This is a genomic window from Pirellulales bacterium (assembly GCA_019694435.1).
Taxonomy (GTDB): Bacteria; Planctomycetota; Planctomycetia; order Pirellulales; family JAEUIK01; genus JAIBBZ01.
The window spans coordinates 57,672-115,342 of sequence record JAIBBZ010000007.1 but is presented as its reverse complement, the minus strand read 5'-3'; the positions used below and the strand labels follow the sequence as shown (position 1 = coordinate 115,342).

Here is a 57,671-nt window from a genome sequence, read left to right as displayed (position 1 = left end):
GTCTTGATGTAGCGACAAGTTTCGCCAGTGAGGAAATAGCCGCACTGGACATATGCGCCGGGGAAATGCAGCGTCGGCCCGCCGCGTTGGTTCAGGTCGGTGAAATAGGCTTCGGTCTGAAAGTGGGCCGCGCCGAAGTTGCCGGCCAACTCGCCGTGATAGAAGCTGAAGCTGTCGGACAAGATCCGGCCCGTGTCGAGTACGCCCGGCACGCCGGAGCGCGTCGTAAAGGCGCCCGCCAGGTCGCCGACGAAGAACTCGGGAATGGGCCGCGCCTCGTACGTCGAGGCGGTCGTTCCGGAGTTTCCGTTACCGCCGATTTGGCTGTAGTTGTAGCCGCCGCCGACGTGCAACAAGTACCGGCCGTCCGAAGGCTCGTCGTAGTACAGCAGATGAGTCACACGCGTAACGAATGACACGCCGCTGCGGTCGCCGATCTGTGCGCCAAAACGGTTGTCGCCGAGCGTGCTATAAGCCGAGCCGACGCCGTCGAAGAACGTGAAACCCGTGCCGTAGACGCTATAGGCCCACTGAGTCATTTCGCTTTCGCTCAGGTTGTAGGCCATGATGCCGACGCGGCGGAACGGATCGAACGCCTGGAACGGCGCCGAACGTTCGAGGAACTCGAGGTGCCGAATGCTCGTCAAGCAGTCCATCGTGGTCGGCTGACGGAACTGGCCGATGCGCAAGGTTCCAAAGAACGGCAGGTTGGTCTGCTCACCCCAGACGTCCTGAAAGCTTGGCCGTCCGACGGTGCCGAAGTCCATCTCGAGCGAGAAATTGGTGAAATCCGTCAGCTTCCCCAACGCCTGGAGGCGAGCCCGGCGGAAGCTGAAGCCGTCTTCGATGTCGCCCAATCGCATTCGGCTCGTTTCATCTTGCGCAAAGGAGCCGTGGTCCAGTTGAAAGAAGCCGCTGAGCTTGATGTTCGGCAGCGCGGACTTGGCTTTCTCCTTTTCCAGCGTCGCGATTTCCTTTTCCGCCGCCTCGAGGCGCTTCTCGAGATTGCCCGGTTGGTTGGGATCGAGCGGCGGCGCGACGCGTGCGACACGGATGTCTTCGGCGGGCTGGGGGCTCGCCAACGTCGTGACGGGAGCCTGGACCGGCGCCACCACGGGTGCCGCAACCGCTGGAGGCGCGGTAGGTGCGTACACTGGCGCCTGCGGCGGCGCAGGGGCCGTCGCGACATACATCGGCGGCCGCTGCATCGGCGGCACCGGGGCGACGACTCGGGCATGCGGCATCAGCGGTGCGCCGGGGTACGGCGCAACCGGCGCAGCCATTGGTGCGATCGACCCCGGCGGCAGGGAATACGCCTGCGAAGGTACAGCCGGCGCAATCGCTTGAGCGGGCGCATGCGTCGCACCAAGTGCTATCAGCAACCACGCGGCAATTGCGCCCCTGCGCGAGGCACGCGGATCATGAACCATCATCCTTGTCTCCCAGGGCAAGTGAGCCCCCCGGGGTCACGCCGAGCGGGCTGCTCGCGCTTCGTGCACTGCGCGGGCGACCGCTACTCTGCGACGCTTCCTTGCGTATGCATGAGTTCATCGGCTGCGGACAGGCACGGAGCCAAATTGGCGCGCACGGCCCTGTTACCGACGCTGCAAGATGTGCAAATTGACGCGCGAAGCACTCGACGAGCCGTCGCCGCGATGGTCTCCGCGCTGGATTCGTCGCTGGACTACCACGTACAGCTCTGGCACCCGAAGCTAGCGCCAGCAGAGTGGCATCACGCGGGGCGCAAATGCACGCCGCAGCCCGGGCAGAACTGGTCGCCGGGAATCACCTCGGCCGCGCAACTCGGACAAGACATGCGCACTTTCTTGTTGATCGACGAGCTGCTCGAGTCGGAGAAATAGGTCCAGCAGTGCGGGCAGATACGATAGGTCGCCGCGACGTGTTTGCGACACTTGGGACATTCGCGCGATGGCCCGCCGGCGTGGACCGAGGAGCCACCCATCAGCGAATCGCCCGAATCGCTCAGGTGCCGGGACTCTTGATGCACGGGCATCGCATCCAGATCGACGCGCGACGGGGGTCCCAGCAGATCGACGATCGCGTCTTCAGAAAGCGGAGCCGCGGCAGGTTCAGGCACGTAGATTCGCGCCTGGCAACGAGGACATAGACCGGTTTGACCGGCGTACTTGTCTTTGACCTTGAGAACGTGCCCATTGGGACACGTAACCTGGATCGACATGGGGCTTGGCTCACCCGGGTGGCCTCTCCTCCGTCCGGGATCGAGCCGAATCAGGTGCCTCCTGCTGCCGATACAGTCAATCGTACCACCGCGGTAGAAACCGGGCAAAGCGCGGCAACCTAAGACAACTCGACGGCGGCCCCACATGGCGCCGGCCGAGTCAGGCGTAGCTGCACGGGAGCAGGCAGGGCCTCGCGCAATGCGCGTTCGGCCGACGCATCCGGAAGCCAGACAAAGACACCTGGTCCCCAACTGCTTTGGCCGACGCCGGTGAAGCCTGCGGCGCGGATCCGCTCGATCAGCCCGGCGACGACCGGCCCTGCGTAGGGCCCGCCTTGTGCCTTCGCGAAACATTCACCTGCGAGGTACCCGAAACGGTAAACGCTCGTGGCGAAGCATGCAAAATCGCCGGTGTGAACCGCCGGCAACAGTTCCTCGTTCGCGATGTGCCAGAGCTCAGCGGTGGTTGCCGCCGGTACGGGCGGCAGGTCGGCAAAGGCGGCCCGTTCAGGTTCCCCCGACAAACCGGGGGACGTGTGCGGCAGAATCAGGGCGATGCGCCAGTCGGCCGGCAATGTGGCATGTTCAACCAACGGAGCGATCGTTTCGCCAGGGGCTTTGCCCGCCTCGACGATGAGCCCTCCCAGGTCGAAACCATGAACTCCCACGGCGCTGCGGCGGCCGCGCTCGACGATTCGCGCCAACTCGATGGCCGGGCGCCGGCTGCGGCCCTCGAAGGCGTCGAGTGCCGCGGCCACGGCCAGGGCCAATTGCGTACCGCTGCCAAGCCCTTGATGCGCGGGCAGCGCCTCGATCACCTCGACGCGGCAGCGCGGTTCCTCGCCGGCAGCGGTGGACCAGCGCCGCGCCGCTTCAGCGGCGCGCTGGGCGTCTTCTCCGACGACTTCCAACCGTGCTGCAGGCTGCGCTCGCAGCCGAACGTGCGGTCCGTCGAGCATCACGCCAATGCCGCCAAATTGGCGATGCATGCCGGCACCGAAGCCGAACATGCCGAAGTGCAGGCGAGCCGGGGCACGAACTTCGACCTGGCGGTTTGCCATGGCGCGGCTCCCTAGCCCAATTTCGCCGCGAAGAAATCGTGGAGCAGTGCCCAGGCCCGCAGTTCTTGCCGGCCGGCCGTCTTTTCGACCGGCAGCGTCAGCCGGGCCAACTCGTCGCGAATCTGCCCGGCAGGCAAGATCTCGATCCGCGTCGCAAGGATACACGCCTCGACGATGGCATGCTTGGCCCGATTGAAGCCGGCGAATTCATGTAGTGTGCCCTGCGCCGTGACCTCGGCTTCCATGTCGGCCCGGGGCGGTCGATCGTCAATCTTGGTGACGGTAAACGCGTACCACCGGCAGGCGTCCGTCAACACGGCGCCGGCGGCCACCGGCGTGGCTTGAAACGCAGGGGGATGTTCCCAGAGACCGAGCGCCGCCCGGACCAGCAATTCGACGTCGTCGACCACGTGAAACACTCCGGCTCGCGTCCGCAACAAATTGGCGTAGCTCGTCGAAGTCTGAAAGGGGCGCAAGCGCAACCGCGCGAACGGAAACGATTCGACGAACGGTCCCATCGGCGCGACATTGATCGAGCCGTCGGTGTTGGTCGTCGTGACAATTCCCTCGAGGATCAAGCGGGCGACTCCTCAAAAGGTAACCGGACGAGTCGGCAAGGCTCGATCGCTCGGACGCGGCGCGCTGATTTCGTCTTGCAAAGACGGTAACGGCAGGCGTACGGCCAGCCCTGCGCTGCGCAGAAAATTGGCCAGCAGCTCGTAGCCATGTTCGGTCAGGATCGATTCGGGATGAAACTGGACGCCGAAGATCGGTGCTTGGGAATGCTCCAACGCCATCGGCAAGCCCGTGGCAGTCCGGGCCGTGACGCGCAGCACAGCCGGCAGGGTCGCCTCGTCGACCAGCAAGGAATGGTAACGCCCGGCCGAGAAAGGGCTCGGCAAGCCGGCGAAAAGTCCGGTACCGTCATGAACGATCGGCGAGGGCCTGCCATGGCGCGGCTCGGGCGACCGCACGACGTGCCCACCGAGCGCCTCGGCGATCACCTGGTGGCCCAGGCAGACGCCCAAGATCGGTACTTCGGCGGCCAGCGCACGAACCAGGTCGAGGCACGCGCCGGCCTGCGCCGGGGCGCACGGACCAGGCGAAAGCACCAGCGCGCCGGGTCGCAGCTCGCGCACCGCCGCGACGTCGACGGCATCGTTGCGCACGACCTGCACCACCTGGCCTAGGCGTCGCAGGTAGCGCGCCAGGTTGTGCACGAAGCTGTCGAAGTTGTCGACCAGGAGGATCATGCTGGGAAAGCGTCGAGCGGGTGCAATTCGTTCAATTCAGTGCGCGCAACAGACCTTCGGCCTTGTGCCAGGTCTCCTCGTATTCGTTGCTCGGCTCGCTGCCTACGACGATGCCGCCGCCGACGGGCAACTGCCACCAGCCACGGCTGGAGGTGATCGTGCGGATCAGGATGTTGGTGTCCATCGTGCCGTCGAAACCCAAATAGCCCAGGCAGCCACAATAGGGCCCGCGCGCGACGCGCTCCAGTTCGGAAATGATCTCCATGGCGCGAATTTTCGGTGCGCCGGTCACCGACCCGCCCGGAAATGCTGCCCGCAGCAGATCGAGCGGCGCGACGTCGTCGTCGAGCGTACCCTGCACGGCCGAGACCAGGTGCTGGACGAACTCGTACGTCTCCAGCCCGCACAATTGAGTGACCGTCACGCTCTCGGGCCGACACACCCGCGACAAGTCGTTGCGCAGCAGGTCGACGATCATCACGTTTTCGGCGCGGTCCTTGGCGCTTTCCTGCAAGTCATCCCCGGCGAACAAGTCGGCCTCGGGCTGACGCGTCCGGCGGCGTGTGCCCTTGATGGGCCGGGCCTCGACGCGACGGTCGGCGACCTTCAGAAAACGCTCCGGCGTGGCGCTGGCGAGCTGAAAATCGCCGCCGTCGAAATAGGCCGCAAACGTGGCGGGATTGCGTTCGCGCAGCCTGGCATACAGCTCCAGCGAACTGCCGTGCGCCGGGAACAGCAGCCGCTGCGCCAGGTTCACCTGAAACACGTCCCCAGCCAGGATGTACTCGATGGCCCGCTCGACCGCACCGAGATACGCCGACCGGTCGAAGTTGCTGACCAGCCCCGCTGGGCCGGGCACGGCGAAACTCGGCGCAAGCTGAGCAGCCGCCAGCACGGCGGGGCCCTGCGGTGCAGGGTGTTCACGCGGCGGCTCGAGATGCCGTCGTGGACGAGCAAGGAGCTGGCCGACGGTTTGTGCGCGCAATTGCGCACGTGCGGCGCGCCGGGACTTGTCGCGTTCAGGGAATCCATGCGAGATGATCCAAGCGCGCCCCTGCAGGTGATCCCAGGCCACGACCGTGTCGTACCAGCCGATTGCCACCGCGGGCAGCGAAAACTCGTCCCAGGTCGGACTCGGCAGGCGTTCCAATTGCCGGCCCAATTCGTAACTGAACAAGCCGGCCAGACCACCCTGAAAGGGCGGCAGTTCCGCGACGCGCTCGGCCGTCCACTGTGCCGCGCGGCTCGCCAGTTCGCCGATCGAGTCGACTGCCGCCGCCGGCGCGGAATAAAAGGCAAAGGGATCAGCCGCCAAGAACGAGTAGCGTCCCAGCCGGCTGTCGCGCCGCGCGCTGTCGAAGAAAACCACGTGCGGCAGGTGGGCCAGTCGGGCCAAGGCCTCTTGCGGTTCGGGCGGCGAGGCGAGTTCCACGACCACGGGCGGGGGTATGACCGTCGTCACGGCGGCGTCTCCTCGCCACCGGCGTCCTCGCGCGCGCCCTGTCCATCGTGCGGGCGTTGGCGATGCGGCTTCTCGGGTCGCGTCAGCAGCCCCCAATCGAGCGCCTGGTCCTGCCGGTAGTCCTTACCGAGCGTCAAAGCGGTGACAGCCTTGGACAGCTCGTAGCCCAAGTAAAAGGCGTGATCGGCCGTCAGCGGCTTGGGAGAAGCGGCCACCATTCGCGCGAACAAGGCGAAAGGGTCGTCGTCGCTGAACAATTGGCCCCCGGCCAACGCGTGCAACTGGCCGTCTTCGGCAAACAAGCGAAAGTTGTAGTCCTTGATCTGTTCGGCCATGGCCTCCAGCGCGGCCGTGCCATAGCGCAACACCCGAGGATCGCGCAGCATGACCAACCGCGGCTCGACGTGCTTGGGCAGGGCCCGCTCTTCGACGGCATAGTGCACCAGCCGCCGCGCCAGGTCGCATTCGCGCACCGAGCCGCGAGCCCAGTTGATCACCTGCGTCGTCAACACGCTACGAATGCCCAGCTCCTGGCAAATGGCCAACAGCAATACGTTGACACCCGCCGAATCGACGTCGGTCAGCTCGGTGAGGTTGCCGATGCCCATCAGCATCTCGACGTGGGGCCAGCGGCGACGCACCTCGAAATAGCGCTGCAAGCTCGCGGCAAAGCCAAAGCCAATCGGCTCCAAGATCGGATCGACACGGTAGGGCACACGCTGCGCGTCGAGCAACTGAACGGTCGCGTCGAGCCCCGCAAGATCGGCCGGCACGTCCGGCACCGCCACGACCTCGACGCCCCAGTCGGCGGCAGCCTGCCGATTCGTCGCATTGACGGACAACACCAGCTCCGCGCCAGATCGCACGGCCGCGGCGACTTCCTGCGGATCGAAGCTGTCGATCGCGATGCGATGGCCGGCATCGCGCAAGGCCCGAATGGCATCGCCCACAGCCGACCAGGGCTCGCCCGGCGTGCATCCGACGTCGATCACGTCGGCGCCCGACTCGCGCAGGTCGGCCGCCTGGCTGAGGAGCGTTTCACGATCCAACCGGTTGGCGTGATTAATTTCGGCCAGGATCTCGATGTCATACTCGCCGTAGGCGCTCGGCGCGGCTGTCTCACCACCGCCAAACCATTCCGGCAGCCGGCGCAGGTCCTTGGGTCCGCGCACCACGTCGACGCCCGCCGCGGCGCGTACCAACACCAGATCGCCACTACAGTAGCCCGGCAGAACGACCCGCGCCGCGCCCGGGGGCACGCTGACCCGGGGAGCGACCCATTCGGTCGACAGCAAAGCCGCCACCGAAATCTTGAGTACGTCGATCGTGTATTCGAAACCGGCGCGCGGCGCAAGCTCTTCAAGCACGCGCCGCAGCAAGGGCTCGGCCAGACGCCCGGTGACAAAGTGGATGTGCTCGCGTGGCATCGCTGGCCGCTCAAATCGCTTTCGGCCCGCCGTTGATCGCGACGACCTGGCCATGCACGTAGGCCGCACCGGGCGAGACCAGCCAGCGGGCCACCCGGGCCACGTCTTCCGGCGTACCCCAGCGGGCCAACTGGCTTTCTTTGATGGCCCGCTGCTGCCAATAGTCCGAGGCCTGCTCTCCCCAGGCCGTCTTGATCCAGCCCGGGGCCAGGCAATTGACTCGCACCTTGGGCGACAGTGAGAGCGCCGCGCTGCGCGTGAAGGCGATCACGGCTCCCTTCGAGGCGGCAAACAATTCGCCGCTGTCGCCACCCATTCCGTGCTCGGCCTGGTCCCAACCCATGTTCAGGATCACGCCGCCGGCGGCCGCGGCGAGGCGTTGGCCCACGGCGCGCGTCAGGCGGATCGTGGCGGCAACGTCGACGCGCCACAACGCCGCCAGCTTCTGCTCGTAGGGCAATTCCCGATTGGCCCCCGTCAGCACGTCGACCCCGGCGTTGTTGATCCAGATGGACAAGTCGGGTCGCCAGGCAAAGGCCCCTTGGACGAGCGTGTCCTGCCCCCGTTCGTCGGCCAGGTCCGCCAAGAGCCCCTCGACTCGCGCACCTAAGGCTTCGACCGCGGCGCGCAAACTGGCCAGCCGCTCGGGCGAGGAGCGCCCGTGAACGAAGATATCCGCACCTGCTCGGGCGAGTTCGAGGGCGATGGCGCGGCCAATTCCCGAGGTGGCCCCGGTGATGACCGCTGCTTGCCCCCGCAGCTCAGGTTGGGGTTGGGCCGATTGCAAGGCGATGACGGGCTCCGCGCAACGAGTTTGGGGATGCAAGGGGGGGCAAAAGACGAGGATTTCACTAGCTTCTGTCGTTTGTAGTCGTGCGCCCTCGGCCGAACAAGCTGGTAGAAAAAACGTCCCGAACGCCGCCGACTGCGCGCGGTCCTTGCGAGAAGCCGATTACGTAGTTAGCGTCGAAAGAGATATTTCTGCCCGGGCGATCGCTCGCCGGGCCTGTCGACTCCCTTTCACCGGCGAGTTCGTGCTCGACCCGCGCCTTACCGAGCCGGGCTGAGCCGGATGGCTGGCCTAATTCCCTCTCCCGGGGGCACGAAGCTCATGGCAACCGATCTGCGCGAACGACTGTCGAACACGGCCTTCGCGTTCCGCGGCTACAACGTCGAAAACCTTGGCCGCACCAAGGAACTGCTCGAACACCGGGTCTTTGGTTCGGTCATGGCCGAGCAGTTGAGCGAGGCCTCGAGGATTTGTTCCGATTGCCTGCATGAAGAAGTCAACCTGATCGACCACGTGCGTTCGGGCCGGCCTTCGACGCCCGAGGTGTTTCCGATCGACATGGCCCTGATCGCGGCCGTCGAGTTGGCTCACGTGCGGTTGTTGGAGCAGTTCTTCGACATTTCTTACTTCAAAGCCAAATTCGCCTTGGGCTACAGCCTGGGCGAAGTCGTGGCCTTGATCGCCTCGGGCGTCTACCGGCTCGAAGACATCCTGCCGGCCCCGCTGAGCCTGGCCCGGGAATGTGCCGAGCTGGCCCAGGACACGACGATGGGGGTGTTGTTTTCGCGCGGCCCGGCGTTGAGCTTTCACGAAGTCGAACGCTTGTGTCTGCTGATCAACAGCGAAGGGCAGGGGGTGATCTCGATCAGTTCCTACCTGTCACCCAATACGGTGCTGTTGCTGGGCCAGGGTAAGACGCTCGAAATGTTTTCCGAGCGCATGCACGACACGCTGCCGGAAAAGGTGCACCTGCGCAAGAATTCACACACCTGGCCGCCGCTGCACACGCCGATTCTGTGGCAGCGCGGAGTGCCCAACCGTGCGGCCGTGATGCAGCACACCATGGGCGGCGGCTTCACCACGCCCAAGCCGCCGATCATCTCCTGCGTCACCGGCAAGATGAGCTACAACGACTTCAACAGCCGCGAAATCCTCAACCGCTGGATCGACCATCCCCAGAAGCTGTGGGACGTCCTCTACGAAACGCTCGCTTCGGGCGTGGACCTGATCATCCACGTCGGGCCGACTCCCAACCTGATCCCGGCCACGTTCAAGCGACTCTCGGATAACGTCACCGGCCAGCTCAAGCGCCGCTCGCTCAACAGCTTTGGTCTGCGGGCAATGTCCGGCATCGCCCGCAAACGCCCCTGGCTCACGAACCTGATCTCGTCCAAATCCGCCATTCTGCGGGCGCCATTCATCGAACACATCGTGCTCGAGGATTGGCTGCTGGCTCAAGAGTTGCCGTGACCCTCGGCCCGCCCCGCGACCACATCGCCGCGGGCAACCTGCTCCGAGCACTTGGCCGCTACTTTTTTCTCTTTGTGGCGGCAAGCTCCGGCCCATCGCTAGAATCCTAACGGGCAAGACGGTACGTCGATCTTCGTTCTGGCAATTTGCTGGAGTGATACAACATGTTGCGCGCCCACAAAAACCTGACTGTTCCGCTGGTTCTGTGCTTGGCCCTGGCCGGCGGCTGGCTATTCGGATCGCTGCCGCAAGGCATCCTGGCCGGGGCGGAAGAAGCATCGACGGCGGTCGATCTGCCGCAGCCCGACCCTCCATTCACGGGCAAGATTGAAGAGAGCTACCTCGACTCGAAGCCCAGCTACCCCTTGCCGCTCAAGGCTCCCAAGGGCAGCCCGAATGTATTGATCATCTTGTTGGACGACGTGGGCTTTGGCATGTGCTCGACGTTCGGCGGGCCGGTGCCGACGCCACATCTGGACAAGCTGGCCAGCAACGGCCTGAAGTACACCCGGTTCCACACCACCGCGTTGTGCAGCCCGACGCGCGCCGCGCTGTTGGCCGGCCGCAATCACCACTCCTGCGGCACCGGCGTGATCATCGAAATGGGCACCGGCTACCCGGGCTACACGGGCATCATTCCGAAAAGCACCGCGCTCGTTTCCCGGATCTTGTGTGACAACGGCTATGCCACGGCGATGTTCGGCAAATGGCACAACACGCCCGAACGCGACATCAGCCCGGCAGGTCCGTTCGACCGCTGGCCGACGGGCCTGGGGTTCGAGTATTTCTACGGCTTCAACCAGGGCGAGGCGCACCAGTACTACCCCACGCTGTATCGCAACACCTCGTCCGTCCTGGCGCCCAAGACGCCTGAGCAGGGGTATCATTTCACCGAGGACATGACCGACGAGGCGATTGCCTGGACCAACAATGTGCGGGCCGCCGATCGCGACAAGCCGTGGTTCTGCTACTTCAGCACCGGTGCCGTGCATGCGCCGCACCATGTGCCCAAGTCCTGGCGCGACAAGTACCGCGGCAAGTTCGATTACGGCTGGGACAAGCAGCGCGAGCTGACCCACGCGCGGCAACTGGAACTGGGCATCATCCCGCCTGGCACCCGGCTGACGCCGCGACCCAAGGAAATCCCGGCTTGGGATAGCCTGCCGGCCGACAACCGGCGCGTGTACCTGCGGCTCATGGAGAACTATGCCGCATATATGGCCCACACCGACCACCACGTGGGCCGGCTGCTCGACAGCCTCGAAGCGTCCGGCGAGCTCGAAAACACGCTCGTCTTCTACATCGTCGGCGACAACGGCGCCAGTCCCGAGGGTGGTCTCGAGGGCACCTTCAGCGAGTTGGCCAGCCTGCTAGGAATCGACCTGGGGCTGCAGAGCACGATCAACCGTCTCGATGAAATCGGCGGGCCTTCGAGCGAGCCGCACGTGCCCGTCGGCTGGGCGTGGGCGATGGACGCGCCCTTCCAATGGACCAAGCAGGTCGCCAGCCATTTTGGCGGCACGCGGAATCCGCTGGTCGTGCACTGGCCCAAGCGGATCAAGGCCCGCGGCGAACAGCGCACGCAGTTTCACCACGTGATCGACGTGGTGCCCACGATCCTCGAGGCCAGCGGAATTGCCGAGCCGAAGGTGGTCGACGGTATCCCGCAAAAGCCCATCGAAGGCGTCTCGATGATCTATACCTTCGACGATGCGCATGCCCTGAGCCGGCGCACTACCCAGTACTTCGAAATGAAGTGCAATCGTGCCATCTATCACGACGGCTGGGTCGCGTGCAGCCGCTTTGGAACGCCGCTCGACAGGGGAGCCGTGGCCACGCGTTTTGAGGACGCTCCCTGGGAGCTGTACAACATCGAGCAAGACTTCAGCCAGGCCATCGATCTGGCAGCCAAGCACCCCGACAAGCTGCAAGCGCTGCAGTCCAAGTTCCTGGAGGAAGCCAAAAAGTACGACGTGCTGCCGTTTGACCCGCGCTTTGCGGAACGGATGGACCCCAAATTGCGCGTCGCCGGCGACCCACCGACCAGTTGGACATATTTCGGTAACCGGGTCTGGCTGCCCGAGCCGATCGGCCCACAGCTCTTTCCGCGCGGGTTTTCCCTCATCGCCGATCTCGATATTCCGGCGGGAGGTGCCGAGGGAGTGATTGCCTGCGCCGGCGCGTTTTCGGCCGGATGGTCGCTGTATATCAAGTCGGGCAAGCCCGTGTTTCGGTACACGTTCTTCGAGATTGCCGATGTGACCATCCCGGGCACCATCGAGGTGCCGCCGGGCAAAGTGGCGATCAAGCTCGAATTTGCTCCTGACGGATCGAAATTGGGCGGCGGCGCCGTCCACCTGTTCGTCAACGGCCAGCCGGCGGGGACCGGCCAGCTCGAGCGTTCCGCATTCCGGCACGGTCTCGAACCGTTCGAAATTGGGCGAGATTCGATCACACCGGTCGATCCGGCCTACAAGGACCGGGGTGTATTCGAGTTTTCAGGCACCATTGAAAAGGTCGCTTTTGCGGTCAGCAACCAGTGATCATGGCGGTCCGCGGCGTCGAAAGATCCCGGTAAATGCCAGCTGTCAGAGCGCCGATTTGTGTTGCAAGTGCAATCGCACCCTTGATATAACGCTTCTTGACGAGCGAACGACTGCCCGCGACGCATCCGGTTCTGACCGACCACCCCTGCGGGTCGATTGTTCGCGCGAATTTTATCTCGCAGCCGATCGCCATGGCCGCCGAATGAAGACGGCACAGGGTGAATCGGTTAGTTAACCGGGGAAGCGGAGGACTCGATGATCATGCCGCGCGTGTCGATTTTCGTTGCTGGGTTGACTCTCGCAGCTCTGCTGAGCGGCACCGCCTCCCGCGCTAGGGCGGTCGAAGCGAGCGCCGACCGTCCGCAGATCGGCGCCAAGATCGATGGCCTGCAGTTCAAGGACATCCGGTACCTGAAGCGCAGCCTGAGCGATCTGGGCCAACATGCCGCGTACGTGCTCGTCTTTTTGAACACCGATTGCCCGGTGGCCAAACGCTATCTGCCCAAGCTCAAGGCGCTGCACGCTGATTTCGAGTCGCGCGATGTGCAACTGGTAGGCGTCTACTGCTCGCCGAACGACACGGTCATGGCGATGGCCGCGCACGCCTTGGAAAACGATCTGAAATTCCCCGTGGTCAAGGACGAGGATCACTCGGTCTGCAGCGCCCTGGGAATCGAACGGGTGCCGCAGGTGGCCGTGCTCGACGGCTCGATGCAATTGATCTATCGCGGTCGGATTGACGACCAGTACCGCCCCGGCGGGACGCAAGCGGCGCCCTCGCGCGATGACCTGAAGCTGGCGGTCGACGAGTTGCTCGCCGGGAAGCAGGTCGCGGTGAGTGAAACCCCGGTCGACGGCTGCAAGGTGACCGCGCCGCGCGATCCGAGCTTCGAAGCACCCATCACGTTCCACAAAGACATCGCCCCGATTCTGCAGGCCCGTTGCCAGCAGTGTCATCACGAGGGCACCGCGGCGCCGTTCGGGCTGGTGAGCTACGACGACGTGTCGACGCACGCGGAGATGATTGCCGAAGTCGTGCGCGACGGGCAAATGCCGCCCTGGTACGCCAGCCCCAGCTACAACAAGTTCAGCAACGACCCGGCCATGACTCAGCAAGAGCGCGACAAAGTTGCGGCCTGGGTCAAGGCGGGCACACCCGAGGGGAACCCCGCCGACGCACCGCCGGCACTGCAATTTGCCGATACCGAATGGCGCATCGGCGAGCCGGACCTGAAGATCACGATGAAGAAGCCCAAGAAGGTGCAGGCCGAGGGGCTGATTCCGTACGACTACGTCGTGCTGCCCTACACCTTCCCGGCCGACACCTATGTCCAGGCCATCGAGATCCTGCCCCACAACCCCCGCGTGGTACATCACTGCAACATGGCCTATATCCAGATGGGCAAGGGGCTGGGCGATTTCAAGGCCGGCGCCGAGACGTTCATCACCGGTTATGTGCCCGGCGGCATGCCGATGGACCTGCGCAACGACGATCCTTCATTGCCGAGAGTCGCCCTGCGGATTCCTGCCAAATCGTCCCTGGTACTGCAGATCCATCACGTGACGACCGGCAAGCCCGAGGAATCGGTGATCTCCGTCGGCTTCAAGTATGCCAAGGGCCGCGTCGACAAGACGACGCAGCACGCGATCATCGACCCGCGCGGCCTGGAGATCGCGCCGTTCGACCCCATGTGGGGCCTCAGCGGCTCGTTCAAACTCAAGAACAACGTGACGCTGTTGGGGCTGTTCACCCACATGCACGTGCGCGGTCGTGACATGACGTTCACGGCCACGTATCCCGATGGCCGCAAGGAGACGTTGCTGCAGATTCCGAACTACAACTTCGAGTGGCAGTTGGGCTACCTCTGCAACAATCACCTGCCCGTCGGCGCGACCATCGAGGCCGTAGCACATTACGACAACTCGAAGTTCAACGCCTACAATCCTGACCCGACGCGCGTCGTGCCCTACGGCGATCAGACCATCGACGAGATGTTCAACGGTTTCGTCTTCTGGATCAACGACGACGAGCAGCTCAATCTGCAGATCGACCCGAAAACCGGCACGGTCGCCGGCGAGGCCAAGCCCGAGGACCAGGCCAGCAACTGACGCTGGCCATCTCGCGCGGCCAGACGACCGGAAGAAAAACGCGCGGCCCCGGCGGTTCTCGCCGGGGCCGTGCTCGTTGTACTGCTCACAAATCTCGTTATTGGGCAAACAGCGCGTCGACTTCCGTCGCCGTCGGCACGCGCCGTGTACCACGGGCCAGGACGCCGCTCATCAGGCTGTCATCCGTCGCCGCGAGGTCGTCCAGTCCGAGCATGTGGCCAAGCTCGTGCTCGAGCACCGTCAGCAGATCGAAGCGACGCGCGGCGCTGCCGGTCCGGGCGATCAAGGTGTCGCCCGCCAGACCGGCGAACTCGGCATCGTCTTGGACCGTGCGGTCGAAGAACCAGCCGAAGCCCGCGGCATCGTTATCGAGAAAGATGTGGTTGCCCGAGCTCAGGGCCAGCAGATTGCCCGGCAGATTGGTCACGATCACCTGAGCCGAGCGCAGCCGTTGTTGCAGCGTTGCATTGAGGCCGGCCGCCGCCCAGCGCTGGACAGCCGCATCGACCATCGTGTTCAGCGGCGCCCCGCTCAGCGTCGCACTGGCCACGACCTTTCCGCTGGCGGCCGGCGTCGCGGCCCGTAGCGGCGAACCGGTCGAACCGTCGAAATCGGCGGCCATGGCCTGGAAGCCCGCACCACCGAATTGGAACGGAGCTACGTCGGCGGCGCCGCTGCTGTTCGAATTGCGGAGGAAGAACGTCGAGGTCGCCAAGACCTGCACGCCAATCGAGTCGCTGCCGTCGCCGTCCCAGTCGCCGGCGATGGGCCGAGCGCCCGGCGGGCCATAGACAAACGCTCCTGCGTCCGCCGCGCCGGCCGTGTTCGAGTTACGCAAGTAGAAGACCGCATTGACCGGATTGAACACGCCCACCGTGTCGCTGCCGTCGCCGTTCCAGTCGCCGACCACCGGCAAGAAGCCCGGGGCACCGAAGGCCACCACGCCGGCATCCGCTGCGCCGGAGGTGTTCGCGTTGCGCAGGTAGAACGTCGAACTGGCCGGGTCGTAGACACCGATGGTATCGATCCCGTCGTTGTTCCAGTCGCCGACCACGGGCGTCCAGCCCGATGCGCCGAAGCGGATCACGTAGTCGGCCGCGCCCGCCGTATTCGAATTGCGCAGGTAGAACGTGGCCGAGGCCGGATCGAAAACGCCGATGGTACCGACACCGTCGCCGTCCCAATCGCCCGCCACGGCTTGGAAGCCCGGCGCCCCGAATGCGAACGAGGCCGACGCTGCCCCCGCGGCATTGGTATTGCCGATGTAGAACATCGCGTTCACGGGATTGAACACGCTGACGGTGCTCGAGGCGAGTTGGCTGGAAAGCACGGCACCGGCGACGCCGCTCTCGCCGCCGCCGTTGCTACCGTTGCCGCTGTCGCTCGGGAAGTTCGAGCTGATCAAGTCGCCCTTCGACGGGTATTTGCCGCGCTCCCCGAAGTTATTCTGCACGCCGTCGAAGTCGGCCGGCAGGTTGATGTTCGAGAACATGTCGTTGGATGTCGTACCGCCGGGCGTGCCGATAGTGTCGATGCCGTCGATGAAATTCGCAGGCTGCGTCTCGTTGAGCTTGTAGGTTCCCGGCAAGAGGTTGTCGAAGATATAGAAGCCCGTGGCGTCGGTCTGCTTGACCAGGTTCACCGGCTGGCCGAACAAGTCCGTGCCGGTCAGCGTGACCGTCACGCCGGGGATCGGATCTTCGGTGGCATCGAAGACGCCGTCGTTGTCGACGTCGATATAGACGAAGCCCGAAATGCTCGATGGCAACGGCCGGTTCGAGAAATTGTTGTTGGCCGCCGTCTGCCCGCTGACCAGATCGATCGTATAGAACGACGGGTTACTGGTCTGGAAATAGCCTTGCGGCACGATCTCGCGCACGAAATACCGGCCGGGGCCCAGGGCGGCAAAGGTGTAGTTGCCCGACGCGTCGGTCGTTTCGGTATCGACCAGGGTGTCGACCGCTGGGTCGAACGAGTTGTTCCCGGTGTCGCGATACAGTTCGATCACCACTCCGGCCCGCGGCGTGTCGTCGCCGCTGATGCCATTGCCGGTCAGGTCGTTGAATTTGGTACCGGTGACGTTGCCGCGGAAGAAGTTGCCAAAGTCGTTGCCGTTGGAGGTCAGATTGCTGGTCATGACCACGGTGTAGACAGCCAACCCACCGGTCTGGATCGAATTGGCCGGGGCGATCTCGCGGACGAAATAGGTGCCCGGCCCGAGGTTGGCAAAGTTGAAATTGCCGGTGGCGTCGGTGAGCTGCGAAGCCACGAGCGTATCGACGGCGTCATTGAACACCCCGTTGCCGTCGTCGCGGAACAACTGGATCGTCGTGCCGGCCAGCGCCGTATCGTCGATCGAGATGCCATTGCCGGTCAGGTCCTGCACCTTGCGACCGTTGATCGATCCGTTGCGGAAGTTGGCAAAATTGTTGCCGGTCGAATCGGGCGTGTTCTCCGTAAGCAGCACGTTGTAGACGGTCGTGGCGCCGGTTTGCGTCGTGCCGTTGGGCACCACTTCGCGGATGAAGTACCGGCCCAGCGGCAAGTTGCTGAACTGATAGGTGCCGTCGGCGGCTGTCACCGCCGAATCGTGGAGTGTGTCGCCTGCGCCCGGCTCGAACACGTTATCGCCGTCGTCGGCAAACAGTTCGATCGTCACGCCGGCGAAAGCAGGGTCGTCCATGGAGACGCCATTGCCGGTCAGATCTTCCACCTTCTTGCCGGCGATCGAGCCATCGAAGAAGTTGGCAAAGTCGTTTTCCGCGCTATCCAGGCCGCTGGTCATGACGATCGTGTAGAACGCCGGAGAGACCGGTGTGGTCTGCGATGCCCCAGCGGGCACGATTTCGCGGACGAAGTACCGTCCGGGCCCCAGGTTCGTGAAGCTGTACGTACCGTTGGCCGCGGTAACTTGCGTGGTCACCAGCGTGTCGCCCGCACCAGGCTCGAAATTGCCGTCGTTGTCGTCGAGGTACAACTCGATCGTCGTGCCGGCCCGAGGCGTGTCGTCGCCGCTCAGCCCGTTGCCGGTCAAGTCGGTGAACTTGGTGCCCGAGATCGAACCGTTACGGAAATTGGCAAAATCATTGCCGCTCGAGTTAATGATCTCCTCGTCGAGCACGACCGTGTACACGCCTGGAGCCGCCGGTGCGGTGCGCGTAGTCCCGGGCGGCACAATCTCGCGAACGAAGTATCGTCCCAGAGCCAGGCCGGTAAAGGTGTAAGTGCCATTGGCTGCGGTCAACTCGGTATCGACGAGCGTATCGCCGGCCCCCGGTTCGAACACGTTGTCGCCATCGTCGCGGTACAGCTCGATCGTCACGCCGGCAAACGCGATGTCGTCGTTGGTGATGCCGTCGCCCGTGATGTCTTCGACCTTGCGGCCGCTAATCGAGCCTTGGAAGAAGTTGGCAAAGTTATTGCCAGTGCTCGCCAGGCCGCTGACCATCGCAATCGTGTAGAAATTCGGTGCGACGGGGGCCGTCTGCGTGGCACCGCCCGGCACCAGTTCGCGGACGAAGTACTGGCCGGGCCCCAGGTTCGTAAAGCTGTAGGTACCGTTGGCCGCGGTGACTTGCGTCGTCACCAGCGTGTCGCCCGCGCCCGGCTCGAACAAGCTGTTGCCGTTGTCGAGATACAACTCGATCGTGGTGCCCTGCCGGGGCGTGTCGTCGCCACTCAGCCCATTGCCGGTCAGGTCGGTGAACTTGGTCCCCGCGATCGATCCATTGCGGAAATTGGCGAAGTCATTGCCGGTCGAGTTGTGGATTTCCTCGTCGAGCACGACCGTGTACACCCCCGGGGCCGCCGGCGCGGTGCGCGTGGTCCCAGCCGGCACGAGCTCGCGAACGAAGTACCGGCCCGAGGTCAGCCCGCTGAAGGTGTAGGTGCCATTGGCCGCGGTCAGCTCGGTGTCGACGAGCGTATCGCCGGCCCCCGGTTCGAACACGTTGTCGCCGTCATCGCGGTACAGCTCAATCGTCACGCCGGCAAACGCAATGTCATCGTTGGTGATGCCGTCGCCCGTGATGTCTTCCACCTTGCGGCCGCTGATCGAGCCGGTCACCGTCTCGGGGAAGAAGTTGGCAAAGTTGTTGGCCGTGCTCGCCAGGCCGCTGACCATCACAATCGTGTAAAAATTCGGCGCGACGGGGGCCGTTTGCGTAGCTCCACCCGGCACCAGCTCGCGGACGAAATAGCGCCCCGGTCCGAGGTTCGTGAAGCTGTAGGTGCCGTTAGCCGCGGTGATTTGCGTCGTGACGAGCGCGTCGCCCGCGCCCGGCTCGAACAGGCTGTCGCCGTCGTCGAGGTACAGCTCGATCGTGGTGCCCTGCCGGGGTGTGTCGTCTCCGGTCAGTCCGTTACCGGTCAGGTCGGTAAACTTGGTCCCGGCGATGGAGCCGTTGCGGAAGTTGGCGAAATCGATGTCGTCAACCTGGTTGACCTCGGAATTCAGGTTGATCGTGTAGACCGTGTTGCCACCCGTCTGTTGGGAGCCAGCGGGCACCAGTTCGCGGACAAAGTACGTGCCGAATTGCAGGCTATTGAAGCTGTAGCTGCCGTTGGCCGCGGTGACTTGCGTCGTGACGAGTGTGTCGCCCGCGCCCGGCTCGAACACGTTGTCGCCGTCGTCGAGGTACAGTTCGATCGTGACGCCACCGAATCCCGGGTCGTCTCCCGTGATGCCGTTGCCGGTGAGATCTTCAAACTTCGTGCCGGAGATGCTGCCGTTGAAGGTGTTGGCAAAGTCATAGGGGTTGGCCAGCCCGACTTTGGAAAGGGCGATCAGGTCGAGCTCGAAGTCGATGTCTTCGCCGCCTACAGCGTTAAACTCGACCTCCATGCTGGTCACTTGCGAAAACGAGAAGCCGCCGGCGGTCCCGAACGACGCATACGGGGCGAAAAAGCTCAGCGCAGTTGCGCTTTCGGGCACGTTGCCGACGAAGGTAGCCGTACCTCCGCCGTTGCTCGTCAGGCGAACAATGAGCTGGACCTGGTTGGCCGGACCGCCATCGACGTTGAGAAAATCGAAGCGAATCCGGTCGTTACCGTTCGACAGGAAATCAATGTTGGCCAATCCCTGGTTGTTCACCAGGCTGACCGGAGCTACCTGGTCATCAGCGTCGATGCCGTCGTACTGCAGGATGGCTCGAGCGCCGGGCTCGGCGGTGACAAAGTTGTAGTACCCGGTCCCGTCGAGGGGGTCGCGCCCAATGGCCCCCGTGGCCGACGTGGGCGCGGAAGCCCCGAGCACGTCGATGAACAAGTCGCGCTCGCCTCCGACAACGACACTGATCGGGGCCGTTTGCTTGATCAGGTGCGGATCGAGGTTGACCGTGTTGATCAAGTATCCGACTTGTGTCGGGCTGTCGAACGAGTCGATCAGCAGGTCCGTCGAGCTGCTGGCGCCGATGCCGCTGAGCGCCACCGTGTAGAAGTTGGGCGCGGTGGGCGCCGTCTGCGTGGCACCCGGCGGCACGACTTCGCGCACGAAGTATGTCCCGTCGGGAAGCTGTTCGAACGAGTATTTCCCGCTGCCGTTGGTGACCTGCGAGCTGACGAGCGCGTCTTGGGCGTCGTTGAACACCCCATCGCCGTTGTCCTTGAATAACTGGATCGTCGTGCCCGGCAAGGGGACATCGTCAGGCGTAATGCCATTGCCGGTGAGATCGTGGAACTTGGTCCCAGCGATGACGCCGTTGGCGTCGAGCAGCACACGCGATTCGAACCGCTCGATCCCGAGTCGGCGGACGGAACGGCGAGGCGATGACGCGCCAAAGCCAAGAGCGCGGCGCGTGGGAGACGAACGCCGACGTGCAGGCCGGTCCGAACGATTGCGGGTCATCAGAGGGTGCTTCTTCGAGGAGTGGGGGGGCAGGCAGCCCGACGCTCCTTCGTCGAACACGTCCCGAGATAGGACAGCCACCGCGGCCCGACCCGCCGCGGGATGAAACTGGCTCAAGGCGTCCTGTTTGCGGTGCCGGTCAGGCCTGGCCTAGAAACAGCCAGGACGAAGCTGATCGGAAGCGCGAATGAGCCATCCGCCGGGGGAAAGTGCCTTCCGCGGAATGGCGAACCCAAGGGAGGATCTTGCCCTGGGAACCCACGCCTGTTTTACGCACTCTTCCCAATCTCCGCCTTCGGAGATTTTTTCCCAGGGCTCATATTAGGCACGGCTTTTCTCGACGGTCAAGAAAACGGAGCGTGCCTGACCGCAACTGTTTGTCAACCGCCGAGGCACGACCGCTAAAGGCAGGCGCAAAGGGCGCTTGAGGGTCGGACGCGCGCTGATGTGCCGATTTTTTTCATAAAATGCTTGCACGCCCGGCGACGTCTAACTAGGATGACGGCTGTGTCGGAATTTCTGTCGCAGATTCCTGCGGGATTTGCGCGGGTTTTCGGCCGGAATCGTTACTCAGTCCCCATCACCCGAACCCTAGGGCCGCGGGCAAGAATGCCCGGGCAACCAACGGAAGCTAATGCAGCATCGCACACGTCGTTCTTCACGTCGTGGCTTCCTTGGTAGGGCGGAGTGAAACAGCGTCGCAGCCTCTGCTGCTTCGCCGTTCTGCTCACGCAAGGCTTGATCGAATGGTGTTGCTGCGCCGTCGATCGTAAAGCCTTCGCTTGAGACGCACACCTTCCGGTCCCGCTGCCATTCGACGCGCGGTTTCACTGCGGAATCCCGCGCGCTCGCCCGGCCAGCCAAGGTCGCCCTTCGGATGTGTTTTCAACCCATTCGCCCGCTCGGCGTGTCCTGCGCCGGCGGCTTGGCACCGTGGACGGAAAAAGGGATATGCAGCTTCGATTGGTCAGACACGCGCCGCATGCAGCCGCAATCATCTGCATGTTGGCACTGATACCTGGCGTGGCGTCCGCAGCCACGCTCACGATCGATGAGTTTAATACGCCGGCCGTGGCCGACGTTCAGGCGATCGGGATCCTGCCTGGACAACCCGGTCCTCGGTTGCTCGTGAAGCAACCGGCCGCGGACGTCGTCGGCTTGGAGCGCGACTCGCTGTTCGAAGTCAACGGGATGGTGACTCCCGGGGTCTACACCGGCTTCATTGGCGACGGCATCCTCTACTACAACGGCGGTACCCGGACCGGCACCAAGGCCACGTTGCAATACGACGGCCTCGATGCGGACGATCCGGGCACCCCAGCGCTGGTCGACGCTCAGGGCTTGTCGCTGAACATCGGCACCGTGGGAAAATTCATCTTTGGGTTCCTCAGCGCCGACGCAGGCCCTAGCCAGAACACCTTTAAAATCGAAATCCGTGCGGTCTCCGCCGGCGGCAAGAATGCCAGCTATCTGGGAGACATCACGGAAGATCCGAACCCGTTCGACTATCAGGTCGACTACAGTTCGTTCACCACCGATGCCGGCTTCGACTTCACCCAGTTGAAGAGCCTCACGGTGTGCCTGAATAAGACCGCTCTGCCCGCGGTCGATTTCGAGTTGGACCGGATTGAAGTCTCGATGGTGCCTGAACCTTCCAGCCTCGTTCTGCTGATCTGCGGCGGCGGAATGCTGGGTTGGTACGGCCTGGCCCGTCGAAAGAGGAGCAACGCCAGCCTGAAGTGATATCCCCTGGTTCGTCTGCGGACGAATGGTTGCAGTCAAACGAGCAGCCGTGGCGGAAGTCGAGCCGCCACGGCTGCTTTCGTTTTGGTACGGCGGCTTCCAGCTTCTGAACGGGCCTCGAGTTAGGTCCCCACGGCCCGTCAACGGCACCCCAGGGAATCTAGCGAACCTGGCGAGAGTTTGCCGACAAACGCGGTAGTTCTGGATTTGCCGTTTGTTTCGGTCGAAGGAGTCCTATGACCAGAGGCGGTCCATTCCTCAGGTACCGCACGACCGGACTTTTCTCGCGGACCCGCACATAGGATCTCCACTCATGTTCGCCTTTTCCAAGACACCCGTCGTGGCACTTCTGCTGGCATCCGGACTGATGCTGGCCGAGACCAGCCGCGCCGAGCAGCCCAGCAGCAAGCCCGCACGCAAGGCTGCAGGGCAGAAGGAAGGAAATTCGGCCAACAAGCTGCCACCGCTGATCGCCAATCCGCTGCGGCAGATGCCGGCCAATGTGCCGCTGGCTTACAGCGATCGCCCTGCGCCTGAGTTCAGCCGGGCAGTGCCGCGCACCTTGCCCGCGCCGTCGGCCGCACAGGAAGCGAACAAGGCCCTGCGTCGCCCGGCGGCCGCTCGCCAGCCGGCGGCTCGCCAACCGATTGCCCGTCCGCCGGTTGTTCGCCAGCCCGTGGCTCGCCGGTCTGCGGCTCGCCAGGCCGCGGCCCAGGTGCCCCCGGGCTACGTGCGCCGCGTCTCGCGCGCCATGCAGGTCGAAGACGAGATGGTTGAGCCGGAGTTGCCGCCGGAGGACATCGCCGCGCCGGAAGAACCTATGGCAGCACCTTCGGCAGGTTCGCCAACCCCGGCGACCGAGGGCCGCTCGCTGCAGCCCGTCCCGATGGAAACCGATCCGGAGTCGGAGATGCCGATGACGGAGTACGTCCCCATGGAAGAGTTTGACGGCTGCAGCGATGGGTCCTGCGACCTCTGCGCCGATCCTTGCTGCACGCTGTGCGGTCCGCCGGGACGTTTTTGGGTGAGCGCCGATTACCTGTTGTGGTGGACCAAGGACGCCGAGTATCCGCCGCTGCTGGCCAGCAGCCCGTCGTCGACGCCGGCCGACCAGTCCGGCGTGTTGGGCCAGATGAATACCAACATCCTGTTCGGCAATGGCCGCGAGGACGTGTTCAACAACTCGCAGAGCGGTGCCCGCATTCGCTTTGGCATGTGGCTCGATCAATGCCACTGCAGCGGCCTGGAAGGCGACTACTTTGCCATCAACGACAACGATTTCAACCAGACATACCAATGCGACGAGAGCGACAACCTGGCTCTCGCGCGTCCCTTCTACAACGTCCAGACCGGCCTTCAAGACTCCGAGTTGGTCTGGTATCCAGGTATCGTCGATGGCTCGGCGACGATTGCCACCTCGAGCAGCTTTCAGGGCGCCGGCGCCCGCTGGCGTCGCAATCTGTGCTGCAGCTCGTTCTGCGAGCCCTCGCAAGGGCTGAAGTGCGGGCCGGGCATCATCGGAACCCAGAGTTGCGGCACGGCCATGTGCGGCTGCGGCTGGGAAAACATGAGCTATCGCACGCTGGATTTCCTCGCCGGCTACCGCTTCTACAAGTACAACGACGGCGTCTCGGTGAGCGAGAATCTCATCTCGACCAACACCGGCGGCTCGATTCCGCTGGGCACCACGTTCGGCGTGTTCGACAATTTCCGCGCCACGAACGACTTCCACGGCGGTGAATTGGGCCTGCACTACGACGTCCGCCGCGGGCGCTGGGGGTTTGACTGCCTCGCCCTGGTGGCCCTGGGCAACAATCGCCAGGTCGTGGACATCAACGGACACACCGTGATCCAGGTGCCGGGCCTCGACGCCACGGAATACGAAGCCGGTCTGCTGACACAGGCCTCGAACTCGGGCCGTTACACACAGAACGACTTCATCGTCATTCCGCAGTTGAACGCGAACCTGTCGTACTTCCTGACCTGCAACCTGAAACTGCACGTCGGCTACAACCTGATCTACTGGGATCGCGTGGCTCGCGCCGGCGACTTCATCGATCTGGGCCTGAACCCGTCGCAAATTCCGCCGGGCACCTTGTCCGGCGAAGCCCGGCCGGCGTTCAACTGGAACAACACGACCTTCTGGGCCCAGGGCATCAATATCGGCGGCGAAATTCGCTTCTAGGCAACCGCATCCGGTCGACGTGCGACCCAGCACGTAGCGTCGCGAGGCACGATCCTGCCTCGCGACGTTTTTTTAGCGCCCGCGGTCTCGCCACAGCCGTCAGCGCGACCGCGTCCAGAACGAATCGAGGCCGATCGAACCCTCGTCGATATCTTCGCGTGACGACCTCACGGCCACCTGCATCGCCGCGAGATCGGCCTGAATGACCCGGGTCAGCAGGAACACGACGGCAAACCCCACCAGCCCCAGCGCGCCCAGGACAATGAACGCTTCGGTCAGCGGCGTCTTGAAGAATGCCAAGAGCAGCACCGCCACGAATGGCACCGTGACGTTCATCGCCAGGTAGATCCACAGCCGATTGGCCAGCCGCCCCAGCGACGGCCCATCCTCAGGAACTTGCGTATCGGGCTGCAGCAACAGCGGATAGAAACCGCGCACGCCGACGAACGTCATCAGGAAAAAGCAGAGCGTCGCGGCAATGAAGCCGAACAGCAGCTGCGAGACCTCGAAATGTACGAACTCGCCCGTGGTGACCTCCACCGGCTGGTCCACGGTGCCGGGGCCGAACTGCAGCGTGAGCGGAATCCCCAACCCGCTGACCAGCCAGAGGCCGGCGACGACCAGGGCGACACAATCGCCCAGCACCAGGCAGCGCCGCCGCAAGGCCGGCAGGCGAGTGAGATCGACCGGCTTGCCGCGGCGCAGCCGATGTACCGCGCGGCAGACCGGCCAGGCCAGTAACAGGCCCGCGAAAAAGCCGATCGGGTAGGCCACGAGGTTGACCGCCGGCAGCATGACCGTGAAGAAGTAATCTTTCAACTCGTCAGGAAATCGATTCAGGATGCCCCTGAGGTTGTAGAGGACGTTGAACACACTCGCGATCGCGTTGGGCAGCAGCCCCGCCACGGCCCAACTGGTGATCGGCGCATTGCGCAAGATCGCACCCAAGGCCATGCGTGCCGGCCGCATCAGGCGCTGCGCGCGCGGTTGCAAACAGAGGGCCAGTTGCCGCCCTAATTCTTCGGCCGAAGGCATCCGTCGATCGACGTCGGGCTCGAGACATTCGAGCAGCACCTGCTTCAGGCCCGCCGGCAGGTCACGGGGCAGGGCGGCAATGCGCTCGGCCGGCACTCCGGCACGTCGTCGCGCGGCCATCGCTTGCAGCGTCTTGGCCCAACCGACTTCGACCGATTCGTCGGGAAACGGCCGCTCGCCCGTCAACAGTTCCCAGAGCATGACCCCCACCGAATAGACGTCGGCGCGGCGATCGAGCTCGCCGGGTTGACGGTCGTGGCTGGGGTTACAGGCCTCGAGCTGTTCGGGCGACATGTAGGCGAGGCTGCCGCCGAAATAGGCCGCCGGTGTGGCGCCTTCGAGCTTCGAGCTGAAGCTGATGTTGAAGTCGACCAGTTTCGGCGAAGCATCGGCCGCCAGCAGCACGTTGGCGGGCTTGACGTCGCGATGCAAAACGCCCATTCGGTGGGCGTAGGCCAGCGCCGATGCCAGCCGGCTTCCCAACCAGCAAACGGCCTCGGGCCAGGTCGAACGGGCCAGGCGCCCGCGCGTCGCCGAATCGCTGGGCGGCGATTCGCCCCTCGTGTCGAGCGACTTGTCGACCGCTTGGAGCACGAGCCGCCCCGTGCGGTGTTGCAGCGGCGTTTGGCGCACCAGATCGACGACGGTATGCAGCGTGCCGCCGGCCACGTATTGCATGTAGAGCAGCCGCAGCTTGCGATCGGCCAGGACGCGCTGGTCGTAGACCCTTACAATATGCGGGTGGTCGAGCTGCGCCAGGGTTTGTGGCTCGGTGCCGCGGTCGGCTGACACCTTGACCGCCACGAGTCGCTGCAGCGAATTCTGGCGGGCGAGGAACACCGTGGCGAAAGCGCCGCTCCCCAATTGCGCGAGCAGGTCGAATTCGTCCAGCCGCTCGCCGACCGCCACGGTCGGGCGTTTGCCGCTCGTGCCAAAGACCGAGGTCGACGTCTCCGGCGACTCGAAGGCGATCAACCGCCGCAACTCCTCGGCCTGCTCGGGAAACCGCTCGTAATAGTCCGAGCCGCGAACGCTTTCGCCCGCCCGGCGGCGAACGTGAAATTCCTCATAGATCAGGTCGCACGGCAAATCGGGGTCGATCAACTCGGGGAACTCGGCAACATACTCCTCGATCAGCCGAGGCATCTGCCGACGCTGCCAGCGGTATTCCAGGTCGACCTTGATCAGCTCGATCAGGGCCAGCCGGCGGAAATTGGGCGGGTCGCGGGCTTCGAGCAGGTCGGCTAACAGCGGCGGCTCGGCGCCCGATTCCCACTGCTCGACCAAAGTCTCGATCCGGCCGGCGAGCAAGTCCCAGACCCGGCTCGAGTCGTCCATGCCCAACGTGGGTGTCGCGTCGGAAGAGTTCACGGCTGTCCCAGAGGGCGATTTGCTAGATTCGGCTGCCGGACACGGTCTGCTGCGCCGGTCGGATGCTGCACCGCGCAGACGCCCAGAGCCGATTCTCAGTGCCTCGGCTTCAATTTACAATCTCTTCGGTAACGCTCCCAGACACATCCGGCCTGCGGCGGCAGCGCCCGGCCAGGGAAACCCGACTATGAACGATGACGAACAACAGGCCCTGGTCGAGCGTTTGAAGCAAGGCGATGGCGAGGCGCTCGGTCAGTACCTGGCCGCCAAGGGTCCGCAGTTGTTGGGCTATATCGTCCGCCAGATGGGACCCGGCCTGCGTTCGCGCATCGAGCCCGAGGACCTGGCGCAAGAGGTGAGCGCCGAAGCGGTTCGATCGCTGCCGGCGATGGAGCTGGGCGATCGCGATCCGTTTGGTTGGCTCTGTCAGATTGCCCAGCGCAGGATCGTCGACGCCCACCGCAGGCTGTTCGGCGCGCAAAAGCGTTCCGCCGCCCGCGAGGTGTCAATCGACAACCGCACGGACGATTCCAACCGCGGCGGGTTTATCAACCTGCTCGTTGCCAGCATGACTACGGCCAGCCAGGCGTTTTCGCGCGGTCAGCGCGAGGTGAAATTGCTGGCCGCACTCGACGAGTTGCCCGAAGAGCAGCGCGAAGCGCTGCGCCTGCGCTACGTCGAGGGGCTGCCGTCGAAGGAGATCGCCGAGAAGCTGGGGAAGTCGGACGGCGCGGTGCGGGTGATGCTGTCGCGCAGCTTGACCAAGCTGCAAGGCATCCTGGGCCCCATGCTGGAAAAGTGAGTGCGCCATGACCGGCGTTCCGGTGGGCCTGTGCGCAGGGTGTCGCCACGCGCGGCGCGTGGAAACGGGGCGCGGCAGCACCTTCTATCTTTGTGGCCGCTCGCAACACGACCCGCGCTATCCCAAATATCCCCGGTTGCCGATGCTCGATTGCGCCGGGTTCGAGCGCCAACTCAATCCGGGCGATTCGACCGCGACGCCCGAGTAAGGCGTCTGCTCCAGTGGCGGGTGGCCGGCGCCGCTCGTCGCGCGATCGGTCAACCGGTCCGACGCAGCGCCGCAGTGAAAAGTTCGATCAGCTCGTCGCAGGCCGCTTCGTCATGCGCGAGCGACAAGTACAGCTTCGTACCCATCGGGTTGAGAAAGATCCCGCTGCGAAACAATTCGAGCATCAGCGCCCGCGCTCGGGCCCGATCGGCCCGCAACCCGCTACGATAGTCATGCACCGGCTGGGGAGAAAACACGACCTGGGCCAGGGGCCCATCGCCGAGGATCTGTCCGACCACGCCGTACGCCTGGAGCGCCCCGACCAGACCGGAGCGCAGATATCGCCCCAGGGCGTGCAGGCGCGCGTAGACCCCCGCGCCGCGGAACACACCCAAGGCCGCCAGGGCCGCGGCCGCCGAAATCGGATTGCCGCCCAGCGTCGATGCCGTCCAGACGTAGGGTAACTGGCCCAGGCGCTCCTCGCACACCAGCGCGAGCAACTCGCGTCGGCCGCCAAAGGCGCCGATTGGATAGCCGCCGCCGAGCGCTTTTCCATATGCCACCAGGTCGGGAACGACGCCGTAGTATTCTTGTGCGCCGCCGTAAGCGAGCCGGAAACCGGTGACCACCTCGTCGAAGATCAGCAGCACGTCGTGCTGGCGCGTCAACTCGCGCAGACCTTCGAGAAAACCGGGCCGGGGCGGCGTGCAGCGCTGCAACGGCTCGACAATCACGGCCGCCAGCTCGTGTACATGTGCTTCAATCAGTCGGCGCGTGACCGCCAGATCGTTGTAAGGCGCGACCAGAATCCCCACGCGGGCAATCTCCTCGATCCCGGCGCTGGTTGGGTCCGGTTGGGGGAAGTCGGGCGGCGCCTGCGGAAACAGGCTGGTCACGCCGACCTCGTTGGCGCCGTGATAGGCGCCCTCGAACTTGAGTATCTTCGGCCGGCCGGTGAATGCGCGCGCCAGGCGCTGACAATACATCGTCGCCTCGGTTCCCGAGGCGCAAAACCGAACCTGCTCGCAGGCCGGACTGAGCCGCACCAATTCGGCGGCCAAGGCCACGGTCGGCGCCGTGGGGTACGAAAAATTCGATCCGAGCGCCGCCTGCCGCGTGACGGCCGCGACAACCTCGGGCCGGGCATGGCCGACGAGCACGGAGCCCCAACCCGTGGAAAAGTCGAGAAACCGCCGGCCGGTCGTATCCCACAACTCGCAGCCGTGGCCGCGCTCGATCACGATCGACAGCTCAGACGGCAGGTTGAACTCTCCGTTCGACCCGGCCGGCATGACGAGCTGAGCCAATTCGGCGTGGTGGTCCATCGGCAGTCTCGCGGCAACGGGAAGCCTCACGGCGAACCACGACGCAAGCGGCGCGGTTAGCGGCGGAGTTCGTGTACGAACACGCGCTCGGGCGCAACGTGCTGGCGAGCCAGTTCTACCAGATGTGCGTGGTGCGTAAAGAACACGACCTGCACGTGATCGGAAAGCTCGGCCAAGGCCAACAGCGCCGCCGCCGAACGGCGATCGTCGAAGTTCACCAGGATATCGTCGAGCGCCAGCGGAATTGGCTCGTGCTCCTCGGCCCAGGCGCGCACGCTCGCCAGGCGCAGTGCTAGGAACAACTGGTCGGCCGTGCCTTCGCTCATGCCTTCGACGGTCAGCCAGGTCCCATCGGGCCGTACTCCCACGATCACTTCTTCGTCTTCGTCGATCTCCGTCCGCAGGCCCGCGAACGACCCACACGTCAATTGCGTGAAGAGCGTGCTGGCCCGATCGAGGACGGCGCTGGCGTTTTCGCGCCGGTAGCGGTCGACGCCTTCGCGGAGCACAGCTTGCGCCAGCCGCAGTACGGCGAGCCGTTCGGCGTCTCCCCGCAAGCGTGCCAGCAGCGATTCGCACCGTTCGGCCAGGCCGATGGCTCCCTCGCCCCCGCTCATGCGTTTGAGTTCTGTTTCGGCCTCGGTGGCGGCACGCAGGGCCGCATCGCGCTGTTCCTCGAGCTGAGCGATTCCAGACTGCAGCGTCTCGATGCGAGTCGGCAATTCATCGGCCTGCTGCACCACGTCGTCGACGAACTCGGTCAGGCTGCGCCCAGCAGCGAGTTCGCTCAATTGCCGCTGCGCCTCGCCGAGAGCGTTCTGCACCTCGCGGCGTTCGGTCGACTGCTGCTCGAGTTTTGCCAGCTGAGCGATTTCCTCGCACCCGGCCTCCTCGCAAAGCTGCGCGAGCATCGATTCGGCCTGGCGAAACGCCACCCGGGCTCTTTCCAGCCGTGACCGCTCGTCGGCCAGCCGCTCGGCCAGCGACTTGCGCTGCACGTCGGCCCGATGCGACTGAGCAAATCGCTCGGCAAGCTGGAGCACGATTCGTTCCGGCTCTTGGTCTCCCAGATCGGGCGCCAATCGTTCGGCAGCGGCAATTACGTCCGCGGCGAACTGCCGTGCCTCGGCATCGATGCCCGCTACCCGCACGGCAAACTGGTGGCGTCGGGCGCGTTGCTCGGCAATCTGCGCCAGGGTCTCCAGCACGCTCGCCGCTTGTTCCGCCGTCGCGTGTTCGGCCAGCCCCAGGGGGCGCATGAACTGCGCCCAATCGCGTCCCAGTTCTTGCAGCACGTCGGACAGCTTGCCTTGCTGGTGCTCCAAGTCGTGCAATTCTTTGCGCATCGCCGGCAACTGCGCGCGCCGATCGGCGCGCCGCCTGGCCGCGTCATGCAAGGCTTCGGCCCGATCGCTGGCCGCCTCGACCAGCGCGACGAGCGATACATCGGCCGCGGCGGGTGATAGCCCCAGCTCGGTCGCAATCCGGCCGACCGATATGCGCTGCCGGGCAAGTTCCTCGGAGCGATCGCGAATGTCTTCCACAGTTTGTTGCCATTGGCCGACAAGCTCGGCCAGCTCGCGCTGTCGCCGTAGCCAGGCCCGCATCTCGCCGGGCGGCAGCGGGGCCAACGCCAAGGGCTCCCAGAGCTGGACCCATTGGTTCTGCCACCGAGCGCAGGCCTCGCACGTCTGTTGCAGAGCCATGTCGGCATCGGCGGCGCGCCGGCGCGCGCGATCCAACTGGCCAGACAGCCTGGCCTTGTCGGCCACGCGGTCGGCCTCGCGCCGCAATCGGTCGGCCAGCTCGTCGGCGGCCTGTACGCACTGGGCGTATGCGTCCGGCAGATTGTCCCGGCTGCAGGCGGCAAGAAACTCGCCCTGCTCCGGAGCGCCAGGGCCGCCGCCTTGCCAGGCGGCCATGACCAAGCGCCAGCCACGGTCGCGCAACGCGCGCGCCGCGGCGAGATCGCTGGCCGACGGCACCGCGCCGGCGGCCTCGAGCTGGCCCAATGTCGCTTGCAGCTGGTCGATCTCCTGGTTGAGCTCCGTCAGATGGCGCTGTTGCGATTCACAGCGTGCGTCGAGATCGCGCCGCTGGGCGTCGAATCGCTCGATCGACTCCTCGGGCGGGACAGGCAAAGCTTGAACGGCCTCGAGTTCGCCCTGCCACAGTCCGAGGGCCTGCAGTCGAGTCTCGGCTTCGCGCTGCAGCCGCCTGCTTTTCGCCTGCAACTCGCCCAGCGCTGCCTCTTCCTCGGCCAGGGGCCGCAGCCGGCGCAGCTCGGCGCGCCAGGGCTGGAGCGAGCCTTCGGAGGTCACCGCATCGCACTCAGACTCGATGCGCGCAATTTCGCCGCGCAGCCGGCGGCAGTCGCGCTCGATGACCACGGACTGTTCGCGGGTGCGAATCAGCTTCTCGCTGAGTTGAGTGATGCCCAGCCTGACATGCTCGGGCACGCCGACCGCGAAGCCGTCGTCGGGCTCGTCGTCACGACCCAGGCGATGCAGCAGCTCGCGAATCAATTCGTTCGCCTGCTTGACCTCGTCGTGCAGCGCGGGCCGGTCGCGCATCGCCTTGCGATGGCTCCCCAGACGCTCGCGGAGCTCGTCGACCAGGTCATGCTCTTGGACCAGGGGCGTCGCCACCGGCAGGGCCTCGTGTTCCGCGCTCAGTCGCGTCAGGGCCTCCTCGGCGGCCCGGACCGTCTGCTGGGCATTGCGCAGATCGGCCTGCGCGCGCTCGCGGCGCGAACCGAAATCGACCGCCAACCAGGGGCCCTCGCCGAGCCGTTCGCGTTGGTCGACCAACTCGCGCCAACGGCTCACGGCGTAACCGGCCTTATGTAGCCGGTCGAGCCGCGCCAGTTCCGTGCGCGCCTCGGCCAATTGCGCGTTCAGCTCCTGACGCCGCGTTTGGGCGTTCTTGCACTGCTGGTCCTGCCGGCGCCATTCTTCTACCGAAAGCTGCGCCCGTTTGAGCATCAGCCGCGTGCTGTTGTATTCGGCCAGCGTGGCATTGATCCGCGGCTTGACGGCGCTGCGTTTGAAAAGTTCGTCCGCTTGAGCTTGCAAGTCGAATTGCAGGCGGCGCAAGGGCGCGATGCCGGCGCCAGCCGCGAACAACAGCTCGCCGACTTGTCCCCGGCCTTGCAGAATCTCTTTGCCGCCGGCGACCAGCGTCGCGTGATCGAGCGCGAACAGCATGCCGAACAGTTTCTGATCGACGCCTCCGAGCAGGCGGGTCAGGGCCTGCTCCTCGATCACCGCGTCGTCGCTGCCGTCGCGCAGCGAATTCTTGCGCGCCTTGCGCCGTACCACGTCGAGCCGCTGTCCTCCGCTGCCGCGCAACGATCCGCCGATGCGCAGCTCTTTGCTGAGGTGCAAAAAGTCGTCGCTCGAACGCTCCGGAATTCCGTAAAGCAAGCCGTGCAGGGCCCGCAGCGACGAGGTCTTGCCGGCTTCGTTTGGCCCGTAGATGACGTGCAGGCCCTGGTTGCCGGCCGACAAGTCGATGCCCAGCTGTGTGAACGGCCCAAAGGCCAACAGGCGGAGGGCGTCGAATCTCACGGCGTCGCACCCGGCCCGAGGAGCCGCGAGACCAGCAGCGGCTCGACTTCGTCAAGGAACTGGGCCAGCCACAACGGGTCGTCGACGCGCGTGGCTTCGCCCGGGTCGATCAGCTCGCTGGGCAACCTGGCGGCCAGATCGCTCAGATCGACACCCAGCTCGGCCAAACGCCGCGGATCGTTGCGCAACTCGGCGATCAGCCCACGCAACGAGTCCAAGGGGCCGAGCAGCTCGGCCGAGTCGGCCGCGGCCGTTTCATCCGCGCGGCTGCGCACCTGTAGCTTTTCGACCCAAATCTCGCCCTGGCCGACGTCGGTGGCCAAGGCACGGATGTCTTCGAGCAGTTCCTGGCGCACTGCCCGCAGCGGATTGGCCACCGCGGGTTCGCCCGCGAGCTCGATGCGCGCGGCCACGATGCGCCCGCCCGCGATCGCGGATTCCGCGCGCAAGGCCTCGCCCGCCAAGGCCAACGCATCGTCGCGGCGCGAGCCGCCGGGCAGATCGACCTCGACTCTCGACCAGCGGACGACGTCCAGCTCACGAAATTCGGTTCGCACGGCGCGCCGGTCATCGACCGACACGAGTAGGCAACCTTTGGGCCCGGTCTCGCGGATGTTCCGGCCTTGCAGGTTGCCGCAAAAGGCCACGTGCGGCTCCGCGTTCAGAACCTCGCGCGTGTGGACATGGCCGAGCGCCCAGTAGTCGTATTGCTTGGCCAGCAAACCCTCGAGCGAGCAAGGGGCATAGCGCTCGTGGCCTTCGCGACCGCCGGCGCAGGTATGCAGCAAACCAAGATTGAACGCTCCGCGCCGTGCGGCCGGATAGCGCGCCGACAAATCATCCGTTTCGGCGGCCCGGGCGAAGCTCTGCCCATGCACCACCAGGTCGTAATCGGGCAGTTCAATCGACTCGGGGTGCTGGTGTGAGAAAAACGTGACGTTTTCGGGCAACGGCAGCGAGCGGGTCATCTTGTTCGCCGCGTCGTGATTGCCGGCGATCAGGCACACCCGGATGCCGGCCGCCCGCAGCCGCGCCAGTTGACTGACGAAAAACAAGCCCGTGCTGTAGTCGGGCCAATCGCCGTCGTAGATATCGCCGGCCAGGGCCACGAGGACCACTTGCTCGTCGATTGCCAGATCGACCAGGGCCGCGCAGGCCCGGCGCGCGGCAAGCCGGATTTCCTCGACCGGCGCGCCGTCGTAGGTATCCAGTCCGCGCAGCGGGCTGTCGAGGTGCAAATCGGCGGCGTGAATGAACTTGAACAAGGATCCGTCCCCGGGCCGTGGGCCAAGTTCAGTTTGGGCGATTCACCAGGCGTCGTGCAAGATCTCGCAGATCTGGCCTAGCGAACGGCCCACGCGCTTCGTCTCGTCCGACGTCTTCAAGTGGGCATTGTTGACGAACAGGGCGAACGCCAGCTTCCGGCCCGAGGCCGTGGTCATGTAGCCGGCCAGCGCTTTGCTCACCAGCAGCAGCCGGCCGTCCAGCAGGTTTTCCCAATAATAGGTCCCGGTTTTTGCCTGTATCTTGCCGCGCGCCGGGCTCTCGGGGCCCACCGATTCGGCGAGAGTGCCATCGACCCCCAGGACCGGCATGGCCCGCAGATACACGTCGAAATCGGGCCGCTGCGCCATGGCCCTGAGCAACTGCACCGTGGCCCTCGGCGTGATGCAATCGCCGCGCGACCCGCCGGCGCCACTGCCGAATGAAATCGCCTGGACGTCGACGCCGGCGCGGGCCAGGAATTCGCCTTCGAGCCGCATGCCGTCGGACAACGACCGCCGCCCCTGCTTCACCGCCAGCAAGATGGGCAGGATGCTCGCGTGCAGGTTGTGGCTCACCTTGAGAATCAACCGCGCCTCCTCCGCGAAGGGTGGAGACATGAACTTCGCCGCGACCGGCAGCCCAGCCACCTGCTCTCTCGACGGCAGGGCGGCGGAATCGTTGCCGGCGGTCGCCGCGGCCTCGACGGCAACTCCGGCGCGACGCAAGGCCTCGATGAACAGACAGCGGGCAAACGCCGCAGCGTCGTCGACTTCCGCCACGCGCACGATCGGTCGCGAATTGGCCGGAATCTTGCCACGCACGACGATCCGGCCCGGGGCGATCATCTCGATATCGATCGCCGTTTCGCTGCCCGCGGCCGTGGTCTCGACAATGCTCTCGACGGAAATTCCGGGGGCCTGCGGCCGGTAAGTCATCGTCGCCATCTGGCCTTCGGCCGCAGGCGTGACCACCACGTCGACGACGTTGTCATTGACGATGATCGGCGTGAGCGTGCTGGGACCGCTGCCGGTGCCCATTTCGTGATCGAACAAGCGATCGTCGATCAGCACATTGCCCGAAACCAGCGAGATCCCCGACGCGCGCACCTGCCGCGCCAGTTCGTCCAATCCAGCCAATGGATCGGGTTCGGTCATTTGAGCATCGAGGCCGCCGTTGGCGTACGTGTGATCCGTGTCCTTGAAAGCGATCTCTCCCGCGCTCGTGGTGCGCCCGCCTAGCGTGAGGTCGCCACTGGCGATCAGAATCAAATCGCCGTGGAGCTTGCCGGACAGGGCCAAGGGTCCGGAATAGACCACACGCGTCTCGAACCGATAGTCGGCTCCCAGCGCATCGAGCGCCGCGGCCACCGAGTAGAGCTTCGTGGTCGAAGCGGGCGCAAACAACTTGTCGCCGTGGAATTCGTGGAGCACCTCGCCCGAGGCCAGATCGGCGACGAGTAATCCCCAGTGGGCCGACTTGTATTCGGGCGCGTCGATCACCTCGGCGAGGCGCGCATCCAAATCGCCGGCCACTGCCGCTCGGGAAACCGTCAAGCCGAACAGCAAGACGCCGAGCAGCGGAAGCAAAGGTGAGGCGAACTTCAGTGCTGACATCATGTAACTTATCCCTTCCTCTCTCGTGTGCCGGACGGGCACATTGTAGACCGGCGCGGTGCAGGTCACTACGCGGCGCCGGGGCCCCGGCAGGACGCCGCCTGGGTTTTTCTTGCTGCGACCAGGATTGCTTGCTCCAGGCCGGAGTTTGCGCAAGAATCAGAACCAATACAGAGTTGCCAACGGCCAGGACGGAGCCACATGGATGAATGCACTTCCCGGGGCGCAGGATCGGCCTTGGTACATCACCGATCGTTGGCAGCAGTACGAAGGTGAGCTGCGGGCCAACCTGCTGCGCACCATCGGGATCGGCGGCTTCTACACCGTCGAGTTGATCAACTATCACGGCCTGCGGCTGGGCGGGCTCGAACTGCCCAAGGTCGAAGGCGTCGACGGACGATTTCATCTGGCTGTGACCGTGCTATGCGCGGCGTGGTCGGCGCTCGCCCTGGGCGTCTATTCGAGCCTGCGGCAGCAATACTTTCCGCCGGCATTCAAGTTCGTCACGACGGCCGCGGACATGGCGCTGTTGACCGGCCTGCTGACCATCGCCGCCGGCCCGCGCAGCCCGTTGCTGGTGGTCTATTTCCTGCTGATACTCCTGGCTGGACTGCGATTCAGCTTGTCGCTGGTCTGGTTCGCGACCGGCTGCGCCCTGGCCGGCTACTTGTTTCTGCTTGGCTATGCCCGCTGGTATGCGCCGCAGCCCGAAACGGTGATCGTACCCCGCTACTACCAGTTGATCTTTTTGCTGGCCCTGATGTTTTCCGGAGTGCTCCTGGGCCAACTGATTCGGCGCGTGCGCGGCATCGCCGCGGACTATGCCCGACGCCAGGAGGCGGACGTCGCGCGTCTGACAGCAGAAGGAGCCCGCCCTTGAGTTCCGCGACCGAGACCGCTGAACCCATTGCCGACGCCATCATCTGCCCCGAATGCGGCGCTGCAAATCTGACCATCCCCGGCGCGCCGCGGCCAGCGGAGTGTTGGTTGTGCCGGCGTGTCTTCGGTGCCGCCGATGCGATGCGCGCCTCCTCGCCGGCAACCGAGCAACGGCCGCTGCAGTTCGGTCTGAGTTCCCTGCTGTTGTGCATCACGCTGGTGGCGATCTTCTTCGGGTTGCTGGCCGCGGCACCACCGATGGCCGTCCTGTTCTTCCTGCTGACCCTGCCCGCGCTCATTCGCACGACCGTCGTCCTCCGCCGGCGCGGCCAACCGGCCACGTTGGGCGAAAAATTCCTGCTGCTCTGGTCGTCGGCCGGCGCGGTATTCGTGGCCTGGGTTTCGGCCGCGGGAGCATTCTTGGCGGTCTGTACGGCCGGGTTCGTAGGCGGTGCCTTGGCGCTCGAATCCTTGGGCGTGGGCAGCGAAGAGGCGCTGAGCTACGACTTGATGTTTGGTGCCGTGCTGGGTGCTGTGGCCGCTTTGCTGGTGCTGGTCGGACTGCTGAGATTCTTTTGGCGCGCGCGGAACACCGCGCCACCCTGCGACGAGCCCCCCTCTAGCACTCAGGCACTCTGAGTCGTGCGCCGAATGATTGAAGCTTCAAACAGCCCAACTGCCGAGCCTGCGTCAGCTTTCCTTTGTCCGAAGTGCGGGGCCATGAACGTGCTCGCAGACGACGCACCGATCATCGTTCCCTGTTGGCTTTGTAAGGCCAGAGTAAACACCACCGTACAAAGATACGCCGCGCGGCCTGCCCGCGGGTCCTCCGCGGGCAATCTCACGACTGCGCTGGTGTTGTTCGATCTGATCGTCGTAACTGCCGGCCTCACGGCCGTGGCGCCTGCAGCAGGGCTGATGTTCGTGATCATGGTTCTGCCTCTCTTGATTCACGCAGGCCTGATCGCGTTGCGCCGCGATTCGGGGCCCACGCCGCTCGAAGCCATCTGGATCACAATCACCACCCTGGCGGTATCCGCCTATGCGGTTGTTGCGATGGCGGCCTTCTTTTTCATGGCTTGCGTAAACCAGACGTCCGGCCGCCAGGCGAACGAAGAGTCTTTCGCCCGCCTCTCCAATCGAATGCTGACGATCGCTGGGGTTACGGCGGTTGTTGTCGCACTCGTGAGCGCGGTGATTTATCGATTTTCCGCGCGCGGCCTGCGTCGCGAGCTTGAAGACTTGAACCAGGATCAGCCTCGGCCGTAGGAGCCACACGAAGCATGCAACTGCGCGACTACACAATGCTTGGCACCACGCAGAGCCTTTGCCCGGAGTGCCTGGCCGTGGTACCGGCGAAGATTCTGGTGAGGCAGGGGCGCGTCTATTTCCGCAAGCACTGTCCGACGCACGGCACACGCGAGGATTTCATCTGCTCGGACGTGTCGGCCTACGACCGCCTCGAATACAGCGTGCCGGGCCGCATCCCGGCGGAATTTGGCACCACGCCGCAACGCGGCTGCCCGTACGATTGCGGCCTCTGCACCGAACACGAGCAACACACCTGCGTAGGGCTGGTTGAAATCACCGACTCGTGCAATCTGCGCTGCCCGATGTGCTTCGCCTCGAGCGGACCGGGCGGCAAACACCTGAGCCTGGCCGATGCCTGCCGTGCCATCGATCGCCTGGTCGAGGTCGAAGGTCGGGCCGAAGTGGTGCAACTTTCCGGCGGCGAGCCCACTTTGCACCCCGAGTTTGTCCAGCTGGTCGAGTACGCCTGCAACCAGCCGATCGACGTGGTGATGATCAACACCAACGGGATCCGGCTGGCGAACGACGACGACTTGCTGGAAAAACTCGCGGCGCGACGCAAGCGGCTGGAGATCTACCTGCAGTTCGACGGCCTGCGCGAATCGAGCTATCGCGAACTCCGCGGCGAGCCGCTGCTGGCTACAAAATTGCGGGCCGTTGAAAAATTGGGCCGCCAAGGGCTGCGCACAACTCTCGTCGCCACGTTGCAAGGCGACTTGAATCTCGACGAGGTCGGCGACCTCGTGCGGTTTGCCATCGTGCGCCCCTGGATTACGGGCGTCAGCTTTCAACCGGCCACTTACAGTGGACGGCACGTCTTACCTGCCGACCTCGAAAACCGCGTGACCTTTCCCGACGTGGTGCGGGCACTGGTCGAGCAGTGTGACGGGCTTTTCCAGTCCGACGATTTCTTGCCGCTGCCCTGTGCGCACCCGAATTGCCACACGCTGAGCTATTTGTATCGCAGCCAAGGCAGGGCACGCCCGCTCACGCGATTCATCAACGCCCACGAGCATCTCGAGCTGCTTTCAGGCGGCATCACCTTTAACCGGCCTCGGGCTCGGCAGTTGATTGAAGAATATTTGGCGCGAGTCGGCGCGTGCGGCCCCGGCTGTGGCTGCGGGCCCACGTTGGGACCGGACAAGGAAGACCAGCCCGGGTTGCCCGTGCTTGGCGACGCGCCAGCACCGCGCGACGAGCTGGCCGAAGAGTTCTTCCGCCGGGCCTTGGCCGAGCAGGTCGATCCGGAAGACGTGCTGCGCATCACGATCACTTCGTTTCTCGACGCCTATAACTTCGATCTGCGGCGACTGATGAAGTGCTGCATCCACCACGTTTTGCCCAGCGGGCACGTCGTGCCGTTTTGTGCCTACAACGTGCTGTACCGCGAAGGGCACGTGCCGCTGCCAACGCTGGAAAAGCTGCAGATCGACGCCCCGGTGTCGCGAGCCGCGGCACCGCTGGTGCAGCTAGCGGAACCTGGACGATGAATCTGGCGTACGCCGGCGCCATGGGGGTGGCCCTAGCGACGGGCCTGATCGTGTCCAGGCGCTTTCCAACCGAGGCTCCGCTGCGGCGCGGCGAGCGCATCGGGCTCGCGATCGGTGCCCTATGCGGGGCGATGTTCACCGCGCGCCTCCCCTTTGTGCTCGGCGCTGCCCGCGACTGGACGCAAGCCGACTGGTTCGCGCCCTCGGGCAAGACGATCGTGCTCGGGCTGGTAGGCGGCTACCTGGGCGTCGAGGTGGCGAAGTGGGCCTTGCACATTCGCACCAAGACAGGCGACAGCTTTGCGGTGCCGGTTGCGGCATCGATTGCCGTCGGGCGACTCGCTTGCTTCGTGGGCGGGTGCTGCTACGGCACCGCAACGATACTTCCCTGGGGCGTCGATTTCGGGGACGGGGTGCGCCGTCATCCCGCGCAACTCTACGAAGCCGCGTTCCATTTCGCGGCAGCCCTGATCCTCTGGCGGCTGTACCGGCGTGGTGCTTTGCGGCGCCAACTGATCAAGCTGTACATCCTCGCGTATCTGGCCTACCGCTTTGTGTCGGAGGAGTGGCGCCCAGAGCCGGAGATGTGGCTCGGCTGGACCGGATATCAATGGGCCGCGGTCGTGCTCGCGCCCTTGTTCGCCGGGCTGTGGTGGCTCGATTCGCGCCGCGCCGCGGCCGAGACTAACGACACCACCTCGTCGACCTCGGGTACGCGGCCAAAGCCGATTTTGCCCAGCCAGCCGCGCGTCCGCCGCTTGTCGTAGATTTCGCTGCCATCGGCGACGACCCGGAACATCCCCGGAAAACCGGCCCGGAGCATCACCTGCGCACCGTGTTCGCGTTCGAGCCGGGCTGCCACCTGGCGTGCCAAAGGGCGATATCCGCAAGGCAAGCAATAGACGATTTCGACCTGCATCGTGCGTGGCCCTCGTCGAGACGGCGACGGTTCGGCGGCGCGGGCGACCTGAATCACACCAGGCCCTTACGGACCGCCCACACCGCTGCTTGGGTGCGATCCGAGACGCCGATCTTGCGGAGCATGTTTTGCACGTGCTCTTTGACCGTCTCGTAGCTGATATCCAGCGTCTGGGCGATCTCGCGATTCGTCAAGCCCAAGGCGATCTGGCGCAGAACGTCCGCCTCGCGTTGGGTCAGGGGCACCTCCGTATCGCCCCCCAGCCGCGGCGCGGCCAAGGCGCCGGTGACCCGTCGCAATTCTTCCCGCGTCCAGATGGCGTCGCCCGCCGCGACGGCCCGAATGGCCGTCAGCAATTCATCGCGAGTGCATTCCTTGAGCAAATAGCCCGCCGCGCCGAGCGCCACGGCCCGCGCGACGTAGGTGGGATTGTCGTAGGCCGAGAACATCAGCACGGCCTGGTCGGGATGGTCGATTTTCAGGCGGCCCAAAGCTGCCAGGCCGTCGCCCCCGCCCATGCGCACATCGAGCAGGACAAGGCTAGGCTTCAACTCTGAGGCCAACCGCACGGCTTCGTCGCCCGTCGCCGCCTGGCCGACAACTTCGATTTCGGTGCCTGCCAACAACATGATCAGGCCATCGCGAACAACAGCATGGTCGTCGGCGATGACGATGCGAATGGACATGAACGAACTCACTCGAACTCAATCAAAAACGTCGGAGATACGCGTTGCCCGGGTGGTCACTCGGTGCCGACTGTCATGCAATCGCGAAATTCGTGAAGCGCTGCTGTCCGTGGAGGCCTCGCCGTTGGGTCCAACCGTGAGTCATCGCCGTACCAAGGAAGTCGTTTCCCGGAATCTACGGGCGGACATCACATAGCCCTGGGCAAACCGCCGCGCACGTCTTTCGTGCGTTGCTGTTCGCGTGCTCCACAGGCAATGCGCTGCCCAACACATTGCAATTGCAGACACCTGCTGTTGCGTGAAGCGACGAATTCATCCAGGCCACAGCGCCCGAAAAACTTCACACGCCGACGCCATGCCTTGAGCGCTCGCTTCCGCCCGAAGGTTTCGCTCAACCGCGAAACTACGGCGATACGCCCTGAATCCGACGTGTCTGCGCTACCCCAGTCTCTTGGGGGCATTCCAAACCACCCTATGCACCAAACCGTGTTGCGAGGCAATTATTGCGTTTTTTTTCCCAGCAGTAAGTGGTTGCCACGAAAAGGTTTGTATTTTATTTTTCGCATAGCATCATTGGCGCAGTCCCAGCAACCACCTGGGGGGATCGGCGCACGAAAAGACGGGAGTCGTGGCATCCGCGCGGGAGAAAATGCGACCAGCGCCATCCCCCCCGTGCGCCTTAAACGCCGACTTACCGCACGAGGCGGAACTTCCGGAAGTTCGGATAGAAAGGCACGGGATAGCCCACGACGTCGATCGAGACCGGCGTTTCCCAGGCGTGCGGCCAGTAGACGAACATTGCCTTGCCGATCAACAAACTGCGATCGACGAGCGCCGGATCGCCGGAGTTGTCCGAGCGCAGCCAGAGCCGGCTGTCCATGCTCGCGGAGCTGTTGTCGCCGAACATTAAGAACTGATTAGCGCCCATCACAAATTCGACGGGCCGCCGGCCGTCGAAAAAACCCCACACGTTCGGATCGGACATCATGCGGCGAATGTGTTGCTCGTCGAGTTGGGAGAACAGCGGACAATTGGGATCGTAGTCGTCAATGCTGATGCTGTAGTCGGGAAACTGCCGCGGCGCGCGGCAGGCGATGTAGTAGATGTCGCGCCGGAGCCGCAAATGACGGACGTCGACCTTGGCTCCTTGGGCCCCGATTCGGGCCGGTCGCAAATCGTCGGGTTGCGGTCGCGCGGCGCTGGGTGTCGGGTACGGGAGGCCGCCGCCGACGCTCTCGGGAAACTCGATCACGTCGCCGTCGACCCACAGGAACAGTTGATCGTCGACGTTCGCAAAGCTGAGTTCATACTCGCCCGATCCTTGGACCGGCGTGTGCGCTTTGCCCAGCACCTGCCCATCAATCGACAGGCTGGCCTCGCCTGACGACAACTCGATCGCACACTGGTAGTGGCGCCCGGCTTCGACCAGATCGATGAGCAGCTTGCCGGTGTCGGCAGCCACGTCGCAGGTAAAGTCGATCGCCAGGTCACCGACCCAGTGCAGCCCTTGGGCGAAGAGCGCTTGTTTCTTCGGCGGACCCGTCGCAGTCGTCGCGCCGGTGTTATAGGCGCAGAAATCGGTAACGAGCTGCGGCGAGACCGAGGTACCCGCCGGCAAGGGTCCTTGTTCCAAGGCCTGCCAATCGTTCCACGAGGGAGGCGTGTGCTCGTAGGCCAGCCAACTCGCCGCGTCCGCCTTGGCTGTGACGCTGAACCGCCGCCCCTGGTCTTCGGCTTGCCAAGCCGCGCCGCCGGCCGTTTCGCGCGATTGCCAGCGCAAGGGCCAACCCCGTTCGATCAACTTCTCGAGCAGGTAGTCGTTGTCGTAAACCTCTTGCAGCGTGGCGCGGACTTTTTCGGCAGGCTTGCGCGAAATTTTGAAGGCCGATTCACCCTGAGGACGGACGTAGAGATCGCCGTGCCAGACGCTCAGCGTTTCGTTTGGCAGTCCAACCAGGCGCTTGATGTAGTTCGTCTCGGCGCCGTGCGGATATTTGAACAGCGTGACGTCCCAACGCTGTGCCTCTTGGCCGCCGTAGTAGGTGAACTTCGCCGCCTGAATTCGGTCGCCGGAGTAGGTGCGATAGCTGCGCCCCAAGGGGTTGTCTTGGTCGAGCCGAGTAGGAAATCGGCACATCGGACAGGTCGCGCTCTTGATCAGATCGCCGGTTTGCCGACCGGTTTCCAAATCGACCTCATGACTGGCGCCCACCTGATACGCATAGCCACATTGTGGACACTCGAAGTCCTTGTGCATGCCCATCAGCGTCGGCGCCATCGAGCCGGTCGGGATTTCGAAACCCTCGGCCTCGAACGTCCGGAACAGGAAGGCGAGCATGAACGCGATGACGACTGACTCGATCGTCTCGCGAGTACTGTCAACCTTGGGCTGCTGCTTTGAGGGGGGGGCAGTGGCCTTCGAGGGTGCGGAAGATCGTTTCGCCATGAAAGTCGAGTCGAGAGGTATGCGCGAGAGGTCCTGGATCGAAAGCGGGAGCAGGTAAAGGCTTAGCCGCCGTCCGTGCCACGGCAGCCTACAAGTCTTCCACCCGACTCGAGTATTTCGAGCCCCACGCGCCGTTCTTGCGATTTGGGCTCAATTCGTCAAGTCGAGTTGCTTAACCCACTGGGTACAAAGGCGTTAGGGCCCCGCTTCTGCATTTGCGCCGAATTTACGCCGTGCTAGCAGCAACCCAACACCCGCTTGCTAGCTTAAGCGCCGTTCGGCACGGATTGCGCTGAGTGGGCTCATGGGCAGGTCGCGCCGGGCTCGCTCGTCAAAGATTAGCGACCGACAAAGGCACTTGCCATGCTCGTCCTGTCGCGGAAGTTGAGTGAGTCGATCGTCATCGACGACACGATCGTCGTCACGGTGCTCGAACTCGGCCGCGGTCGCGTGCGGCTAGGAATCGAAGCGCCTGCATCCGTGCCCGTTCATCGACAGGAAGTCATGATAAACGGCAACGTGCCGCGCCGCGCGGCGGCCCCGGCGCCCATGCCGGTTGCCAGCTTGCCGGCGGCCGTCCCGGGCTGAGCCGATCCCCCTCGTGGCCAACTCAAGCGTTGAGCACTGCGCCGCGCGAGCGCGGTCATAGGCGCGATCGGCTGCTGCCTGCTACAACCGGGCAGCCTCAAGAACCGCCCTCGCGGCCTTGCCGACCGCGCCGAACATGCTCGACCCTTACGACGACGCCGGCTGGGAGACACTTCGCACCGAGTGGCAATTCCCGCCCGAGGTGACTTACCTCAACCATGGCGCCTTTGGTCCGTCGCCGCGGCGGGTGCGCCAAGAGCGAGTCACCTGGATCGATCGGATCGAGTCGCAGCCGGCCGATTTCTTCGAGCGCCATCTCGAACATGAACTGCATCGCGTGGCGGCGCGGCTGGGATTGCTGGTCGGCACCGCGGCCGAGAGCCTGGTGCTGCTCGACAACGCCACCGCAGCCATGAACGTCGTCGCGCAGAGCGTGCAGCTTGCCGCGGGTGACGAAGTCTTGCTGACCGATCACGAGTACGGTGCCGTGGCGCGGCTATGGCAGCAGCGCTGCGATCTCGGCGGCGCGAGCCTGCGCACCGTGGCGCTGCCGACGCCGCTCACGTCGTCCGACGAAGTGGTCGAGCGCGTCATCGGGGCCATCACGCCGCGCACGCGCCTGCTGGTGGTCAGTCACGTCACGTCGAAGACGGCCGTGGTGCTTCCGGTCGAGGCGATTTGTCAGCGGGCACGCGAACTGGGCGTGCTGGTTTGCGTCGATGGACCGCATGCCCTGGCTATGCGACCGCTGGATCTGGCAACGCTCGACGCCGATTTCTATGCCGTGAGCTGCCATAAATGGCTCGCTGGACCTTTCGGCACAGGATTTCTCTATGCCGCCCCGCGCGTGCAAGCGCAGGTGCGGCCGATGCTCATCAGTTGGGGCACTCCGCCGGCCGGCGCACGCGGCGATTGGCGCGACGAATTTGTCTGGCTGGGCACCCGCGATCCTTCGGCTTTTATGGCTTTGCCGGCCGCGATCGATATTCTCGAGGACATCGGCATCGAAAGCTTTCGCCAGCGCACGCACGATTTGGCGCGGTATGCACGTCAGCAGATTGCAGAACTAGCCGGGCTGCCGCCGCTCGTGCCCGACGATCGGGCGTGGTACGGATCGATGATCGCCGTGCCGTTGCCCTCGGGCGATCCCGTCGCGCTCCATCAGACCCTGTGGCAACGGTATGGCATCGAAGTACCGGTTTCGCTGTGGCAGGATCGACCGCTCATCCGCGTGTCGTGCCATGTCTATACGCGCCGGGCTGACATCGATCGACTCTGCGAGGCGTTGCGCCGCGAATTGCGCAGCGCTTAACAGACGGTTGCCCGCAGTTCCGACTGGCGCGGCGACCGTCGCCGCTCGAACTCGACGGGCGACAGACAAGCGGCGATCGTGCGAAGCAATTGGGGGCGATCGATCGGCTTGGCGCAGTAGTCGTCGCAGCCTGCTGAAATGCAGGTATCCCGGGCAGAGCTCATCGCGTGGGCGGTCAAAGCAACAATCGGCCCGAGATAGCCGGAGTCCCGCAGCTTCCGCGTGGCGTCGTAACCGTCGAGCACGGGCATCTGCATGTCCATCAGAATCACGTCGAACGGAACGCCTGCGTCGCGCGCGGCGAGGGCCTTTTCGCACGCCACGAGACCGTTCTCGGCCACTTCAACCGTGGCTCCGGCCTTGCGCAGTACATGGGTAATCAACCGCTGATTGCCCAACCCGTCTTCCGCGAGCAGGATGCGGGCCTCGATCTGCACGGCCGGTTGTACTGCTGGCGCTGCGCCGCGGGTCGTCTCTTCGCGCGCCTCGAGAGGGTTCACCCAGGTGACTTTCGAGCTGTCGTGCAGCGCAAGTTGCAAGCGAAACCGGCTCCCCTCGCCATAGGTGCTCTCCACGGAGATATCTCCGCCGAGCATTTCGGCCAACCGCTTGCTGATGCTCAGGCCCAACCCCGTGCCGCCAAACTTGCGGGTCGTCGACGAGTCTGCCTGGCTGAAAGGCCGGAACAAGCGGCTCAATTGCACCGAGGTCATCCCGATGCCGCTGTCGCGGACGTCGAATTGCAGTTGATGGCCCAGCCCGCTTTCGTCGGGTATACAGCGGGCCGTCAGGCATACCGTCCCATGTTCAGTAAACTTGATCGCGTTGGCGACCAGATTGATGAGGATCTGCCGTACCCGCGTCGGATCGCTTTCGATCGAGGCGGGCAAGGTCCCCTCGAAGGCCAAGGACAACGACAGGCCTTTGGCGTCGGCGCGGACTTGCATCAGCTTGATCACGTCTTGTGCCAGCTCGAGAGGTGCACAACGAATGCGCTCGACCTCGAGGTGTCCGGCCTCGATCTTGGACAAGTCGAGAATGTCGTTGATGAGCTCGATCAAGTATTCGCCGTTACGACGAATAGTGAGCAAGGCGTCGCCGCGTGGAGTGCCCGGCTCCGCACCCGGCTCTTCCAGCAACACCTCGGAGTAGCCGAGAATGGCCGTCATCGGCGTGCGGATCTCGTGGCTCATGTTGGCCAGGAATTCGCTCTTGGCCCGAGTCGCCGTCTCGGCGGCGTTGATGAATTGCTGCAGGCAGGTGTTGGTCGTCTCCAGGGCATACGAATACGACTTGAGGTCTTCCTCCGCCTGGCGCCGTTCCGTAATGTCGCGCACCAGGGCGATGAACCGCGTCTGCTTGTCATCGGCATCGCAGTTCGGTTGGGCCTCGACCGCGACCCAGAACCTGCGCCCGTGCTTGGCACAACAGCAAACTTCCAGCGAAAAGCCCTCGCCGCGCGCTACCGATTGGCGGATCTGCTCGACCGTGGCGAGATCGGTCTCTGCCCCTTGCAGGAACGAGCAGTCCTGGCCGAGCACTTCGGCCAGGGTGTAGTCGGTCATCCGCTCGAAGCTCTCGTTCACCCACTCGATCTTGCCCTCCGCGTCGGTGATGATGACCGCGTTGTCAGTGCGTGCAGCCACGAGCGCGAGCTTCTTGGCCTGGCGCTGGCTTTCCGTCAAGGTGCCGAAGACGCGCTCGAAGGCGCGAGCCAATTGACCAATCTCGTTGGCCGGTAACTGGGCCGGTACGACGAACCGTCCGCTTTCGAGGCTCGCTACCGTCGCCTGGGCCAGACGTTGCAAAGGGACCAGGACCCACCGTCGCAAGAGCGTGGCCACGACGAACCAGACCGCCAGGATCTGGCCCACGACGATCAGCACCGACTCCAGGGCGACGTGCCGGGCCTCGGCACGGATTTCGGAAAGATTGACCGCGACTGCGACCACGCCGGAAGGATGTTCGGCAGGCGATTTCCCCCTGACCGTCAGCGGCACCAGCACAAACGTGCGCTCGTCCCCGGCGTGCTTCGCATTGATGATCAGGCCACGGCCGTCGCGCGAGACCCGCTTCATCGCGGTCATCAGTTCTGCCGACTGGACGGTTGTTCTGCGGCGCTGACCGCGGAAACTGCTGGCGGTCACAACGTTTCCATCGGCAGCGAACACCGTCACTTCGGACGAGTCGTCGATGGCCACCAGGCGTTCGATCGCCGCCTGGATCTGGGCGCGCTTGAAATGCTCCGTGCCTGCGTCGCCGAGAATCTGAGGCAGGGCCGCGCCCAGCGACTGCGCTCGCGCTAGTGCCCTTTGTGTGTTGTGTTCGACGCGGCTGTCGTACTGCAGAAAAGCTTGCAGCAAACCGACGGCCAGCAGCGCGAGCATCATCCAAGCGACGATGCAGCGGACGAGATCGGTACAGTTGTCAAACTGGTCGCGGAACGAGCTTGCGGACATGCAGCGGCACCGGTTGCAAGGCTTTGCCCCGGCGACCGCATCGTCTCGCAAACCTGCCCAATAGAAACCACAAGATCAGTCGCCTATGAACATATAGGGCGCAACAGATACCCCGACAGGATCAGACACTTAGACCCTGCATTTTCTACAGCCATTCGTTCCGGCCACACCGATTCTCCGGCTTGTACGGAGCGGCTATTTTTCCGATGCTTTCGCTGCATTGGACTTCTTCACGTCGCGCACGTACTTGTGGCACTTGACGCACTTCATCGTCATTTCGACGTAGGCGAGTGCGGAGCCGTCCAAGTTCTTTTCATCGGCCGCCTTGGCCATCGCCTGGGCCGTGCGACGAAATTCGGCGCTCTGCTTGGCATATTCGTCCGATTGCAGCACCTGCCAGGTCGAATCGAGGCTGATCAGGCTCAGTTTTTGCGCCTCGGTGGCGATTTGCTCGAAATCTTCCAGCACCACGCCCTCGAGAACCGCCTCGGCGTGAACCAACTTCTGCTGCATGAACTCGCTTACCTGGTCTTCGTCTTTCGGCGCACCGGCCCACGAGTCAGGCACCAAGGCCCACAACGCGGCACCTGCCAGCATCCCCGCGGCAATCCATGACGACCTTTTCATCGTGCTCGGCTCCTCAACTAAGATCTCGCGTCGCGCCCCCCCCCCCCCAATCTTGAGCAGTTGCAAGCGACGTACCAGGGAGTTGAACGACTTGCCCGTTAAGCTGCAATGCGGAAAGTTACGGCCTGCTCTCCACGACCGACAAATCAAGCCTTATTGTGGGTGCGTTTTCGACCCACCAGGTGAGCGGAACGTAGCGCCGCCCGGTGATTGTCGCGCCGAACTGCCCCAACTATCATGCCCCGGATGAGGCATTCGCGGCAGCATCGACGTATCTCGGGCCAAGCATTGCTGCTGGCGTTTCTCTGCCTGCCCGGGCTTGTGCAGCCTGGCCGTGCTCAGGCGCCGAACCCGGCCGGGTCGACGGGCGACAACGACGACGAAGGCATCGACACCCGTCCCGCGCCGGGACTGTTGGCGACCTATCGCGGCCAGTCCGCTTCGATCACGTTCTCGCGCCTCGAAGACGAACCGACGCTGTTCGTCGCGGCGGACGAGGTGCCCGATCCCCGGCTGTCGCCCCGGGCGTGGTCGGTTCAATGGTCGGGTCAGCTCGAATCGATCGCCGATGCCAGCTATCGACTGGCCGCGCTTATTCACGGGACGCTCTCCGTACGAGTCGATGGGCAGCTCGTTCTGCAAAGCAAGTCCGACGAGCCGGCCGAGACGGTGAGCGAACCCTTTGCCATGCCGCTGGGTTGGCATGCGGTCGAAATCGATTTTGCGCCTGCCGCCCCCGATGCGCAATTGCGCTTGTCGTGGGAAAGTGACTTCTTCGCCCGCGAACCGATCCCCGCGTCGAGCTGGGGGGTGCCCGCCGCTCATCAGGAACAACCAGCCACGGGCGATCTCGACCCGTTCGACGCCGGGCAGTTGATGTTCGAGGAACACAACTGTATTCGGTGCCACGGACCCGAGGGACACGCAGAGCAGCCTGGACGTCCGATGCGCCCTGCGCCGCGCCTGGAGCTGCATGCGCCTCGTCTGAACCGGGCCTGGGTCGCGGCCTGGCTGGACGATCCTCAGGCCTACCGGGCGGAAGCGACCATGCCCCGCGTGTTCGCCGACGGCCCAACCGATCGCGCCGAGCGCTGGGCCATTGCCAGGCTGCTTGCCGCCAGCGACGCGCCGGCCGAGGTTCCACCTCGGGACGACGCGTTGGCTGCGCAAGGCGAAGCGCTCTTCAACACGATCGGCTGCACCGTCTGCCACCTCCGCCAGGGGCAGCGTCCGGCCCGCGCGACGCTCGCCCGGATCGGGAGCAAGCTGGCCAATGCGCACCTGGTCGAATTCTTGCAGCATCCCGAGGCGATTGATCCCGCGGGGCGGATGCCCAACCTGCGGCTCGAGGCAACGCAGGCAACGGCCCTCGCCACCTGGCTGATCGCGCGCGACGCACAAAACTCCGCCGTGGCTGCTTTGCCTGCGCCGAGCGACGCCGAGATTACCGCGGCGTTCGATGCCGCGAACCCTGCGGCAGAGCTGCGCCGCGCTTTTGAGGCTGCCGGCGCTACGGACAAGGCCGGCATGCTCGGACGCGCGGCGATCGCCAAGCGCCGCTGCCAGGCCTGTCATGAGCTCGCGCCGCAATTGGTCGCCGAAACGATTTCGCCCAGCGCGGCGCCCTCGCTCGGCAAGATCACTGAACACGTGCGGCAAGCCGTGTCCGCAAAGCATTCAGCCGGCGGCTGCCTCGCGCCAGCCGGCCAGGCCCCGGTCCGGGCCCCGCGCTTCGGTTCGTCGTTGCATCGCGAAAACACCGCACACTATCTCGCCACCGCGGCTGCGTGGCCCCCTGCGGCTGCGCCCCGGCAAGCCGCCCGGTTGACCCTGGCGCGTTTCAACTGCCTCGGGTGCCATCAGCGCGGGGCCCAAGGCGGGCTTGCGAGCGAATTGCTCACGCAGCTCATGGCCGGACAGTCGGCCGAAGCGGCAGAGATGATCGCTCCGCCGCCGTTGACGTCCGTCACATATAAGCTGCGCTCGCAGGCGTTGGCCGACGTGTTGACCGGCGACGCGCGCTCGCGACCGTGGATGAGCCTGCGGATGCCGGATTTTGGCACTGCCAATGTCGGCGAACTTCCGCGGCAGCTCGCCGCGCTCGAGGGACATCGACTCGCAACCGATTCGAGCTTGCCCGAGCCTGATCCCGAGTTGGCCGAGGCGGGCCGCACGCTGATGGGCTCGCAAGGGTTCGGCTGCACGAAATGTCACGATCTGCTCGGTCACGCGAGCAGCGGAACGCGCGGGCCGGACCTGGCCAAGGTGCCTCAGCGTATCGAACGTGCCTGGTACGAGCGCTGGATGATCGACCCGCAGCGCATCCAGCCGGGCACGCGCATGCCGACGGTCTTCTTCCAAGGCCAATCGCCTTACAAGAACGTGTTGGCAGGAGATCCGGCGCGCCAGCGCGAGGCGATCTGGCATTACCTGATCGCCTGCCGCAATCTGCCGCTGCCTGAGGGCGTGCGCTCAGCCTCGAGCGAACCGTTGGCCAGCGACGCCGTCCCCGAGCTGTTGCGCACCTTCTTGCCCGACCTCACGCCGCGCAGCATTGCCATCCGGGGCCACGGCGGCGTGCATTTCGCCTTCGACGCCCAGGCTTGCCGCATGGCCTATGCCTGGACGGGAGATTTTCTCGACGCCGAGCCGGCCTGGAGCGGTCGCGGCGGACGACCCGCGCGCCCGCTGGGGCCCATCGTCTGGCGAGCGCCGGCAGGGTTCCCGTGGGCCGTGACGAGCACGCGCGAATCGCCCCCCGATTTCGCCGCGCAAGCCGCCGATCCGGCATACGGCGCGATGCCGCCCGAGGACGGCCGGATCCATCCGCGCCAGGTACGCTTTGGCGGCTATCGGCAATCGGCCGGCGCGTACCAGTGGAGCTATGCATTGTTGCGCCCCGGCGACGTCGAGACGGCATCCGAGCTGGCCCAATTCCGCGAGCAGACCACGGGCAGGCTCGAACAGGGCGCATGCGTTCTCCAGCGGCGCTGGACCGTCTCGGGAGAGACGACCAGTTACGCCTGGCTGCGCGTGGCCAGCCTCGATCGCGAACCGGTCCGCAGCGAGCTGCCACGTCTGCCGGGCCAGGCCGTATGGAAGTGGCAAGCCACTGACGCACCACAGACCTGGTGCACAGCCCAACTGCCCGCAGGCGCCCAGTGGCAGCTCGACCAACGCGACGGGCGTTTCGACCTGCTGATCGTCATGCCGTTGCCAGCGCAAGAAACGGCGCTGACAGTTCGACTGGCGATCCCACAAGGCAATACCCCGGTCGACGAACAGACCTTGCTGGATGCCTTTTCGCGGAGCGATCAACCATGAAGCTGCGGGTTGGCGTCCTGCTGGTCGCCGCGCTGATCGATCCTGCCGCCCTTGCGCGGGCAGCAGGAGACTCCGAGTCGCCGGCCGAAGACGGCCTCGTGTATGTTCGTGCCGAGACACGCGAGGAATCGCATCGCGCCTCGCTCGCGGCGAGCGGTTACGGGCGCTGGCCCTCGGGATGGCACTTCATCGGGCCCTTCGATCTGGCTGCCAGTGGCGGCCTGGCCACGGTCTATCCGCCGGAGCAGGGGATCGACCTCAACGGACGCTACGCCGGCAAGTCGGGCGAGGCCCGCTGGCGCAAGGTCAGCATCAATCCGAATATCGCGTTCGACCTGAAGCGCCTCGCGCCCGGGCCAGATGCGGTGGGCTACCTGTACCGGACGATCGAGTTCGATCGGCCTCTGTCGGTGCGCGCGAGTCTGGGCACCGACGACGGCATCGCCCTGTGGGTCAACGGCGAACAAATCGTCCAGCGCGATCGCCAGCGCGGCGATAGTCCCGACGAAGTACGGGCCGTCTTGCCGCTGCGCGCAGGCAAGAACGAAATCCTGCTGAAGCTGGCCAATCGCGAAGGGGACTGGAGCGTCTATTTCAACGTCGTACCGCCGTCGCGGCTCTTGGCACGGCTCGAACGCCGCCTGGACGATGACTTTCCGTTGGCCGGCGAAGCTCAGCATTACCGGATGCTCACTTTGCCGGTGCCAGAAGATCGTCAGATCGAAGTGGGCGGGCTGGCCTTTCGTCCCGACGGCAGCCTGCTGGTCGGCACCCGCCGCGGCGAGATCTGGCAGATTGCTCAGCCGACGGCCGACGATCTCGACGCAATCGAATTCCGGCCACTGGCCCGCGGCCTGCACGAAATCCTCGGACTCGCCGTCGACGGCGCAGATGTGCTCGTCGGCCAGCGTCCCGAGGTGACGCGTTTGCGCGACACGGACGGCGACAGGCTGCCCGACGAGTTTGACTGCGTGTGCGACCATTTCGGCATCTCAGGCGACTACCACGAGTTTCTGTACGGCCCGGTGCGCGGGGCCGACGGCCAGCTGTTCATCACGCTCAACACGAGTCTCGCCGGAGGGCATCGCTCGAAGGTGGCCTACCGCGGTTGGTGCCTGCGCGTATCGCCCGACGATGGCCGCGTAACCCCTTGGGCCAGCGGATTGCGCAGCCCCAACGGCTTGGCGTTCGACCCGGCCGGTCGCTTGTTTTGCACGGATAACCAAGGCGAATGGGTGCCGGCCTGCAAGCTGCAAGAAATGCGCGAAGGCGACTTCTGCGGGCACGTCGACAGCTTGAGATGGCGGGCGGATCGCATTGGCCAGCCCGAGGATGATCCCGCCACGCGTCCCGAGTTCGTCCCGCCGGCCTTATGGTTTCCGTTCTTTGTTTGCCGTTCCGCGAGCGAACCGGTCTGGGACACGACGGGCGGGCGATTTGGCCCGTTCACGGGACAGTGCTTCGTCGGCGACGTGACGAATGCCTTGCTGATGCGGGTGTATCTCGAGGAAGTCGGTGGCCGGCAGCAGGGGGCCTGCTTCGTGTTTCGGCGCGGATTTCAATGCGGCGTCAACCGGCTGGCCTTTGCGCCCGATGGCAGCTTGCTGGTGGGCGAAACCAACCGCGGCTGGGGATCGATCGGCGGGCAAGAACAGGGCGTGCAGCGACTCGTCTACACGGGACACGCTCCCTTTGAGATTGCCGAGATGCGCGCGACGTCCGTCGGTTGGGATTTGAAATTCACTCAGCCGCTGCGGGCGGAGACTGCCGACGAGGCCAAGGCCTACTCGATCGATTCGTTCACGTATCACTACTGGGACACCTACGGCTCACCTGAAATCGATCGCCGCAAGCACGCGATCGAACAGGTGCAAATCGACGCCGACGGGCAGACGGTGCATCTGCAGGTCGCCGGCCGTGAAGCGCGACGGGTGTACTTTCTCCGCATCTCGGGCGTCAACAGCACCGCGGGCGAGCAACTCATGCACCGTGAAGCCTGGTACACGCTCAATGCGATTCCCGAGGCGCAAGTGCCCTGAGTGCGACGTTCCGCTGGCCCCGCCGGCGATCTACTTTTCGGCCGGCGCGGCAGGCGCCTGCAAGTATGCGAACAAATCGCGGACCTGTGCGGGCGTGAGCTTCTCCAGCACGCGCTCGGGCATCAGCGACAGCAGCGCCGGCTCGATCGTTTCGACGACGGCGGCGTCGACCGTCACGCGGTTGACCTGGGCATCGACCAGCGTCACGCGTTGCGGCGACTGTTCGACGATCAAGCCCGTCAGACTGCGGCCGTCGTTGGTCTGGACCACGTAGCTGAGAAACTCCTTGCGAATCACGGCTGAAGGATCGACGATTTGGGTGAGCAGATATTCGCGGTCGTGCCGATTCGCGCTGGTCAGCTCGGGGCCCACGGCCTGACCCTCGTCGAACAGTCGATGACACTTCCCACAGTGCTCGCGGAATAGCACGCGCCCCTGCCGCGCGTCGCCGGCCGCGGCCCGTAGATCATTGTTCAGGCGCCGCACCTCGGCCAGCCGTTCTCCCGGCGAGGCTGCGCCGATCTGCCCCCAGTGGCGCCGGACCAACTCGTCGAGCCGCGACGATTGAAACCCCGCCACGGCCGTCAACGCCGCAACCGGGACGACGCTCGACGCGACTTGTCCGTTATCGACCGCTTCGAGCAAGCGCGCGGCCGACTCTCCTCGCGACAACAGCAACTCGATGGCGGCCGTCTGAAGCTCGGGCAGCAGCCCCGGCAATAGGGCCAACAGCCGTACGCCAATTTGCGGGTCGTCGTAGCCCGCCAAGGCCCGAAGCGCAGCCTTGCGCAGTGCGGGCGATGTCTCTTCCTCGAACAACTGCAGCAGGTTCGGCAGATCGATGGGAGCAAGCAGCCGGCCGAGCAGCTCGACCATGGCCACGCGCAAGGGCGCGGCCGTCGCAGCACCAAAGGCCAGTTTACGGGCCTGACCGATCGCGTCGGCGTCGCCGACGCGGGCAGCGAATTGCAGCCAGACCTCGTCGGTCAAATTGCGAGGCAGCTGCGAGGCCAGCCAATCGTTCAGCTCGGCAGGCGGTTGAGTCAGGTTAGCCGTCAACCCCGCATTGGCCCCGAGGAGGACCTCGCGCACCGCTCTGTCATCCGGCGCGCTGCGCAACAGATCGCTCAGGGCTTGCCAGGTTGGCGGCGATTGAGCGGCCGCCCAGCGGCGCGCCAACCGCGCCGCGAGGTGTTGGCGGAAGACCTGCGAATGCCAGGCCTCGGAAGTGCTCCATCGTTTGCTGACCGTGGCGACTTCGGTCACCGCGTGCGGTTCGATGGCCCACCACAAGAGCAACGGGATCTGGACGTCGGCCGCATCACGGTCCGTCGCGATCAGCCGCTCGACGATCGCCAGACCGACTTCGGGGGGTAACCTCCGCGCCGTCGACGCCAACTGGCTGCGCACGTCGACATCGGGTTCTTGCGCGGCCAATTCCAAGAGCGCATCGCTCCAGGCCGGATCGAAGGGCGACGCCTGACCGATCCAGCGCACGATCCAGCGGCGCAGATCGGCATCTCGATCAGCCAGTAATTCTGCGGCCAACTTGCGATCCAACTGGTCACAGCTCAAGAGCGTCCATAGCGCCTGGAGTCGCGTGCTCGAATCGTCGCTCTGCGTCACGAGGTCGACGAGCGGCGATGGGGCCGCGGCATCGGCTCGGGCGACCAGCAAACGGCGCGCTTGACGCCGCAGCCAATCGTCGGCCTGCGCATGCAGCCTGACCAGCTCGTCGGTCGGCAAGCGCGCCAGATCGGCGCTGGGCGCCGGCGGCGCTCCGCGGAAACGTACGCGATAGACGCGGCCGTTGGTGCGATCCCATTCCGCGTCGGGATCGGGATGTGCCGTCCGTGCGTCGTGCCAGTCGGCGAAATAGACCGCGCCGTCGGGCCCCACGGTCAGGTCGCACGGCGCACACCACGGATCGTTCGCTTCGACGAGCGTGCCGGCGAAATGGGCACTAAACGTCGAGCCGAGCCGCGCGAGCGTATGCCAGTCGACGCGGTGCGAGAGCAGGTTGGCGGTGATCATCGCGCTGCGAAACTCCGGCGGAAAGGCGGTCCCCTGGTAGCAGATCCCGCCGCAGGTGACGTGGCCGCCGTGCAGCTCCGTGTGGGGAATGTGTTCGAAGTAGCCGTAGGCGTGCGGATTGTGCAATTCGCCGTGCTTGCCGAAGCTTTTCCAGTAATAGCCTCCCTGGACGCCGTGCAATAGCGCATAGCCGCCGACGTTGGTGCAAGCGATCAGGTGTCCGTGCGGGTCGAAATCGACGCCCCAGGTGTTTCCGCCCCCCTCGTAGAACAACTCGAACCGGTCGGTGGCGCGATGATAGCGCCAGACGCCTTGCTGGAACTCGATCCCGCGGATGTGTGATGTGACCGTGCTGCCCTGGCAACCGTAGAGCCAACCGTCGGGCCCGAAGATGAGCGAGTTGGCCACCGAGTGCGCGTCTTCCATGCCGAAACCGGACAGCAGCACCTCGGGGTCGCCATCAGGCACGTCATCGCGATTCCGATCGGCGTAGAACAACAGATACGGCACCTGCAACACGTAGACGCCGCCATGGCCGAAGCAGAGACCCGTGGCCAAATTCAATCCATCGACAAAATCGTGAAACCGATCGGCGCGTCCGTCGCCGTCGGTGTCTTCGCAAATCGTGATGCGATCGGCGCCGCGGGGGCCGCGGGGTGGGGGCTCGGGCACGCGGTCATAAGTCGTCCGCGAGTAACGGTCCCAGGCGACGCGCTTGAGCCCTGCCGGATTGGGATATTGCAGATATTGAATCACCCACAGCCGACCTCGCTCGTCGAACTCGATCGCCACCGGCTGGCGGATGTCCGGTTCACTGGCCACGACCTCGGCCACGAAACCCTCGGGCAGCGCCATGCGCTCGACCGCCAGTTGCGGTGAAAGCTGCTCCGCCACGGCAGCACACGCCAGCCCGATGCACAGGCCGGTCGACAGCAACACGGTGGAGACTTTCCTGCCTCGGAAGACGCCCATATTGCAACTCCCGCGAACCGAACTTGAACGGTCCGCTGCACGTGTGGATGAACCGAGCCGAGAGCATGGGGGTGACCTTGCTCGGCCCGCGCACGTGTAGCGGCATTCTCATGGACAAGCTATGTCGAGGCCTTGCCGTGTCCGGTTTGAACGCCCTTCGCACATCGTGCACAACGACAGCGAGCCGTAGCTCCGCAGCCTGACCGCAACGCGGGTGGGCACGCTCGACGTAGACTATACCCCCGCGAGCAGCCTTACGCTGCTGGGGGACACGATTGAACCGGAAGCGGATTTCACCCTTGGCACCCGGAGTTCGCGGACGGCAGCGGGGCCTGGCGGCGGCGCTGTTCTTCTGCCCGGACCGATCGATCATCGCAGACGTGCAAGGCTCGTCCGTCTGTGCCTAAAATCGTTGCTGCTTGGAGTAGACAACAGAATCACGGCCCTTGTATTCCTTGCGCGGCATGCCCCCTTTCTCTTCCAACCCGAATCGCCTCGTGCCTGTGTTGTGGTGGCTATTCGGCTTTCTGTTGTTGTGCGTGCTGTTCGGGGCGTTGTCCGGTGCGATCCTCCGCCCGCGTGCCGTCCCGTTGCTGATGTTGTGGTCGCTCGCGCTGGCGGCGAATGGAGTCATGCTGGGGGTCCTGTTTGGTCGGCCGCGTTTTGCAGCCGGCTACAGCCTCGAGCGGATTGTCCGAGGGCTGACCTGGTTGATGGCGGCCCTGGCCCTGGTCTTTCTGCATCGCGTGCCCGAGTTGCTTGGCCGGCTGGCTGTTACGATTGCCGCCGGCGTCGACGGTTCGCCGGCGGCCGAAGGCGTCGCCCTGGCCCTGATTGTGTCAGTCCTGCCCACGGGGCTGCTGATCGGACTGGTCGTGTGCTGGATGATGGCGATACCCAAGGGCGACGCCGCCGCGCACGAGACATCGCCCGCAGCAACGCGCCAAGATTAGTCAGCACGCGGCGAATACGTGAGCGCCCCTGATCTCTCGCCACAGGGCTGGCCGCTGGTTATGCGCACGTTTCGACTGGGAACAGCAACCTGGGCGTTGGGCGCGGCGCTTGCCGCCTGGTTTGCCTTGGACTTTGTCGGCGTGCACCGCCTGGTCGATCGCGAGCCGCTCGTCTCGCTGGCCGGACTAATGCTCGCGTTGTTGGTGCTGCTGCTGATCGGCGGCTTGGCGCGGGTACGTTACCTGGCGATTCCGTACGGATTGTCGCTCGCCGTATGGGCCGGTCTGCAATGGGACACGCACTGGAGCACATTTCTGTTCACGGCGTCGCCACGCAAGCTCGCCTGGTACGA

General features: G+C 64.7%; 37 protein-coding genes (2 of these 37 cut by a window edge). 18 read left to right on the top strand and 19 right to left on the bottom strand.

Going from position 1 to position 57,671, the window contains the following annotated elements; translation table 11 throughout:
• The 8 genes from K1X74_08310 to K1X74_08275 form a co-directional block, all read right to left on the bottom strand.
• Positions 1-1,283, bottom strand: the 5' portion of a protein-coding gene (locus K1X74_08310; protein ID MBX7166340.1) for a hypothetical protein. 343 nt of this gene lie to the left of the window's left edge; 1,283 of the gene's 1,626 nt are visible here — the first part of the coding sequence; the start codon lies at positions 1,281-1,283; the stop codon falls past the left edge of the window.
• Positions 1,284-1,732: 449 nt separating this feature from the next.
• Positions 1,733-2,200, bottom strand: coding sequence for a zinc ribbon domain-containing protein (locus tag K1X74_08305; protein ID MBX7166339.1), 468 nt, complete (start codon positions 2,198-2,200; stop codon positions 1,733-1,735).
• 119 nt (positions 2,201-2,319) lie between these two features.
• On the bottom strand, positions 2,320-3,261 hold the full coding sequence (locus K1X74_08300) for a beta-ribofuranosylaminobenzene 5'-phosphate synthase (protein ID MBX7166338.1): 942 nt from the start codon (positions 3,259-3,261) through the stop codon (positions 2,320-2,322).
• 11 nt (positions 3,262-3,272) lie between these two features.
• Positions 3,273-3,839 (bottom strand): DUF447 family protein, encoded by a 567-nt coding sequence (locus K1X74_08295; GenBank protein MBX7166337.1) that lies wholly within the window; start codon positions 3,837-3,839, stop codon positions 3,273-3,275.
• A gap of 12 nt (positions 3,840-3,851) precedes the next feature.
• The gene (locus K1X74_08290; protein MBX7166336.1) at positions 3,852-4,514 is read right to left on the bottom strand and encodes an aminodeoxychorismate/anthranilate synthase component II; all 663 of its coding nucleotides are present in this window, start codon (positions 4,512-4,514) and stop codon (positions 3,852-3,854) included.
• 31 nt (positions 4,515-4,545) lie between these two features.
• Positions 4,546-5,976: an anthranilate synthase component I family protein gene (locus K1X74_08285; GenBank protein ID MBX7166335.1), complete on the bottom strand. Its 1,431-nt coding sequence runs from the start codon at positions 5,974-5,976 to the stop codon at positions 4,546-4,548.
• Positions 5,973-7,403 (bottom strand): dihydropteroate synthase, encoded by a 1,431-nt coding sequence (locus K1X74_08280; GenBank protein MBX7166334.1) that lies wholly within the window; start codon positions 7,401-7,403, stop codon positions 5,973-5,975. The genes K1X74_08285 and K1X74_08280 overlap by 4 nt, the downstream gene beginning before the upstream one ends.
• A 10-nt stretch (positions 7,404-7,413) precedes the next feature.
• Entirely contained in the window at positions 7,414-8,196 is a 783-nt protein-coding gene (locus K1X74_08275) for an SDR family oxidoreductase (protein MBX7166333.1), read from the bottom strand.
• Positions 8,197-8,514: 318 nt separating this feature from the next.
• Here K1X74_08275 and K1X74_08270 point away from each other — a divergent pair, with 318 nt between their 5' ends.
• From K1X74_08270 to K1X74_08260, 3 genes are all read left to right on the top strand, one after another.
• Positions 8,515-9,663 carry a hypothetical protein gene (locus tag K1X74_08270; GenBank protein MBX7166332.1) on the top strand — a complete coding sequence of 383 codons (1,149 nt, stop codon included), beginning with the start codon at positions 8,515-8,517 and terminating at the stop codon, positions 9,661-9,663.
• Positions 9,664-9,827: 164 nt separating this feature from the next.
• Positions 9,828-12,206 carry an arylsulfatase gene (locus K1X74_08265; GenBank protein MBX7166331.1) on the top strand — a complete coding sequence of 793 codons (2,379 nt, stop codon included), beginning with the start codon at positions 9,828-9,830 and terminating at the stop codon, positions 12,204-12,206.
• Between the two features lie 258 nt (positions 12,207-12,464).
• The gene (locus tag K1X74_08260; GenBank protein ID MBX7166330.1) at positions 12,465-14,318 is read left to right on the top strand and encodes a redoxin domain-containing protein; all 1,854 of its coding nucleotides are present in this window, start codon (positions 12,465-12,467) and stop codon (positions 14,316-14,318) included.
• A gap of 97 nt (positions 14,319-14,415) precedes the next feature.
• Here K1X74_08260 and K1X74_08255 read toward each other — a convergent pair whose 3' ends face one another.
• On the bottom strand, positions 14,416-20,034 hold the full coding sequence (locus K1X74_08255; protein ID MBX7166329.1) for a hypothetical protein: 5,619 nt from the start codon (positions 20,032-20,034) through the stop codon (positions 14,416-14,418).
• Positions 20,035-21,096: 1,062 nt separating this feature from the next.
• On the opposite strand from K1X74_08255, the gene K1X74_08250 reads away from it, so the two are divergent.
• Together K1X74_08250 and K1X74_08245 are read left to right on the top strand one after the other, a co-directional pair.
• The gene (locus K1X74_08250) at positions 21,097-21,906 is read left to right on the top strand and encodes a PEP-CTERM sorting domain-containing protein (protein ID MBX7166328.1); all 810 of its coding nucleotides are present in this window, start codon (positions 21,097-21,099) and stop codon (positions 21,904-21,906) included.
• A 313-nt stretch (positions 21,907-22,219) separates the two neighbouring features.
• Complete coding sequence (locus tag K1X74_08245; protein MBX7166327.1) at positions 22,220-24,091, top strand: BBP7 family outer membrane beta-barrel protein; 1,872 nt, start codon at positions 22,220-22,222, stop codon at positions 24,089-24,091.
• Between the two features lie 99 nt (positions 24,092-24,190).
• On the opposite strand, the gene K1X74_08240 is transcribed toward K1X74_08245, so the two are convergent.
• Positions 24,191-26,497, bottom strand: coding sequence for a serine/threonine protein kinase (locus K1X74_08240; protein ID MBX7166326.1), 2,307 nt, complete (start codon positions 26,495-26,497; stop codon positions 24,191-24,193).
• Positions 26,498-26,684: 187 nt separating this feature from the next.
• Here K1X74_08240 and K1X74_08235 point away from each other — a divergent pair, with 187 nt between their 5' ends.
• Positions 26,685-27,299 (top strand): sigma-70 family RNA polymerase sigma factor, encoded by a 615-nt coding sequence (locus K1X74_08235; GenBank protein MBX7166325.1) that lies wholly within the window; start codon positions 26,685-26,687, stop codon positions 27,297-27,299.
• Positions 27,300-27,306: 7 nt separating this feature from the next.
• A complete protein-coding gene (locus tag K1X74_08230; GenBank protein MBX7166324.1) occupies positions 27,307-27,507 on the top strand; it encodes a hypothetical protein in 201 nt (66 codons plus the stop codon).
• 49 nt (positions 27,508-27,556) lie between these two features.
• On the opposite strand, the gene K1X74_08225 is transcribed toward K1X74_08230, so the two are convergent.
• Genes K1X74_08225 through dacB form a run of 4 tightly spaced genes read right to left on the bottom strand, consistent with a single transcriptional unit; the run spans position 27,557 to position 35,282 of the window.
• Positions 27,557-28,831, bottom strand: a complete 1,275-nt coding sequence (locus K1X74_08225) for an aminotransferase class III-fold pyridoxal phosphate-dependent enzyme (GenBank protein ID MBX7166323.1) — start codon at positions 28,829-28,831, stop codon at positions 27,557-27,559.
• 56 nt (positions 28,832-28,887) lie between these two features.
• On the bottom strand, positions 28,888-32,400 hold the full coding sequence (locus tag K1X74_08220) for an AAA family ATPase (protein MBX7166322.1): 3,513 nt from the start codon (positions 32,398-32,400) through the stop codon (positions 28,888-28,890).
• A complete protein-coding gene (locus K1X74_08215) occupies positions 32,397-33,665 on the bottom strand; it encodes a DNA repair exonuclease (protein ID MBX7166321.1) in 1,269 nt (422 codons plus the stop codon). Before K1X74_08215 ends, K1X74_08220 begins: the two co-directional genes overlap by 4 nt.
• A gap of 42 nt (positions 33,666-33,707) precedes the next feature.
• On the bottom strand, positions 33,708-35,282 hold the full coding sequence (dacB, locus tag K1X74_08210) for a D-alanyl-D-alanine carboxypeptidase/D-alanyl-D-alanine-endopeptidase (protein ID MBX7166320.1): 1,575 nt from the start codon (positions 35,280-35,282) through the stop codon (positions 33,708-33,710).
• Positions 35,283-35,484: 202 nt separating this feature from the next.
• Between dacB and K1X74_08205 the strand changes: the two genes are divergently transcribed.
• The 5 genes from K1X74_08205 to K1X74_08185 all read left to right on the top strand — a co-directional run bounded on the left by K1X74_08205 (position 35,485) and on the right by K1X74_08185 (position 39,726).
• The gene (locus K1X74_08205) at positions 35,485-36,159 is read left to right on the top strand and encodes a hypothetical protein (GenBank protein MBX7166319.1); all 675 of its coding nucleotides are present in this window, start codon (positions 35,485-35,487) and stop codon (positions 36,157-36,159) included.
• Entirely contained in the window at positions 36,156-36,797 is a 642-nt protein-coding gene (locus tag K1X74_08200) for a hypothetical protein (GenBank protein ID MBX7166318.1), read from the top strand. The genes K1X74_08205 and K1X74_08200 overlap by 4 nt, the downstream gene beginning before the upstream one ends.
• Positions 36,798-36,878: 81 nt before the next feature.
• The gene (locus tag K1X74_08195) at positions 36,879-37,427 is read left to right on the top strand and encodes a hypothetical protein (protein MBX7166317.1); all 549 of its coding nucleotides are present in this window, start codon (positions 36,879-36,881) and stop codon (positions 37,425-37,427) included.
• Positions 37,428-37,462: 35 nt separating this feature from the next.
• Positions 37,463-38,959 (top strand): radical SAM protein, encoded by a 1,497-nt coding sequence (locus K1X74_08190; GenBank protein ID MBX7166316.1) that lies wholly within the window; start codon positions 37,463-37,465, stop codon positions 38,957-38,959.
• The gene (locus K1X74_08185) at positions 38,956-39,726 is read left to right on the top strand and encodes a prolipoprotein diacylglyceryl transferase (GenBank protein MBX7166315.1); all 771 of its coding nucleotides are present in this window, start codon (positions 38,956-38,958) and stop codon (positions 39,724-39,726) included. The genes K1X74_08190 and K1X74_08185 overlap by 4 nt, the downstream gene beginning before the upstream one ends.
• A gap of 205 nt (positions 39,727-39,931) precedes the next feature.
• Here the strand turns inward: K1X74_08185 and K1X74_08180 are convergent, their stop codons facing one another.
• Positions 39,932-40,564, bottom strand: a complete 633-nt coding sequence (locus tag K1X74_08180; GenBank protein MBX7166314.1) for a response regulator transcription factor — start codon at positions 40,562-40,564, stop codon at positions 39,932-39,934.
• A 691-nt stretch (positions 40,565-41,255) separates the two neighbouring features.
• Complete coding sequence (locus tag K1X74_08175; protein MBX7166313.1) at positions 41,256-42,902, bottom strand: S26 family signal peptidase; 1,647 nt, start codon at positions 42,900-42,902, stop codon at positions 41,256-41,258.
• A gap of 471 nt (positions 42,903-43,373) precedes the next feature.
• Here K1X74_08175 and K1X74_08170 point away from each other — a divergent pair, with 471 nt between their 5' ends.
• Complete coding sequence (locus K1X74_08170) at positions 43,374-43,598, top strand: carbon storage regulator (GenBank protein MBX7166312.1); 225 nt, start codon at positions 43,374-43,376, stop codon at positions 43,596-43,598.
• 136 nt (positions 43,599-43,734) lie between these two features.
• On the top strand, positions 43,735-44,910 hold the full coding sequence (locus tag K1X74_08165; protein ID MBX7166311.1) for an aminotransferase class V-fold PLP-dependent enzyme: 1,176 nt from the start codon (positions 43,735-43,737) through the stop codon (positions 44,908-44,910).
• Here the strand turns inward: K1X74_08165 and K1X74_08160 are convergent.
• The gene (locus tag K1X74_08160) at positions 44,907-47,369 is read right to left on the bottom strand and encodes a response regulator (protein MBX7166310.1); all 2,463 of its coding nucleotides are present in this window, start codon (positions 47,367-47,369) and stop codon (positions 44,907-44,909) included. The genes K1X74_08165 and K1X74_08160 overlap by 4 nt on opposite strands.
• Positions 47,370-47,564: 195 nt before the next feature.
• Positions 47,565-47,996: a hypothetical protein gene (locus K1X74_08155; GenBank protein ID MBX7166309.1), complete on the bottom strand. Its 432-nt coding sequence runs from the start codon at positions 47,994-47,996 to the stop codon at positions 47,565-47,567.
• Positions 47,997-48,242: 246 nt separating this feature from the next.
• Here K1X74_08155 and K1X74_08150 point away from each other — a divergent pair, with 246 nt between their 5' ends.
• Positions 48,243-51,320: a hypothetical protein gene (locus tag K1X74_08150; GenBank protein ID MBX7166308.1), complete on the top strand. Its 3,078-nt coding sequence runs from the start codon at positions 48,243-48,245 to the stop codon at positions 51,318-51,320.
• The gene (locus K1X74_08145) at positions 51,317-53,359 is read left to right on the top strand and encodes a hypothetical protein (protein MBX7166307.1); all 2,043 of its coding nucleotides are present in this window, start codon (positions 51,317-51,319) and stop codon (positions 53,357-53,359) included. The genes K1X74_08150 and K1X74_08145 overlap by 4 nt, the downstream gene beginning before the upstream one ends.
• A gap of 30 nt (positions 53,360-53,389) precedes the next feature.
• Here the strand turns inward: K1X74_08145 and K1X74_08140 are convergent, their stop codons facing one another.
• The gene (locus tag K1X74_08140; GenBank protein MBX7166306.1) at positions 53,390-56,332 is read right to left on the bottom strand and encodes a c-type cytochrome; all 2,943 of its coding nucleotides are present in this window, start codon (positions 56,330-56,332) and stop codon (positions 53,390-53,392) included.
• 530 nt (positions 56,333-56,862) lie between these two features.
• Here K1X74_08140 and K1X74_08135 point away from each other — a divergent pair.
• Complete coding sequence (locus tag K1X74_08135) at positions 56,863-57,318, top strand: hypothetical protein (protein MBX7166305.1); 456 nt, start codon at positions 56,863-56,865, stop codon at positions 57,316-57,318.
• A gap of 18 nt (positions 57,319-57,336) precedes the next feature.
• Positions 57,337-57,671: the 5' portion of a hypothetical protein gene (locus tag K1X74_08130; GenBank protein MBX7166304.1), read on the top strand. It continues 202 nt past the right edge of the window; the window shows 335 of its 537 coding nt (coding positions 1-335); its start codon is at positions 57,337-57,339; its stop codon lies off the right edge, out of view.

Coding starts and splice junctions, on each gene's coding strand:
- K1X74_08150 (MBX7166308.1), top strand. CDS start 48,243: ATGAGGCATTCGCGGCAGCATCGACGTATCTCGGGCCAAGCATTGCTG.
- K1X74_08190 (MBX7166316.1), top strand. CDS start 37,463: ATGCTTGGCACCACGCAGAGCCTTTGCCCGGAGTGCCTGGCCGTGGTA.
- K1X74_08270 (MBX7166332.1), top strand. CDS start 8,515: ATGGCAACCGATCTGCGCGAACGACTGTCGAACACGGCCTTCGCGTTC.
- K1X74_08175 (MBX7166313.1), bottom strand. CDS start 42,902: ATGCTCGCCTTCCTGTTCCGGACGTTCGAGGCCGAGGGTTTCGAAATC.
- K1X74_08230 (MBX7166324.1), top strand. CDS start 27,307: ATGACCGGCGTTCCGGTGGGCCTGTGCGCAGGGTGTCGCCACGCGCGG.
- K1X74_08305 (MBX7166339.1), bottom strand. CDS start 2,200: ATGTCGATCCAGGTTACGTGTCCCAATGGGCACGTTCTCAAGGTCAAA.
- K1X74_08290 (MBX7166336.1), bottom strand. CDS start 4,514: ATGATCCTCCTGGTCGACAACTTCGACAGCTTCGTGCACAACCTGGCG.
- K1X74_08235 (MBX7166325.1), top strand. CDS start 26,685: ATGAACGATGACGAACAACAGGCCCTGGTCGAGCGTTTGAAGCAAGGC.
- dacB (MBX7166320.1), bottom strand. CDS start 35,282: ATGATGTCAGCACTGAAGTTCGCCTCACCTTTGCTTCCGCTGCTCGGC.
- K1X74_08280 (MBX7166334.1), bottom strand. CDS start 7,403: ATGCCACGCGAGCACATCCACTTTGTCACCGGGCGTCTGGCCGAGCCC.
- K1X74_08185 (MBX7166315.1), top strand. CDS start 38,956: ATGAATCTGGCGTACGCCGGCGCCATGGGGGTGGCCCTAGCGACGGGC.
- K1X74_08300 (MBX7166338.1), bottom strand. CDS start 3,261: ATGGCAAACCGCCAGGTCGAAGTTCGTGCCCCGGCTCGCCTGCACTTC.
- K1X74_08165 (MBX7166311.1), top strand. CDS start 43,735: ATGCTCGACCCTTACGACGACGCCGGCTGGGAGACACTTCGCACCGAG.
- K1X74_08180 (MBX7166314.1), bottom strand. CDS start 40,564: ATGTCCATTCGCATCGTCATCGCCGACGACCATGCTGTTGTTCGCGAT.
- K1X74_08170 (MBX7166312.1), top strand. CDS start 43,374: ATGCTCGTCCTGTCGCGGAAGTTGAGTGAGTCGATCGTCATCGACGAC.
- K1X74_08205 (MBX7166319.1), top strand. CDS start 35,485: ATGAATGCACTTCCCGGGGCGCAGGATCGGCCTTGGTACATCACCGAT.
- K1X74_08155 (MBX7166309.1), bottom strand. CDS start 47,996: ATGAAAAGGTCGTCATGGATTGCCGCGGGGATGCTGGCAGGTGCCGCG.
- K1X74_08225 (MBX7166323.1), bottom strand. CDS start 28,831: ATGGACCACCACGCCGAATTGGCTCAGCTCGTCATGCCGGCCGGGTCG.
- K1X74_08265 (MBX7166331.1), top strand. CDS start 9,828: ATGTTGCGCGCCCACAAAAACCTGACTGTTCCGCTGGTTCTGTGCTTG.
- K1X74_08245 (MBX7166327.1), top strand. CDS start 22,220: ATGTTCGCCTTTTCCAAGACACCCGTCGTGGCACTTCTGCTGGCATCC.
- K1X74_08260 (MBX7166330.1), top strand. CDS start 12,465: ATGATCATGCCGCGCGTGTCGATTTTCGTTGCTGGGTTGACTCTCGCA.
- K1X74_08160 (MBX7166310.1), bottom strand. CDS start 47,369: ATGTCCGCAAGCTCGTTCCGCGACCAGTTTGACAACTGTACCGATCTC.
- K1X74_08145 (MBX7166307.1), top strand. CDS start 51,317: ATGAAGCTGCGGGTTGGCGTCCTGCTGGTCGCCGCGCTGATCGATCCT.
- K1X74_08195 (MBX7166317.1), top strand. CDS start 36,879: ATGAACGTGCTCGCAGACGACGCACCGATCATCGTTCCCTGTTGGCTT.